The following is a 57,671-nucleotide window of genomic DNA, read 5'->3' on the forward strand; positions in this document are numbered from 1 at the left end:
GCGGTGTTGTACAAGAGAGAAACCTCCCTCGGTTTGTTTGTTACGAACCATCATCCGGACGCCGGTGGCCGCGAGGGTCCCGGCGAGGTCTTCGTCCGGTCCGAGGACGGTCGTGGTGGTGTTGTTCGGGGAATTCGGTGACATCGATTCAGTCCTTCGTCGTCGTGAGCGTCGTTGTCCGCGCTCCGGTTTGTTGATTCCCGAATCATGTACCAATCGGTCTAGTGATGCAAGGTTTTGACAATTTATGCACTTCAAGTGTTGTCGATATGTGTACTGATCGGTATATTGAACGTATGTCTACGAGGGATTTGTTGGTCGATGCCGCTGCCGATTTGTTGCAGCGGAAGGGCTACGCCGGAACGGGGGTGTCGGAAGTTCTCTCGGCTAGTGCGACTACCAAAGGTTCCTTGTACTTTCACTTTCCCGGCGGCAAGGAAGAACTCGCAGGCGAGGCTCTGAGGCGACGTGGCGAGGCAATGGCCGATTTCATCCGGCACCTGCTGGAGAGCTCACCCGATGCAGCCACCGCGATCTCGGCATTCGCCGCCGCATTGGCTGCGCGTTTGTCGGATTCGGACTACGAACGTGGATGCGCCCTGGCTACGGCAACACTGGATGCCGCAACCGAATCCGAGGTCATCCGCGGTGCTTGCGCGGACGGGTACAACTCGTGGCTCGCACTGCTGGCTCAGCGCCTCGAGGCAGACGGTTGGTCCCGCGAAGACGCCGAGTCCGAGGCAATTCTCGCTCTGTCCGCACTCGAGGGCGCGCTGGTCCTTGCTCGGGCGCGTCAGGATCCCGCTCCGCTTCACACTTCGGGTCGGCTTCTGTCCGAACGATTGCGGAACGCGGCACCTCGGCGTTAGTGCCCTGTCAGTTGAGTACGAGAAGTCCCCAGGCTGATCGAGTAGTACTACTCATCTGATCGGTTCGGCCACGCAGCAAGCTCGAAGCCATGACCACACCGAGCTTTTCCGCCGTCGATCCGCGACTGGTGACCGCCCTCTCGGCCGAGTGCGACAGCATCGGCCGGCAGTTGCGTCACATGGGCCAGAACCTGTCGATCCTGCAGACTCAGCTGTCCTCGGCTACTGCGACCCCGCCCATGCCGGTAGTTCCGGCACCCGCATCTCCGGCGCCACAGGTGCCGCAGATGCCACCAATGCGTCCTCAGCAGAGCGTGCCCGCGTGGCAGCCGCCGACGTATCCGGTTGCCGCGCCTCGCCAGCCCTGGTGGCAACGCGACGGTGTCATCAGTCGACTCCTGGCCGCGGCAGGTGTTGCCGTCACACTGATCGGCGTCGTGATGCTGCTGGTACTTGCAGCGCAGGCCGGATTCTTCGGACCTCCGCTGCGGGTGCTCGGCGGTGCGCTCCTTTCCGGCGCCTTGGTGTTTGCCGGGGTGCGGGTCCACGGACGGCCAGGGGGCAAAGTTGGGGCAATTGCCCTGGCTGCCACAGGTTTTGCAGGGATGTATCTCGATGTCGTCGCAGCCTCCGTTCTCTACGGTTGGGTGACGACACCGCTCGCGGTGGTGATTGCCTTCGGAATCGCCGCCGCCGGCGTTGCCCTCGCCGTGAAGTGGGATTCCGAATCGCTGGCGCTCATGATCGTTCTGGGAGCAGCGCTGCTGGCTCCCGTGTTGACGTCGGGAATATCGTTGACCCTCATCGGTTTCCTCTTCGCGATCCAGTCGGCGACATTCTCCGCCCAGCTCGGTCGTGACTGGAAGTACCTGGGCATGGCGCGCACCGTACCGGTGGTTCTCGCACTGCTCGCAGCGATAGCGTCGGAGTCCATCTTCGGCGAATCCGGTAACAGTGCAGTGCAATTGGTGATCAGTGCCGGCGTGGTTGCAATCGTGGGGGCCGGCTGCGCGATGGTTATGCAGTGGACGGGTTCGCCCTCGCGTGACGGCATTGCAGGGGCGTGGTCCACCGCTACCTTTGTTGTCTCGTCCCTTCCGCTGATGAGCGTCGGAGCCGTGCTCGGGCGCACCGAATCCGCAGTGCTGTACGGAATTGCTGCGGCACTACTTCTTTCGGCTGCAGCGGCGGCCAAGCCTTTGCCGACGCAACTGCGATTCGGACTGGGCGCAACCGGCGCCCTCGCATTGTTGCTCTGCTGCTTCTCCGGGGCGACTGAATCTCTGGTCGTACCGCTGATCCTCACGGTCGGAATGATCTTCCTCGGAGTCTCGCTGTATGCGGGTTCGCGCTTCGTCTTCGCGCTCGGAACCGCCTTTGCGGCAATCGGATCGATCGGATACCTCACGACGGTTCCGCCGGAAGCGTTGACGACCGCTCGCGCCGCATCCATGCAACTCGGTGCGATCACGGCGCTCTCGAGCCTGACGGCGATAGGCGCGGTGGTGATGCTGGTCTGGGCGATTCACCGACTGAAGTTGATTGCCGATTCCAACGCGGCGGTTCTATGGGCGGGCGCAGGGTTCGGTGTCCTCTACGCGGTGACGTGCGCGCTCGTCTCATCCGGCGTCGAAATTTTCGACAGTGCAACCGGTTTCGTTGCCGGGCACAGTGTTGCAACCATAGTGTGGATGCTTGCCGCCACGTCAGCGCTGGTGCTCGGATTGAACAACCGCCAGCACGCTCGCGTCTTGCTCGGAGCCGGGCTTGCTCTCACCAGTGCGGCCGTGGCAAAGCTGTTCCTCTTCGACCTGGCCACACTCAGTGGGCTGGTGCGTAGCGTTGCCTTCCTGGTGGTCGGCTTGCTGCTCCTGCTGGTCGGGACACGTTATGCACGAGCCTTCGCCAAGCAGGAGCAGGAGCAGGTCAGCTTCGCTTCTGGCGAGCGATGAGCTCGCTCACGCTGATGGCGCCTGCGTCGTCAGGCCGGTGCCTGCCGGTGGCGTTGTCGTCGCCGTCAGGGGTGGCGTCCGAGACTCGGGGCTCGTTGGTAGGCGAAGGCGAATCCGTGAAAACCCCGTTACGACGCTCCGGAGCGGTCGGTGGAGGCGGCGACTGGGGGGTCGCCTCCACCGAGGTCGGGGCTGAACCGTTTGTTGCAGAGCCGTTGGTAGCACCGTTTGCGGAGCCGTTCCGGCTCGCGCCGTTGGAGCCTGAACTGCTGCTGGCAGCACCGTTGGTCGCCGAACCGTTTGTCCGCGAAGGCGTCCGGACCACCGGCAGTGGACGTGAGGCCGGGGGAGTCTGTTCCCGGGCCCGCAGGTCCGACAACCAACTCTCGATGGGACGCTCGGCCGGCGCAGCGGGCGTGGGGTTTCTGCGCTTGTCGCTGGCATTCGGTTGCGGCCGGTACGAGGGATTGGGTACAGGTGCCTCGATCAGGTTCTGGGGGGCGCTGGCTGCACTCCCGATATCGAGACGACGTCGCGGTGCCGGCTTCTCCGCGGCGGGAGCCTCCGTGTTGGGTGCCTTGATCGCCATTTCGCTGAGCGGAATGGGCTCGGTGAGAGGATCGGGAACGCGAGGTCCGCTTTCCGGCTGTGCAGCCGGGGCAGGCGGCGGCATGACCCGCGAGGCCGCTTCGATCTTGCGCGGCTGCCCCGGTCCGGCGATCGCACCGACAGGCGCGATCTGCGGGACGTTCGCGAGTACCAGCTCGTTGTCGAGGATCGGCTCGCCCAGCCCGATCTTCTGCTGGATCCGCTTCATCCAGGCCGGAGCCCACCAGCAGTCGTCGCCGAGCAGTTTCATGGTCGCGGGGACCAGGAACATTCGGATGAGAGTCGCGTCGATGATCAGCGCGGAGATCATGCCGTAGGAGATGTATTTCATCATCACCAGATCGGACAGGCCGAATGCGCCGGTGACCACGATCAGAATCAGTGCGGCAGCGGTGATGATCCGGCCGGTATGTGCCGTGCCGATACGGATGGATTCGGTAGTACTCGCGCCCTGCGCGCGCGCTTCGACCATGCGGGAGAGCAGGAACACTTCGTAGTCGGTCGACAGGCCGTAGACGATCGCGATGATCAACACCAGGACGGGAGACATGATCGGTCCCGGCGTGAAGTTCAAGAGACCGGAACCGTGCCCGTCGATGAAGATCCAGGTCAGGATTCCGAGCGTCGAACCCAGTCCGAGCGCGCTCATCAATGCGGCCTTGATGGGCAGGACGAGCGAGCCGAACGTCAAGAACATCAGCAAGGTCGTCAGCAGGATGACGGATACGACCATCAGCGGCAGACGATCGAGCAATGCGTCGACGCTGTCCTGCTCGATGGCCGGAGTACCGCCGACCAGCACAGTTGTGCCCTCGGGCCAGTCCGCGGACCGCAGATAGTCGATGGTGGGACGTGCCTCGTTCCGCTCCGTCAGACCGGCCTTGAGGACGTTGACACCGTCCTTCGTCGCAACCTCCGGGGTGAACTTCTCGACCAGACCCGGCGCAGCATTTGCGGTCTTGGAAATCTGACCGAGGGTGGTGTTGTCGGCTCCCTCGATGACGAGTCGAACGGGCTCGGTGCGATTGCCGGGGAAGAGTTCGTCGAACTGCGCCTGCGCGACACGCGTGGGGCTGTCCGGGGGCAGGTACGTCTCGTTGATACCGCCGAACTTGATGCCCGTCAGCGGAATGATCATCAGCAGTAGAGCCGCGACGATCGGGACCGCGACCTTGAGCGGATGCTGCATGACCCAGCGGGTGAGCTTGCCCCAGAAACCGTTCTCGATTTCCTCGTTGGTCTTGGTCTGGCGCAGCTTCTTGAAGGTCAGCGCGTCGATCCGCTTGCCGAGAATGCCGAGAATCGCGGGAAGAATCGTGATGGACGAGATCGCGGCAAGCATGACGGCAGCAATGGCGCCGTAAGCCACCGATTTGAGGAAGCCTTGCGGGAACAACAGCAGACCGCCGAGGCTGACGGCAACCATGGTCGCCGAGAACATGACCGTTCTACCCGCCGTCATGACCGTTCGGCGTACAGCGGTCGGGGTGTCGTACCCCTCGGCTATCTCTTCTCGGAAACGGCTGACGATGAACAGTCCGTAGTCGATCGCGAGACCCAGGCCGACCAGAGAGACCACGGGCGCAACAAACGCGTTGACCTCGGTGAAGTTGGTGATCAGTCGAATGATGCCGTTGGCGCCGATGACGGTCAGACCGCCGACGATCAACGGGAGGGCAGCAGCGACGACGCCACCGAAGACGAAGAACAGCAGGACACCGACAGCAGGAATCGCGAGCATTTCCATGCGCTTGATGTCGTTGGCCATCGTGTCGTTGAGCGAATTCGCGACAGGTTGCAGGCCGGCGAGTTGCACGTCGACGCCGTCGATGTAGAACTGCGACTCGACGTCGCGGAAGTTGTTGGACACCGCGGTGTCGTTGTCTCCGGCGATCGCGATGCTGGTGACCGCGTGTTGCTTGGTCTTGTCCGCCAGGGCCGCCACCGAGAGACCGTTGTCGACCTTGAAGTACGAGCCGTTGATCTTCATGATCTGGTCGGGGTTGTCGGCGACGAGTCGCTGCAGATTGTCGATGACCTTCGCTTGGAACTCGGGGTCGTCGACGGTCTTGCCCTCCGGCGCCGTGTACAGCGCCAGAACGTCACCCGTCGTGCTGCGTCCGAACGTGCCGTCAGCGAGTTTGGCAGCCTCTACCGATTCCGACCCCGGATCGTCCCAGCCGCTCTGGCTGAGATGATCCTGCAGGCTCAGGCCGTACGCAGCGAGCCCGAGGAGCCCCGCCACCATGACAGCGATGACGGTGAAGCGGGCTCGATAGACGATGCTTCCCCAGCTGGCGAACACTGATCAACTCCTACTCGGCAACACTTTTTCGCCCGATGAGCAGGGCAGAAAGCGGTCGGAACGGCTGCAACCAGGCGCCCTCGTCGGGCAGGGTGTCCAGGCTTACCCGTGGCAGAGGCTCACGGAAGACACCTGGGATGTCCTCGAGATCGACGAAGTCCAAGATATCGGACGACACAGCCCAGCTGGCGTGTTCACGGAACCCGAGAACCTGGACCGGGATGCCGGTTGCTGCGATGTCCTCGAGAGGTTCGCGGAACGCTTGGCCGTCGGCGGACGCGACCATGATTCCGGCGAGGCCCTCGCCGTACCGGAGCGCGATGTGCTCGAGCATGTCCGAATCGACATCGCTGTCTTCATCGACCTTCGGCTTGGCGAACACCGCGAAACCCACGTTACGCAAGGCTTCGACCCAAGGACGAACGACGTCGGCGCTGCCGGACGCGATGTTGGTGAAGACGGTCGCTTCAGGCTCGAGCGTGCCGCTGTTCTGTGCGGACAGTTCGGCGGTGCGAGAGAGCAGCCAACGACCCAAAGCGTCGAATCGTGGCCGGTAGGCGGCGGTAGGCCGGCCACCGAGGATGGCGCCGAGGCCCATGTCGAGGTTAGGGGCGTCCCAGACCAGAAGCACCCGCTTGGGGTGGCGGGAGTCACGACCGAAGTCGAGAGGAGATTCCGACGACGTCACGTCGTCGGATAGCTGTTCGCTGACGCTCATGCTCTGATCTTCCCCCATATAAGCTCGGTGATTGCACTTCCGACCTTATGGGCTTTGTCCTCGAACTTGGTGACCGGACGCTCGTGGGTCATCGGAGACTCCCAGTCGAGTGCGGTCAGCAGCGGCTCGGCATTGCCGGCTTCTTCGATCCATTCGGCGTACTCGGCGTGATCGGTTGCCACGTGCAGGACTCCGCCGGGCTTGAGGCGGTTGGCGATCAGCGAGAACGTCGGCCCCTGCAGGAGGCGACGCTTGTGATGGCGGGCCTTGGGCCACGGATCCGGGAAGAACACCCGGACGCCCGTCAGGGACTCGGGGGCGACCATGTTCTCGAGTACGTCCATCGCGTCACCGCGCAGTACGCGGACGTTGGGAATTTCTTCGCGTTCGACCTGCTGGAGAAGCTGCGCCAGCCCGGGGCGGTACACCTCGATCGCGATCAGGTTCACGTGCGGTTCCGCCTTGGCCATTGCGGCCGTCGCGGTGCCGGTACCCGAACCGATCTCGATGATCAGGGGTGCTTCACGTCCGAACCAGGCGTTCGCGTCGAGCGGTGTGTCCGAGACGTCGGCGCCGATGAGCGGCCACTGACGGTCCCAAGCCTGCTGCTGTGCGTCGGTCAGCGCACCCCGGCGAGAGCGAAAGCTGGTCACTCTCGGATGGAGACGGGACCCCTTGGTGTGGTCCGTCTGCCCCGTGTCAGGGGTCTGCGGTGCATGCTGATCGGCTTCGTTCACGAACCCATTGTCACGCATGACCCCCGTTTAGCGCAGACGGGTCTGAAGTTTGAGTTGAGACTTTCCACGGAAAGTCCTGAAACCGTCGACTTCGGACTGTCGGCGAAAGGGTGGTGTCACCTGCCGTCCTTGCCGAGAACCTGACAGAATCTCACCGACACGATGGGGACGTGGGGTGGGGATGAACACAGGATTTGCATGCAGTAATTGGTCACGAATGTTGCCCGCAGAATCGATCGACGACGCCTGCGTGGAGCCGATCGATCAGTTGCGCGCTCTGGCATATCGGCTGACATCGATCGATTCGGGAGCCGCCGAGGCGGTTCACTCGGTGCTCGGATCGCTGACTGCGCCGCTCGAGCTGGTGGTCGCCGGGCGAGCCGGGGTGGGGCGGTCGTCGTTGGCGCGGATCCTGGGGCGCGACGACCGGTTCTCGCGCAGAGTTGTCGGCGCACCGGTTGTGGTGACCGAGTCGAGGGCATTCGATGTCCCTGGAACGTCGAACCCCGATCTGGGTCGTCGTTGCGTTGTCTACGTGGTGGTCGACGCGGTCCGCGACGTCGACGGCCGAGCCATTGCTCGAGTTTCCGATCGTGTGGTCGTCGCTGCGAACAAGGCTGACTTGTTCGGTCCGCGCTGGGACGAGGCGCTGGGACGGGCGGCGGAAATCTCGGAGAACGTCGGCGTGCCCACGGTTCCGGTGGAGACACTGACCGGGCGCGGCGTCGAAGAGTTGTTCGCGGCTCTCGGACCTGTTCTGGAGGCGCAGTGGTGGGGCCGGGTCGAGCAGATCGGCCCGGCGCTGAGGCGATCTGCCTCGCGCAGCGCTGCGGGCAGGGACGAGATCGAGTTGTATCTGAGTTCGGACTCCGCGGTGTTGTTCGGCGCTGCGGCGGCGATGATGAGCCCCGAAATTCGAGCCCTGCGTCAAGGCGAGCCTCCCGATCCTCGTACCGCTGACGACGCGGGCACGTGCAGCCGGTGGTGGGGCGAGCTCGTGGACGAGTCGGAACAGTGTCCGCAACAAAGGGTCTCACTGATTCGACGCGGGTATGTGCGTCGGTGGGCGCAGCTCGGAGGCGATCGCTCTGCCCCGGCGGTGACCGATGAATAGCGTTTCGGTACTTCCGGATTCGGTGCTGCGCGTGGTGCAGCGATGGAATCCGGCATCCGATCCGGGTCGCCAGGTCGCCGCCGAAACATGCAGGGGCACTCGCATTTACGTTGTCGGTCCACCAAGGTGTGGACGGGAAGACGTCGCGCAGATGTTCGATGCTTCGGATGATTGTTCGTCAGTGACACGCGAGGTGGACGCCGACGTCGTACTTCTGGTCGTCGACGCCGCCAGTGTGATCGGACGCGAGGATCTCCTTCTCCTCGGCGACGCTGCGGCGAGCGGAACCCCGGTGGTGGTGGCGCTGACCCGCGTCGACGTCTATCGAGACTGGCAGGCGGTGCGCCGGCGTGATGCCGAGATTCTCGCTTCGCACTGCACCGCTTTTGCTCAGGCTCCGGTGGTCCCGATTGCGCCTGGTCAGGAGCAGTCACTCGTTGCGGTCGTGAGCCGGGCGGCACGGGAGAGGGAAGCAGGTGGTTCGGATTCCGGAGTCATCGCACAGACGCGCCGGATGATCGAGATGGAGATCCGGAATCTACGTGACGGTGTTCCTGGTGCCGAACTGCGGGCAGAGCGATCGCAGCTGCTCGCAGACCGTGACGGCCGGCGAGGCGAACGCCTGGTGCAGGTGCGAAGCCGACTGCAACGAGCGCGCGGGGATCTGTCACAACAAATCGCCGAGGCAACCCGGGCGACGGTCGCCGGGGCACGTGCCTGGGTCGACACGGCCTCGCGAGCCGAATTGGGCAGCGTGCCGACGCGACTGCAGCACGAGGTCGACCACCACACCCGGGTGTTCGACGCCGCGATGGCGGCAGCGGTGGAATCTGCGGGGACGAACGGATACATGCCTTCCCCGCAGATTCCGGAGGGCCTGCCGGGCCGTCAGCGCGGAAACGAGGACCGGGTGACAATTCTTGTCGGCGCGTCCGCGGGTCTCGGCCTCGGCCGTATCGCAGTGACTCCGCTGGAAATGATTCCGGCCTTGGAGTTCGCAAGTATCCCCGTGACGTTGATTCTGGGTGGCGCCGCGGCGTGGTGGTTGGCGCGATCTCGCGGGCTGACGGCCGATCGTGCCCACTCCAGGTCGTGGATCGTCGAATCGATGTCGGCGGTTCGCGCTCAGTGGGAGCAGCGAGTGCAGAGCGTGCTGCTCGAGGCCGAGGCGGATCTGGGAGCGGCGATCATGGCGGAGAGTCGCGAGCAGTTGGCGTCGGCGCAGGCTCGAATCGTGGAGATCGACGGTGAACTTCGTGAGCTCGCCGCGGCCAGATCGGGTCAGCTCGCGTCGTGCGAGCGCGACCTCGCCGTTTTGAACACCGCCTACTGATCATTTCGCGAGTGCAGAGTTCTCCACAGTGCGGCAATTTCGGCCACGACTGATCGTCGGGGTCTGGTAATACTGAGCGGACGGTTTCGGTAGGGGTTGCCGAAGCAGTAGGTCACCATCCAGTAGGGGGAGTAATGGAAGCATTTCTGATCACGGCCGGACACATCGACGGGCACGAAGCCGAAGCGCTCGATCCTGGGCGTATCGAGCCCGAGACCTTCGGGCCCGCGTCGGGACCGGTCGATGCCGGCGACCTGAACTTCGACGCCTTCGACTTGGACGGTGACGGAACGGTCGACAGCCGTGTCGTCCACTCCGACGACGCTGTCGTGATCGTGTCCGATTTCGATCGCGACGGTAGCGCCGATCGCCTCACGATGATCGAGTCGGACGGCGACTACTCGGCCTGGGAATGCAGTCGAGACGACGAAGGCGCCCTCGTGTGGCAGAAAATCGATGCCGGAGCGCTCTGAAAAGCTTCCGTTTATGTGCTCTGAGCGCCGGGTAGGCACCTGAACACACCAACTGAATCGTTTCTGTGACATTTCTGACCGCACCCGATTACCTGCAGGTGAACAGCCAGCGTTAACCTCAATACATAGGACACCCGGCGTCCGTGAAATCCACGTGAGTGGATGACGCGGCTGGACCCCGTCGAGAGGGGGACACCGGGATCGACTGGTATCGGGGCGCTGCAGTTCGCATCCGGTGTCACGAGAACCCGGTTCCGGCTCACCCCAGGAGAGTTTGATGACCTCAGCGACCATTCCCGGTCTCAATGGAACTGACGGCACGCCCCCCACGCAGCACAAGGAACTGCTTGCATGGGTGCAAGAGGTTGCCGAACTCACCCAGCCTGATCGCGTCGTCTTCGCAGACGGCTCGGACGAAGAATGGGACCGACTGACAACGAAGTTGGTCGAGGCAGGAACCTTCACCCGCCTCAACGACGAGAAGAAGCCGAACTCTTTCCTCGGCAACTCCGATCCGTCCGATGTCGCGCGAGTCGAATCGCGTACGTACATCTGCTCGAAGGAAGAAATCGACGCAGGTCCCACCAACAACTGGATGGACCCGGCGGAGATGCGCACCCTCATGGGTGACCTGTACCGCGGTTGCATGCGTGGACGCACCATGTACGTCGTGCCGTTCTGCATGGGCCCCCTCGACGCCGAGGACCCGAAGCTGGGCGTCGAGCTCACCGATTCCGAGTACGTCGTCGTCTCCATGCGCGTCATGACCCGCATGGGCAGCAAGGTTCTCGACAAGCTCGGCACCGACGGGTTCTTCGTCAAGGCGCTGCACTCGCTGGGCGCTCCGCTGGCCGAAGGCCAGGAAGACGTCGCGTGGCCGTGCAACGACACCAAGTACATCACCCACTTCCCCGAGGATCGTGAGATCTGGAGCTTCGGTTCCGGCTACGGCGGAAACGCTCTCCTGGGCAAGAAGTGCTACTCGCTGCGTATCGCCTCGGCAATGGCGCACGACGAGGGCTGGCTGGCCGAGCACATGCTCATCCTCAAGCTCATCTCGCCCGAGGACAAGGCCTACTACATCGCGGCGGCATTCCCCTCCGCTTGTGGCAAGACCAACCTCGCGATGATCCAGCCGACCATCCCCGGGTGGCGCGCCGAGACCCTCGGTGACGACATCGCCTGGATGCGTTTCGGTGAGGACGGACAGCTGTACGCCGTCAACCCGGAATTCGGTTTCTTCGGCGTGGCTCCCGGCACCAACTGGTCCTCGAACCCCAACGCCATGCGCACCATCGACCAGGGCAACACGGTCTTCACCAACGTCGCTCTGACTGACGACGGTGACGTCTGGTGGGAGGGCCTCGAAGGCGACCCGCAGCACCTGATCGACTGGAAGGGCAACGAGTGGACGCCCGAGTCGGGCACCCATGCGGCTCATCCCAACTCGCGTTACTGCACCCCGATGTCGCAGTGCCCGATCATGGCTCCCGAGTGGGACGACCCGAAGGGCGTGCCGATCTCGGCAATCCTGTTCGGCGGACGCCGCAAGACGACGGTTCCGCTGGTCACCGAGGCTCGCGACTGGCAGCACGGCGTCTTCATGGGTGCAACGGTCGGCTCCGAGCAGACCGCAGCAGCCGAAGGCCAGGTCGGTACGGTTCGCCGCGATCCGATGGCAATGCTGCCGTTCCTCGGCTACAACGTCGGTGACTACTTCCAGCACTGGATCGACCTCGGCAAGTCCGCCGACGCGTCCAAGCTCCCCAAGGTCTTCTACGTCAACTGGTTCCGCCGCGGCGACGACGGACGCTTCCTGTGGCCAGGCTTCGGCGAGAACTCTCGCGTCCTGAAGTGGATCGTCGAGCGTATCGAGCACAAGGCTGCCGGTATCGACACCCCGATCGGCGTCGTTCCCACCGGATCGGCACTCGACATCGAAGGCCTGGACGTGTCGGACGCCGACATCACCGAGGCCCTCGCGGTCAACATCGACGAGTGGAAGGCCGAGATCCCGCTCATCGAAGAGTGGTTCGACTTCGTCGGCGAGAAGCTGCCGACCGGCATTCGCGACGAGTTCGAAGCTCTGAAGCAGCGGTTGGCCTGATAAACCGCCCCCGTATGTAGTGGCCTGATGCCGCATTGGTTCAATTTGATGAACCGATGCGGCATCGGTCGTCTGTATGCCCTTGCCTGTAGCCGTTAAGCAGTTCAGCCGTTATGCAGTTCAGCCGTAAAGCAGTGATCAGCGAGCGGGTCGACACACTCGATCCTCAGGAGGACCAGATATGAGCGGGATCTACAACAACGTGACCGAATTGGTCGGGCGCACCCCGATCGTGCGGCTCAACCGTCTGACCGAGGGCCTGGACGCACAGGTCGCCGTCAAGCTCGAGTTCTACAACCCGGCCAACAGCGTCAAGGACCGGATCGGCGTGGCGATTATCGACGCCGCCGAGAAGTCCGGTGCACTCAAGCCCGGTGGCACCATCGTCGAGGGAACCAGCGGTAACACGGGTATCGCACTCGCCATGGTCGGTGCTGCTCGCGGCTACAAGGTCATCCTGACCATGCCCGAGACCATGTCCACCGAGCGTCGCGTGATGCTGCGTGCTTACGGCGCCGAGATCGTGCTGACCCCGGGATCCGAGGGCATGGCCGGTGCGGTCGCCAAGGCCAAGGAAATCGTCGAGCAGACCGAGAACGCTGTCTCGGCCAGCCAGTTCGCGAACCCGGCCAACCCGGCCATCCACGAGGCAACGACGGGCGAAGAGGTCTGGGCCGACACCGACGGCGCCGTCGACATCTTCGTGTCCGGCATCGGCACCGGCGGCACTATCACCGGCGTCGGACGCACCCTTCGCAAGTACAAGCCCGAGGTCAAGATCGTGGGCGTCGAGCCCATCGACTCACCGATCCTCAACGGTGGCCAGCCCGGCCCCCACAAGATCCAGGGAATCGGCGCGAACTTCGTGCCCGACGTCCTCGATCGCGAGATCTACGACGAGATCATCGACGTCTCGTTCCCCGATTCCATCGAGGTCGCTCGCGCACTCGGCACCAAGGAAGGCATCCTGGGCGGCATCTCGTCCGGCGCCATCGTCTGGGCAGCACTCGAGTTGGCGAAGCGTCCGGAAAACGCCGGCAAGCTGATCGTGGCTGTCGTGTGCGACTTCGGCGAGCGTTACATCTCCACCCCGCTGTTCGAACACATCCGGGACTGAGACTTGTGAGTATCCTCGGGACAATTCGCGAGGACCTGCAGGCTGCGCGCGGTCAGGATCCTGCCGCGCGCAGCAATGTGGAGAACGCGCTCGTTTATTCAGGGCTGCATGCTATTTGGGCGCATCGGGTTGCACATCGCATGTGGGCCGTCCCTGCGCTACGCGGCCCGGCGCGAGTGCTCTCGCAGCTGACACGCTTCGTCACCGGCATCGAGATTCATCCCGGTGCCACCATCGGTCGGCGGTTTTTCATCGATCACGGCATGGGCGTCGTGATCGGGGAGACGGCCGAGGTCGGTAACGACGTGATGCTCTATCACGGCGTCACTCTCGGTGGTCGCTCGCTCGAGCAGGTCAAGCGTCACCCGACGCTGGGAGACCGGGTCACCGTCGGCGCTGGTGCCAAGATCCTCGGACCTGTCGTCATCGGTGAAGGTAGCGCTATCGGCGCCAATGCCGTTGTCACCAGAGATGTTCCGGCCGAATCCATCGCGACGGGTATCCCGGCGGTGGCGCGGCCACGGACCACCAAGGAAAAACTGGTGGACCCGAACAGCTACATCGATCCGGCGATGTACATCTGAAGCACTCCTTCTTCGATGGCCACCCTCGTGTAGACGGCGGGTGGCCATCGGCGTCGGCTCAGGCTCGCGTCAGGTGCCACCCGCGACGTCCCAGTACGACGGCCGTCGCAGCGCCCAATGCTGCTCCGATCAAGGGATAGCAGGCCAGGACGAGCCAGCGCGGTCCGTCTAAGGGTTCGTAGGCGGTGGCTATTGTCGACTCGTAGTCCCGAGCCATCTGCACGTCCCGGAACGGTACGTAGGAGCCCTGATAGACGATGGTCTCGTCAGGGCTGGTCATCACGTCGATCAGACTGCCCACCAGGGGAATTCCCCCGACGACAAATCCCAGAACCGCCAGAATCACGATCAGTGTGCGCATCGCCCGAGCCTATCGCCCGGCCGGAAGTTCAGACTGTGATCGACGGTTCTTCGGGGGTCGAGAGGGTCAGGATCGCCCGCACGACACGTGGGCTCTGCTCGAGTGAGCGCTCGAGTTCGCGCAACGTGTGGGCCACACGGGATTCCGCGTAGTCACCGACCAGGTCGACGCTGGCCACCAGGTAGACCTGTCGCGGCCCGAGGTATTCCATACGCAGGAACGTGATTCGGTTGATCTCGGGCAGTTGGGTGAGAGCTTCGATGGCTGCTGCCCGCAGCGTCGGTGAGGCCTCTTCGCCGACCAGGAAGCGGCGGTTCCGATCTATCAGGATGATTGCGATGACCCCGAGGAGAATGCCGACGAAGATGGAGCCGAGGGCGTCGGGGATGGGTGAACCGGTGACCTGGTGCAACAGAACACCGACGAACGCGATGACCAAACCGATAAGTGCCGCAGCATCTTCGGCGAACACGGCCCGAGTCGTCGGGTCGGATGTGTTGAGTGCCTGGGTCATGACGTCGCGGTTCACGGCGGACGCTTCGTTTCGGAGTTGTTTGTACGCCTGCCGGAACGAGATGCCTTCGAGGATGAACGAGACGCCGAGGACGGCGTAGGCGACACCGAAGTCGGACGCCGGTTCGGAATGGAACAGTTCCTGGATGCCATGAGTGATCGAGACACCCGCGCCGAGTGCAAACAGTCCGAGAGCGGCGAACATCGACCAGATGTATGCCTCCCGGCCGTAGCCGAGTGGCTGGTCTCGGTCGGGAACCCTTTTCGAGCGGCGGTTCGCGATCAGCAGCAGCACTTCGTTGCCGGTATCGGCCCAGGAGTGGGTGGCCTCTGCGACCATCGATGCAGATCCGGTGACGATGGCGGCCGCCGTCTTGGCACCGGCGATCAGCGCGTTCGCCGCAAACGCCAGTACGACCGTCGTGGTGCTCTCGTCGGCCGATGCTTCCGTTTCGGTGCTCACGATTCTCAGGCTAGGCGGGTGACGACGGTTTCGTGCGGTGACGCTCGGCGACGGAGTGCAGCAGTGTGGCGACGGCGTCGTGGAACTGCGTCAGGCCCGGCTCTTCGACGGGAAAGTGCCCGCACCCGTCCAGCATCACGAATTCGGTGGGTGCGTTGATGCGGCGGAGGAACTGCAGGCTCAGTTCGGGTGGCGTCCATCGGTCGTCGGCCGGGTGGGTGAGCAGAACGGGCGTCGTCCGAAATGCTTCGGGTGCGGTGTGCTCGAACGAGAAGTAGCTGCTGAGGAATCCGAGTGGCACCCGAACACTGCCACCGCGCGGATCGGTTGCGCACAGCGTTGCGAGCTCCCGATTGCTGCTCATGTTCGCGACGTCGGCGACCCAACGGATGGGCACGCGGATACGGCCCACCAGTCGTTCGGTGCGCCGCATCAGGGGAGCGCCGTAGACACCCATCGGGCCGAACCGCGCCGCGGCAGCTCTGGCCGATGGATCCGAGGGATCGAGCAGGCAGGTAGCGACGACGGCGTCGGCCAGACCGGTCCGCGCGGCCACCTCGTAGGCCAGCAGACCGCCGATGCTGGCGCCCAACAACACCAGCGGCCGATCGTCGGCCGCCTTCTCGGCCCGGACGAGATCGCAGAGGAGATCGACCCACTGCTCGTACCGGACGCCGGCGGGATCGGCTACGACGGTGTCGCCGTACAGCGGAAGATCAGGGAAGAGGACTTCGGCTCCGAGTTTCACGCCGATCCCGGCGAACGGCCACAACGCGCCCGAGTAGCCGCCGGCGCCGTGGATGCCGAGAACACGAACCGGCGCGTCTGGAACCACTGCCCTTGCGACGTGGACGGTGTTGCCGTTCCACTCCCACCACGTCGGGGTCGGCGCCGGCATGTGGTCGGTGTACCGGTCGGGCATAAACTTCGAGTAATCGGCGCTGGTCACCTACACAATTCTCGGTATCGGCGTCGCGGCTGACAACTCGCATCGGAGGACCGTGTCGACTCGGCGGAAAAGGCCCTCCCAGCAGCGCTCGAGGGCTACCTACGACGCGATCCTGGAGGCAGCTACTCGCGTTTTCGCTTCGGAAGCCATGGCAGCGACCACCAACCGGATCGCTGACGAAGCAGGGGTGTCGGTGGGCTCGCTCTACCAGTATTTCGGCGACAAGTACGAGATCCTCTCGGAGTTGGCGAACCGTCACGTGAGTGCTGCGCGGGAGAGTTTTGCGCTCTGCCTTGCCGACATCGTCGAGCGTGAGCTCTCCCCGGACGAGGCCGTCCGGATGTTGGTGGAGTGCGCGGTCGAAGTGAACAGTAAGCCGCGAGAGTTCTTTCACCTGCTCTACGATCAGGTTCCGCGTACGCGTGAGCTCATCGAGCAGGTCGAAGAAATGAATCGTCAACTGGTACTAGGCTTTTCGGAGTGCCTCCAGAGCCACGGTTTCAGTGCGGAGGATGCGTTGCTGACATCGCGGCTGACCGTGACTGCCGTGGACAGTCAGGTGCATCGGGTTGTGCTGGAATCGGATTCACCCGAAGAACTTCGAGTGCGAACGGAAGCCGTCGTACGGCACGCGAGATCGATGATCGGGTCGCAACCTTGATCCGGTGTCGAGAATGGTGACCGCGGTCCGTTATGGTTCTGACGTCATCATCGAGGTAATGGGAAGTCGGTGCAATTCCGGCGCGGTCCCGCCACTGTGAGGTCGTCCCTGCGTCGACCGTAGCCAGATACCACCCTCGTTGACGTTGTGTCATGCCACGAGGATGGATCGGTCACACCATGAATGCTGTTGGCGGAGCTCTGTCTCCACCTACCCATCTGCTTTCGCCGAAGGCTGGTGCGCCGCGAGGACGGCTCAGTCCGGGTATCGTGCTGCCCGCTCTGCTGGTCGTCGCCGTGCTCTCTGCTGTGTGCGCGTTGGCATTCGGATCCGAGATGCTCCCCGTGTCCACTGTGGTGGACGTGGTGCACTCGCGCTTCGGAGGCCCACCCGTCACGCGTTCCGAACTTGCGATCGTGTGGGGGATCAGAGCACCTCGGGTACTGCTCGGTCTGGCCGTCGGCGCTGGTCTTGCCGTCGCCGGCGCGGTGGTGCAAACCCTCGTCCGTAACGCTCTTGCCGATCCCCACCTGCTGGGAGTGTCGTCCGGCGCGAGTGTCGGTGCCACCGCCGTCATCACCACCGGACTGTTCGCCGGCGCGGGAGTGTGGGCGCTCAGTTTCGGCGCGATGATCGGGGCGTTGGGAGCTGCGATTCTCGTCTTCACCATCGCGACGCTGCAAGGCGGTATCACTCCACTGCGATTGGTTCTGACCGGCACCGTTACCGCATCCGCCCTGTCGGCGATCGCGAGTTTTCTGGTGCTGCGTACCAATGATTCCCAGGCCGCGCAGTCCGTATTGTTCTGGCTCCTGGGAAGTTTGGCCGGGGCATCCTGGGACAAGTTGTGGGCGCCGGTCATCGTTGTGTTCCTGCTGACGGCAGCGGTGTTCGCGCTGCACGGTTGGCTGGACGCGCTGGCGGCCGGACCGGACGTCGCGGCTTCGCTCGGTATTCCCATCCGAACCCTGCGAAACGTGCTGTTCGGCGTGCTGGCAGCGTTGGTCGGCACGATGGTTGCGGTGTCCGGCGCGATTGCCTTCGTAGGCCTGGTCATACCGCACGTCACACGCATGCTTGTCGGAGCCAGACATCGAGTGGTGTTACCGGCGGCAGCACTGATCGGCGCGTCCTTCCTGGTGTGGGTCGACGTCGTGGCGCGGACCTCGTTGCGGCCGACCGAGATCCCGCTGAGCGTGGTGACCGGGGTGATCGGGGCCCCGCTGTTTCTCCTGCTTCTCGGCCGTCGGCGCTACCGATTCGGTGGCAGTTCGTGAGCGCCCGAGCCCTGGCGCTGACCGCGTCCGGAGTAGTTGTCCGCATCGACCGTCGAACCATCGTCAAAGGCGTCGACATCGCGGCCGACGCCGGTGCAGTAGTCGGCGTGGTTGGTCCGAACGGATCGGGCAAGTCGACGTTCTTGCGTGCTCTCGCCGGTCTCGGGCCGATCGCCGGCGGTGACATTCGTGTCGGCGGCGACTCCGTGCACGCGATGCCCGCGCGGTCGCGGGCCAAAGCCATTTCCTTTGTGGCGCAGGAAGAGCAGAGTCCCGCCGATTTGTTGGTTCACGAGTACGTGAGTCTGGGCCGCACACCACATGCAAAGCCCTGGAGCGTCGGTGGAAAGCACGAGAATGCCGTCGTCGATCGTGCTCTGGGCGAGGTCGGAATGATCGAGCACCGGTTCTCTTCGATGGACACGCTTTCCGGCGGTGAGCGTCGGCGGGTGTTTCTCGCCCGAGGTCTCGCGCAGGATGCCGGTGTGCTCATCCTCGACGAGCCGACCAATCATCTCGACATCCGGCATCAACTCGAACTGCTCGATCTGGTCCGGTCGTTGGACCGGACGGTGATCATGGCACTGCACGACCTCGATTTGGCTGCGGCAGTGTGCGATCGGGTGCTCGTGCTCGCGGATGGAGTGGCCAGGGCGTTCGGACATCCATCCGACGTACTCACCACCTCGGTGGTGGCAACTGTCTTCGGCGTCGAGACTTTCGAGCTCGTGAACCCCGCGACAGGCCGTTCACACCTCGTATTCGAATCACGAAATTCTCAACTACAACAATCATTTTCGGAGAGTGCACTTTGATACATGTCAAGACCCGCGCGTCGTTCGGTGCGGTTGTAGCCGCGACAGCGTTGTTGACAGTTGCCGGCTGCTCGGCAACTGCACCGGTGGACGAAGCTGCAGACAAGACTTCGGTGACATTGGAGAACTGCGGGACCGAAAGCACTTTCCAGCTTCCGATCGAGAACGTCGTTGCGACAAGCAATGCGGCCAATATCGGCACCATTCTCCGAGTCGGCGGTTTGGATCGTCTCGCGGCAGTCGTGTTGAACACGAACAACGACGCGGTCATGGAGTCGATGTTCGGCCCTGGAATTGCGGATGTCCCACACCTGGACGGAACGATCACGATGGAGACGATTCTGGGTAAGCAGGCGGACCTGGTGGTCGGCTCCTACAGTGGCTTGTTCAAGGGAGCCTCCGGTGTGACGCCGGAATCGCTGCAGAGCAACAACATCGATGCATATGTGATCTCCGATAGTTGTCGGCAGAGTGCCGCAGCGGATTCCGCGCTCGGCACGATGGGTCCGTGGGATGCCCTTCGTGCGGACGTGACCAATTACGGAAAGCTGTTCGGAACCGAGGACACCGCCGCCGAGGCATTGACCGAATTGGATTCACGTTTGGCACGTCTGGAGTCCGCGCCAGATGCCGCCGACAAGCCGAAGGTGCTGATCTACGACAGCGGTGAAGAAGATCTGTACACCAGCGGAGGCAACGGAGCCCCCAACGGAATCATCGACGTCGCCGGGGGAACCAATGTGTTCGCCGACGTCGACAACACCTGGTTCAAAGCGAGCTGGGAGACCGTCGCGAAGTCAGAACCCGACATCATCGTGATCATGGACTACAAGAAGAGTGCCGACGAAGTACAGGGCAAGATCGACGCGATCAAGAGCCGAGAAGGCCTGCGTGACCTCGACGCAGTCAAGCAGAACCGTTTCGTCGTACTCCCGCTCGCCATGTTCACCAGTGGATTCCCCAATATCTACGGCGCGGAAGAGTTGCGCGCGAAGATCGAAGAGTTCGGACTCGCTCCGTCGAGCGGGATCGACTGGACAACCGCGCCGTCGGCATGAGCAACAACCGGTGCTCGCGTCGGGTGATTGTCGTACTGCGGCCGACCGTCAGCGGCCTCGACGAGTCGGCCGCGCGACGGATGTTCGACGCTGTTCAGGCGGGCACCGACGCCGACGTTCGCGTTGCGTACCTCGATGTCGCTTCGCCGAGCCTTCACGAGGAACTCGATCGAGCCCATGTCGATGACGTCGACAAGGTCGTGTTGATTCCAGTTGCGGTGCCGAGGGATCGGTACCTGCTCACGTGGACAAGCAAGGCGGTTGCGAACTGGCGCGAAACCCGAATCGACGCCGAACTGGAAGTGACGCTCCATGAAACGGAAACGCTCGAAGGTGCGGTGGCCGGGCAGGTGATCGACGAACTCGACTCGGCGGGAAAGCAGATCACCGCGAGTCCGGCGTCGTATCGCAGTCCGGCGTGGTCCGTGATCGAGCAGCACGATAGGCATCTGTTGGTGTGCAAGGGCCCTCGTTGTATGGCGTACGGAGCAGGACCGTTGCACCGGGCGATGAGCGCGGCGGCCAAAGGTACCTCGTCGAAGGTGACCGGAACCGGTTGTCTGAGCCCGTGCAACCTGGGGCCGTTGGTGATCGCGAACCCCGGCGGTACCTGGTTCGGGCACGTGGACGCCGGTGATGCCGAGGCCTTGGTGTCCGGTCACGAGGATCGATTGGTGGATCACGTTCTGGACCGGTAGATACCGGGTCGGTGAAAGCAAAGAACCCGCTGGGCGCGAAGTGCGCTCAGCGGGTTCTGTTGTCCTGTCTCAGGAACCGAAGGGAAGGGTTCCCGGCGGGATCTGGTATCCACTGCTGCCGACGGAGGCGCTGCCCCAGAGTGCGAGGAAAGCGTTGATGGCGTTGGTGAGCATATGAATGTCCTTTGTGAGATGACTGATTCGTTTTCGACGGTACCGGGTGGATCTGTGGATTCGCTGGGAGTTGGCACCCATTTCATGGGGCTGGCACCCGTTCCGGCAGGTCGGAACGGGTGCCAACTGTCAGCAAAGGGTGCCAACTCCCGGGTGGGTCAGCCCACGTAGCCGGGCGGCATGAGTACGGACTTGGTCTCGCAGAAGGCTTCGAGGCCCTCAGGTCCGTTCTCGCGCCCGATACCGGAGTTCTTGTAACCACCGAACGGCGATCCGGGATCGAAGGCGTACCAGTTGATCGCGTAGGTACCCGTGCGGATCTGCGCGGCAACTTCGAGTCCGTGATCGATGTCGGTGGTCCACACCGATCCGGCGAGGCCGTAATCCGAATCGTTGGCGATCTTGATGGCCTCGTCCTCGGAGTCGTACGGAATCACCGAGAGAACGGGTCCGAAGATCTCCTCGCGTGCGATGGTCATCGAGTTGTCCACGTCGGCGAAGATGGTCGGCTCGACGTACCAGCCCTTGTCCAGGCCGGCGGGGCGTCCACCACCGAGTACGACGCGCGCGCCTTCTTCCTTACCCTTGGCGATGTAACCCTCGACGCGCTCGCGCTGCTTCTCGGAGATCAGCGGGCCGAGTTGTGCTGCGGGATCGGACGGATCGCCGACGGTCATGAAGCCTGCGGCGGTCTTCATTCCCTCGATGACCTCGTCGTAACGCGAACGGGGAGCGAGGATTCGGGTCTGAGCGACACAGGCCTGACCGGTGTTCATCAGGCCGGACATGACGAGCATCGGCATTCCGGCGGCGATGTCGGCGTCCTCGAGGATGATCGCGGCGGACTTGCCACCCAGTTCGAGGGAGCAGCGCTTGAGGTTCTGTGCGGCGATGGCACCGATCTTGCGGCCGACGGCACTGGATCCGGTGAACGTGATCTTGTCGATGCCCGCATGAGAGACCAGATATTCGCCGGTCTCGGCTCCGCCGGGGAGCACGGAGATGACGCCTTCGGGAACACCTGCCTCGGTGAAGATCTCGGCGATCACGTGGACGGAGAGAGGGGATTCGGGTGCGGGCTTGAGCAGTACGGTGCAGCCGGCGAGCAGTGCGGGGGCCAGCTTGTTGATCGCCAGGAACAGCGGGACGTTCCAGGCCAGCACGGCGGCGACGACGCCGACGGGCTCACGGGTCACCTTGGTCTGCCCGAATGCGCCGGTGCGCTTCTCTTCCCACGCGAACTTGTCGGCCAGCTCGGCGTAGTAGCCCAGCGTCGCCATCGACGGGGTCTGCTGCATCATGCCGACCATGGCGGGCGGCTGGCCCATCTCGTTGGAGATGAGCTGGTTGATCTCCGCGCTGCGCTCTTCGATCAGCTTGGCGGCCTTGGCGAGGATCGCGCCGCGCTCGGCGGGGGTGGTGCGTGACCACGGTCCCTCGAACGCCGCGCGGGCTGCGGACACGGCCGCGTCGATGTCTGCCGGTGCTGCGATGGGACAGCTGCCGACGCGCTCCTCCGTTGCGGGAGAGAACACTTCGAGTACCTGGTCGGTGGCCGGGGCCACCCATGCTCCACCGATGTAGAGCTTGTCGTAGTCAGTCATCAATTCATTCCTCGGTGTTGTCGGTCGCCGCGAGGGCATACGCGTCGTCTGCCTGTGCGGTGTCGGTGAAACTGGTGAATCCGTATTTCTCGTGCGGTCCGATGGCGGCTACCTCGAAAAGACCGGTGCCGGTGTTGGTGTTCGTGCCTTCGGTGAGCGTGAAGGACGCGAGGTTGTCGACGGGGGAGAACATGCGTTGGAACGGTTCGATCTCGTGGACCTTGTGGCGGAGCCCTTGTACGACGAGTTCGCCCTGCCACATTCCGTGACGCCAGTCCTGTTCGAGCCCGTAGCCGGTGCCGATTCCGATGTAGTTGGCCAGCAACAGTTCGCAGGTGACGGTCAGGACTTCACCGCCTGGCCGGTGGAAGGTGATGGTTGCTCCGGTGACGTCGCGGGTGTCGGGGCAGAACGTCAGTTCGTGTTCGGGCCGGCCGAGCCATTCGTTGTCCCTGATTTCGTCCGGCCACACTCGCATGGCCTCTTCGACTATGCGCCTGCCTTGCTCGTCTTCCTGCATGATCACCGAGATCGTGAACTCGTCGAACTGCATGACCGCGTAGATCCAGAAGAAGTTCTGGATTCCGTCGACGGCGCGTCTGCCTTGCGGTTCGGCTTCACCGACCGGACGCACACCCCACGAGCGGTCGCGGTTACCTCGCCACGTCTTCGGGTCGATCGCGAAGTCCTCCCCGTCGACGGTGAGCGATCCGGTCCACGTGCCGGTCTGCAGGAAGCGTGAGGTGTCGAACGTGACTCGTTCGAGTTGACGGCGAAAGTGCTTGGGCTCGAGCGCCGCGGGGATGGTGGCATCGAAGGTGATGTCGAAGGAGAGATCGTATTCGCTGCCCGGTTCGAGGACGACGCGGAGCTTCTCCAGCCCTTCGAGCACTTCGATGCGCAAAGGCCCGACGGTGGTGTCGGTGCGGTCGGCGCCCAGAGCCTTCGACATACGAGCAACGATGTGGTCGTCACCGCGGCGCAGTACCGCGAAGGCGTCCATGACGCCGAGGTTGGGGTACTGGCCGAGTCCGACGATGAGGAACACGTCGGGGGATTCGGTGGGGTAGCAGTTGAAGTAGTAGCGGTCGTAGAAGTTTCGATCCGAGGTGGCTACGTGACGGATCGGTTCGGCGATCTGGTGAACGGGATAGTCGTCCATCGGTGAGAGCATGTCAGGTCAACCTCTCCCAGTAGGTACCGTCGAGCATCGCGGCGAGCGAAGCGCGGTGCATGATCATGTCGTCGGGGTCTTCGGGTCGCTGTGACTGGCCGAAAGCTATGGCGCGAGCCTGGATTCGCCACATGATGACCGCCTGACGCAGTGCGGCATAGGTAACGTAGAACTCCAGATCGTGTGGGGTGTGGCCGGTGATCTCGGCGTAGGTCTGCGCGAGATCCGGCAGTCGAAGGAAGTCGGGAAGACCGGGTAGGTTCGCCAGTCCGGCGATGTCCTCGAAGAACCTGTGCAGGAATGCCATCCAGCCCAGATCCATCTCCCGCGGGCCGAGAGTTGCCATTTCCCAGTCCAGTACGGCTACCGGCGCGAAGTCCTGGTACATGACGTTGCCGATGCGCGAGTCGCCCCAACAGAGCACTGCCGGCGAATCGTCCGCGGGATTGTTCTCCTCGATCCAGTCGAGGGCACGTTCGATGAGCGGTGATCTGATCCCGTCGGAGACCACCCACTCGTAGTACGCGCGCTGCTCGGCGATGTGCGCCGTGAATGCTTCTCGTGCAGTCGTTCCCGAATTCGGGAGTCGGAGGAAGTCGAAACGCTCACCAGGTTTGTCGATGGCATGCAACTGAGCCAGGACGTCGACCGAGCTGCGCTGCAGGGTCTTTCGCTGCTCGGGTGACGCTTCGGTGACCCACGATCCGAAGTTGTACGGCATGACGTCCGGTGGCACGTCGCCGGAGATGCGTTCCATCACGAAGAACGGCGCACCCAACGCGTCCGGGTCGGATTCTGACCAGTACACCGCGGGTACGGGCACTGCCGAGTGCTCGCGCACCTGAGCCATGGTGCGGAACTGGGATTCGAGGTCGTAGGCAGGAAAGACCGGCATGGTCGATTCCGTCGGCGCCACCCGAGCGACCAAGGGATGATGTTCGCCGTCCCAGGTGGCGTCGAAGAGGATGGTTTCGCTGGACATGCCGTTGGCTGCGGGCAAGGTGACGTCGGCGACGGTCACAGTGGATCCGCTCGGCACCTTGCCGGCCATCCACCGTTCCAGGCGCTCACGGAGGTCTTCGGTGTCGCGGAGGGAATCGCTTGGTCGGGCGACCTGGGCGTGATGCTCGGTTTCATCGGTCGAAGAAGCAGTCGAGGCAACGTCAGATGAGGAAGCGTCTGGGCTCACGGTCACCTCCTTCCCGTAGGCGTCACGTGCAATGCCCGTAACGGTGTGAGTCAGAACACTAAAACACGTTACAGAAATTGGGAACAGGTGGCACCCGTTTAGTGGGACTCCCTGCGGATTTATCGGGGAAGAACGCGTGTCAGATAACGGCGGTGAGTGCGAGCAAGCCCGCACCGGTCAGAGTTCCGGCGCCACCCAGCTCGGCGGGAACGATCCGGAGCCCGGCGACGAACGACAAACGGGCATGTCGGGCAGCCGCGTCGAGCATCGGTTCCCACAGCGGTGTACCCGACTGGGCGAAACCGCCGCCGATCACCGCGAGGTCCACGTCCAGGAGGGCAGCCGCCGAGGCGATGGCACCACCGAGCGCCGTGCCTGCACGGTGAAGCGCGTCCACGGCGATCGCGTCGCCGCTGCGTGCACCCTCGGCTAGTTCACGGCCGGTGTTCCCCGACCAGCCCTGGCTCCGAGCCCATCGCACCGCGGACGGTCCACTTGCCACCGTCTCGAGGCAGCCGACGCCCCCGCAGCTGCACGGTTCGGCAGATCCTGGAACGACGATGTGGCCGATGTGACCGGCGTTCCCCGTGCGACCCCGAGCAATCTCACCGCCGAGAACGATTCCTCCGCCGATTCCCGTCGAGACGACCAGGCTCAGGAGGTTCGGGGTTCCGCGTCCGGCGCCGTGGTGGAACTCCGCCAATGCCGCTGCGGCTCCGTCCATTGCGAGGGCGGTTCCGGCATCGGGAAAGACGCTGCGGACGCCCGCTACGAGCTCGAATCCCTGTGCCCACTCGGTGATGTTGATGGGAGCGACGACGCCGGCGACGGTGTCCACCGGCCCGGCGCACGCGATGCCGACACCGTCGACCTCTCGGCCGTCTGCGACTCGTTCGAGCAGCGCCGCACAGGATCCCCACGGGTCGGTCTGCGGCGTCGGAACGCTGTCGAACACGGGAACGCGGCCGTCCTCGGACACGACCCCGGCAGCCATCTTGGTACCACCGATGTCGACTGCGAGGCGCATGTCGCTATCGCTTTTCGAGAACCACGACGAGGTTGCTCACCAGGAACTCCCGCAGACCGGGGACTCGGACCATCCACCACGCCCACGACGGGTGGTAGCGCGGGATCGCGGCGAGCAATGTGCCCTGGCTGGTTCCACGGGCCCAGCGCAAGCCGTCCGTGGCGCCGACTTTGAACAACGAGACCCCGAATCTGTTCTTCGGTTCGCGTCCGGTCTTGCGTAGGTACCGCTTGGCTGCGTACTCGCCCCCCAGCGCGTGCCACGGTCCGGTTTCGTGGCCGCCGAACGGACCCCACCACAGGGTGTACGAGAGAACCATCAAGCCGCCGGGCTTGGTCACGCGCAGCATTTCCTCGGCCATCAGCCAGGGCTCGCTGACGTGTTCGGCCACGTTGGAGGAGAAGCAGATGTCCACGGACGAGTCCAGGAACGGCAGTGCCAAACCGGATCCACGCACCGCGCCGCCCACGGTCAGACCCGCAGCATGCATCTCCGACGGATCGGGTTCGACGGGAATGTAGCGGGCACCTGCGGCCTGGAAGACCTCCGCGAAATAGCCCGGACCGCCGCCGACGTCGAGGACGGTGAGACCGTCGAGGGATCGTCCGGTGTGACCTTCGTGCAGGTCCGAGATCAATTCGACGGAGTCGCGCGCAAGCGCGCCGTAGAAGATGTCGGGCGCGGACTGCTCGTGGCGGAAGTCGCTGAGCAGGCCGAACGAGCGTTTCAGGGTTGCCCGTCGGCCGAAAATGCGGGTCACTGCGGGCTTGGTCACGGGTAGCAACTTTAGCCACTGGGTCGCCCGGTCCACGAACACCGTCAGGAGCGCGGCAATACGGACGCTCGAACAGTTAGGGTGTTCGGCAGGGTTACCGGCCGGTCAGGCGGGGCATCCCGCAGGATCGCCCGAACCGGGGTGGCCACCGACCAACTCAGGGAGTAACGCACGTGCGCGAGGTTCTGTTGCTCTGCTGGCGCGATACCGGGCATCCCCAGGGCGGTGGAAGCGAGCGTTACCTCGAGCAGGTCGGATCCCAGTTGGCCGAGCGCGGTATCAAGGTGACGCTGCGGACGGCGTCGTATCCCGGGGCGCCCGCGTCGGAGGTTCGAGACGGCATCACGATCAGCCGGGCCGGTGGACGTTTCAGCGTGTACCCCCGCGCTCTGGCCGCCATTGCCGCCGGACGTCTGGGTTTCGGATCGCTCAAGGGCATCCGCCCCGACGCGGTGATCGACACCCAGAACGGCATCCCCTTCTTCTCGAAGGCCGTGGCGGGTGCACCGGTCACGCTTCTGGTCCATCACGGCCATCGCGAACAGTGGCCGGTGGCAGGCAAGCTCGTCGGCCGGATCGGCTGGTGGGTCGAATCGCGATTGTCACCGCGCACCCATCGACGTAGTCAGTATCTGACGGTGTCGCTTCCCTCAGCGGAAGAATTGGTGGACCTCGGTGTCGAGCGCGAACGAATTGCCGTGGTGCGTAACGGTGCCGATCGGCTCCCCGTCGGCGTCGACGCGGGTGGATCGATCACCAGGGCCGAGCGTCCCACCATCTCGGTTCTCTCACGACTGGTGCCGCACAAGCAGATCGAGGACGCACTCGAGGCCGTCGCAGCCCTGCGTCCGACGCTTCCGGACATCCATCTCGACGTCATCGGTGGTGGTTGGTGGGAGCAGAACCTGCGAGATCGCGCCGCCGAGTTGGGAATCGGTGACGCCGTCTCGTTCTACGGTCACGTCGACGAGGCTCGTAAACATGAACTCCTTGCGCAGTCGTGGATTCACCTCATGCCTTCGCGGAAGGAAGGGTGGGGCCTGGCGGTCATCGAGGCTGCGCAGCACGGTGTTCCGACGATCGGTTACCGCAGTTCCAAGGGCTTGACCGATTCGATCGTCGACGGAGTGACCGGGCTGTTGGTCGGCGGTGAGCACGCCGGCGACGGCGACATCGCTGATCTGACGCAGGCGGCAGGCACCCTGCTCCGCGACCACGAACTCCGCACGGTGCTCGGTGAGAAAGCTCGGGTGTGGTCGGGCGAGTTCTCCTGGGAGCAGACCGGCACCGGAGTGCTCGAGGTGCTGACCGCGCACAAGGACGGTCGGTGGGTCTCAGGACTGGCCGCGCCTCGCGAGTCGAATTCGGTTCTGGTTCAGTCCGACTGAGATCAGCGCGATCACGCCCATCAGTATCCAGGCGAGATGCGCAACTATGACGGCCGTTCGGGCGCGGGTCGAGGCTTCGTGCGCGGCAACATCTCCCGGTACCCGGTAGAGCTCGAGATCGTTGTCGGCAAAGACCTGTTCCAAGCCGTCGAGCGTGGTTGCCGAGTTGCCGAGTTGACCTGGTGTCCCGCGCTCGATCAGTACCCATCCGACTCCGAGATCGGCCAACTGCGTAGGACTTCCGCCGGCCAGCAGTAGGTCTTCGACCCGAGTTGCCCGAGTCCCCTCGCCGCCGACAGCACCACCGGCAACCACCAGTTGGCCGGTCTGCAGCACGTCGAGGGGTAGGAAGCGTGGTGCGGGGTCGAGTACCGGCGCATCACCGCTGTAGGGGAACGCGCGGAACATTCCGGCGGGAAGCACTGCAACGTCACCGGTTTCGTCTCGCAGTTGCTCGGTCACCACGGTCCAGGAACCGGGGTAGTGCACGGGCTTCAACGCGCCGCCGACACCCCACACCAGATCCGGCAGTGCCACGATCGTCACCACGACGGCGGCAACCGAGAATGCCGGGCGGGGGAGGGAGAACCGATTGCCTGCCCACATCACCGCGGCGGCCGCAGCAAGTGCGTAGAACGGGACGGCCAGCGCGACCCACTTCTGCGCGTCACGCAGTAGACCGGCGCCGGTGAACACCTCGACCGACCATCGGCCGGCGTCGAGACCCCACGGGGTAGCGCCCATGGTCGGAGCCAGCACCGCGAACAGGGCCAGTAGTCCGAGTCCACCGACAACAGGATTCCGGCGTCGGCGCCACAGAGCGGGCATACCGGCGAACACGACGACGAGCAGAAGAACCGTTCCCACCAATGCGAAGAGTGTTGTGCGCGTGGACGGTACCGCTGCCGAGTTCCAGATACCGCCGAGACCGGCGAGGCTGCCCAGCGTCGCGAGTCCCGGTTCTGCTCGGGCGGCAAAGGCGGCGACTCCCGCCGGATCGGAACCGTCGCCTGCTGCGCCGGATACGAAGGTGGCTACCAACCACGGCGAGGCGGCGACGAGGAACAGTCCGATCGTGCCGCAGACACGCCGCATGGCCGAGGTTCGGCCTCCTGGGGTGGCTACCACCACCAGCGCGGCCGTCAGAGCGAGCAGAGCGCCGGTAGGTGTCAGGCCCGCGAATGCCAGTGACGCGGCCAACGCCCACCAGGACCCGGGCGTGGCTCGGCGAACTCCGATTCCGGCACACACGATCCACGGCAGTGCGGCATATCCGGTCAGCAGGCTCCAATGTCCTTGCAACAGGCGCTCGGCCACGTAGGGGTTCCAGAGCATCACCGTCGACGCGACCAGTTGTGGACCGAGACCGGCCGTCGGCAGCAGGACGGCGACCATGCGCGCCGCACCCCAACCGGCGAGCCAGAGCGCCACGAGCAGGATGAACTTGACCACCAGTCCGCCGTCGATCACGGTGCTCAACGCTGCGATCAGCGCGTCCTGGGGAACGGCGCGGGCTGCGGCGTCGGTGAGTCCGAGGGCGGAGTCGGTCAAGTACGAGCGCGGCGTGCTGACGGCGTCGCGCAGCAGGAGGTAGCCGGGGCCGAGCAGCGGTCCGAGGATCAACAGTGCCAGCGCCAGGCTGTACGCCGCAGGCAGGTAACGGCGGTATCCGGCTTGCACTGTCATGACGCGCACGATACGTGGTGCATCATTACTGCCATGCCTCGCCAACCACTCGATCGCGCCGCCGCGGCCGGGGTCGGCATGGTTTTGGTGGGATCGATGACGGCCAATGTCGCGTCGTACCTGTTGGCATGGTTGGCCAGCCGATGGTTGGGTCCGGTCGGCTACGGCGAGTTCGCGAGTCTGCTTGCCGCCCAGTTGGTACTTGCGGTTCCGGCTTTGGCGTTGCAGACGGTGGTCGCCCGCGAGGCGGTGCGTGGCAAGAGCACAGATGCGTTGCGGTCGTTGGGGTATCGATGCACCGCGATCGTCGCCGTCCTCGCGGTGGCGCTCGCTCCGGCGATGGCGTGGCTGCTCGACACCGGAATCGTGGCGTCGTTCTCGGCATTGGTGACTGCGCCCATGTTGGTTCTACTGGCAACGGAGCAGGGGTTGTTGCAGGGTCACGGTCGGTTCGGCACTCTCAGTGCCGTGCTGGCCGGAGCCGGGGTGATGAAAGTCCTTCCGGCAGTGATCGTTCTGGCTTTCGGTGGCGGAGCAGGCGCGGCATTGGTCGCCGGCGCGGCCGGAACTGCGTTGCTGGTGGCGATAGTTCGAGTGGTCGACCGAACCGTCTCGGTGAGCGAGGACCGTCCGGTGCGTATCGGCGTCGTCTCCGTGCTCGCGGCGTCACAAGTCCAGCTTGCGTTGATCGCGTTGTCTTCGCTGGACCTGCTGATCGTCCGCGTCGTCCTCAGTGAGTACGACGCCGGTGTCTACGCACTCGGCGCCGTCGCGACGAAGGTGGCGTTCTGGCTGCCACAGGCAGTGGGCGTCGTGCTGTACCCGAAGATGGCGAATCCGGCGCACTCGGCGCAAGCGGTTCGCTCGGCGTTGGCGGTGCTCGTCGGCATCGGCGCCGTGTTGGTTCTGGGGGCGGCGGTTGCCGGCCCGCTGGTGCCGATGCTCGTGGGCGACGCGTACGCCGCCGTGGCTCCGATGCTGTGGGCCTTCGCCCTGCACGGTGCAGCGCTAGCGGTACTCCAGGGTGCCTTGCTGTCCGCAATCGCGTCAGAACGCACGCGAGTGGCCCTTCTGGCGTGGGCAGGACTGGTTGTGGAGGCGACGGTCATGCTGGTGTGGGCGAAGACGCCGGGAGAGTTGATCGGCGTTGCCGTGGTGGTTGCGTCGACGACGGCGTTGTCGGTGTCCGTCGCCGCAGTGCGAAGTGCCGACCGCGCCCGGCCGGCACCTCACACCGGCGTCAGTTCTCCAGACGCGTGAACAAATCGTCGAAGTAGTCGAGCGTACGCATCGCGGTGTAGACGGATCCGTAGTTGATGTTCCCGCCCGTGTAGACGACGTTGTCGCCTTGTACTGCGCGGATACGGTTCCACATCGCGCGGTCGTTGCTGACGGGATCCACGCCGGGCGCGGTGGTGACGATCATTCCGTCGGCCGAGTCGAGAGCAGTCACGAGGTTTTCGGTAGAGATCTCCTTCTGTCCCTCGACCGGCCACTGGAGTTGGACGCCGAGGTCTTCGGCCACCTGTGTGGAGATGCCCTTGCGGTTGACGCCGTTGACCTTCTGATTCACGTAGTTCAGCAGCACGATCTGCTTGCTCGCCAAGCTCGGGGCGTGGCGTTCCTTCAATCCGGCTGCCTTGTCCTCGTACGCTCCGATGACCTGACGGACGTCGGGGTTCTCGGTGCGATTCAGCCAACTCGCCAGCTGATCGATGTTCTCGCGCCACGGGCGCGTGAAGTCCATCGGAAGCACAGGCGCTGTCTGGCTCAACTGCTGTAGCGGCCACATGTCGGAGGCCTCACCGATGTCGGTGCAGATGATCAGGTCCGGTTCCAGCGCGAGAATTGCCTCGACGTTGACCGGTGCCTCGAACACCTGTGCCGTGGGATCGGCCGGAACCCACGGCTCGGCGGCGTCGAAGCTGTACGCGATGACCGGCAGGCCCATCGCAACGGCTGGTTCGAGGTCGAGTCGGGAGTCGATGGCGACGACGCGTTTCGGTGTCACCGGAATGTCGTAGGTTCCGAGCGAGGTCGTGACCGTGCGCATCCCGGCCGAATCGCCCTCGGTACCGGCGGACCTCGCGCAACCGGCGGCGAACAGCCCGGAGAATGCAGCCGTGCCGACAACAAATCTCCGTCGCGTCAGATCGCTGACACAGATGTGCGAACCCAGAACTGTTGATGCGGGCATGTGGCTCCTCGTGTTCGGGGTGGTCTGGACTTCCAGAAAACGCTAAGCCCGCAACCACGCGGAGGGAACGACCCGTTGCGCCAATCCGTACGCCGATCCGGCAACAAAGCCCCGAAACGCAGCAGAGCGCCCCTTCCGTGTGGAAGGGGCGCTCTGCTTACTGTCTGAATCAGTCCTTGCGCAGATCCGGACGCGGAATCACCTGAGTGTCGTCCGAGGTCCAGTCGTGCTCACCCGGAGCCGGCTCGGGCGAGCCCTGGCCGCTGGGATTCTGGTTCGTTCCGCCGTGTGCAGCGCGGGCCGGAGTTCCGCCCTTGCCGCCGCGAATGCCGAGGAAGATACCGGCGATCAGCGCGATGACACCGAGGACACCTGCCACGATCGGGACTGTGCGGCCGAACAGCGAGAGCTTGTCCATGCCGTCACGTGCCTGCTGGACCTGGTACTCGATGGTTGCTTCGTCGAAGGGCAGCGTGACCTTGAGAACCTCGACGTCGACCGAGTCCTTGTTGCGTCCGTAGTACTGGTGCAACTGCTCCTGGCCCTTGACGACGACGCCGGTCTTGGGCTCGACCCACAGGTCACGGACGTTGGTGTACCAACGCGTCATCGTGATCGGAGTAGCGCCACCGGGAACGCCCCAGGTGTCGGCGGGCAGGCTCAGCTTGTTGGTGGGGGAGTTGACGACCTTCGACAGGTCGACGGGATCGATCGTCTGCTGGAAGTGGTACACCTTCAGACCGTTGATCTCGGTCTCTTCGACGAAGTCGATGTCCTTCGTGGCGCGAGCGTTCAGGTCGAAGTAGGGGTAGCTCTTCTGTTCCGTGTTGAACGGGAACTTGTACTGCAGACCGTCGCGGGAAACTTTTTCGGCGGGCTGGTCGCTGGACGTCTGGACGGTTCCGACCGGATCGTTGGTCGGCATCGAGCTGACGCGATCGAGCGTGACGCGGTCCAGGGTTGCGGTCAGCAGTCCGGTGTCGCCCTGCTTGTCGGTACGACGGACGGTCTGGCCGGCTTCGACGGTGATGATGTCGGCGTCGGACGGGTCCTGCGTGGTGACGTAGCGCTGAGCGACGATCGGCACGTTGGTGTCGACCTGCGCCTTACCAGCGAGGAGGGCCGCCGAGTTGAGGACGCTACCGGTGCCTGTGGCGACGGTGGTCACCTCGAGGTCGAGTGGCGTCTTCTCCAGCTTGCCTACCGTGTAGGTAGGAATGAGGATGGCGATGGCCAAAAGGAAGGCACCGAGGCCCACCAGAATGCAAGGAAGTATCCGGCTCGGCCCTGAGCGTTCCGCCATGCTGTGACTCCTAACCCGTTAAGTCTTTCGAGGTTCCCCAACCGGCACAATATGAGCTGCGCAGATCGCATGGGGCCCCCGATGGACACCATGTGTGGCAGAACACTAACAGTCCACCGGCCCGGTTTGTCGCATGAGGGCATGAATTGGCCAGGCATTTTGTTGTGAGTCCCTGGTGGTTTCCCTCAATCGGCCTGGGGTGCACACTTATCCGTGATGATCAGTTCCACGAATTCCCCTCAGACGGTCCCGCCACAGGCTCGGGGCTTCGTTCCGGCTTTGGACGGTATGCGTGGATTGGCGGCGCTCGGTGTCCTCGTCACCCATGTCGCGTTCCAAACCGGTGAAGCGCAGTCCGGCGCGATCGGGCGCGCGTTCGGTCGACTCGATCTCGCCGTAGCGGTGTTCTTTGCCTTGTCCGGATTTCTCCTGTGGCGCCCCCACGCGGCAAAGGCCCGCGGAATCGGGCAACCGCAGCCGACGGTCCGATATTGGATCTCGCGTGCAACGCGAATCCTGCCGGCGTACTGGGTGGCGGTGGTGCTGATCCTGCTGTTCCTGCCCGGAGCCGGCGGGGGTTACCAGGTATGGCTGGCGAATCTCGGGTTGGCGCAGGTGTTCGTGCCGTTGACACTCACCGAGGGCCTCACGCAGATGTGGAGCCTGTCGGTCGAGGTTGCGTTCTATGTACTACTGCCGCTGTTCGCGTATCTGATGGTGCGACTACGCGGAAACTCGGCCCGGTTCCGGCTACCGCTTCTGCTCGGGGTGTCAGTGTTGGCGCTGACGTGGGCTTTCATTCCGATCCCGACTCCGGACGCCATTCACCACGACAACTGGCTGCCGGGCTACCTGCCGTGGTTCGGCGCAGGCATGGTGCTGGCCGAGCTGGCCGTGGGCCCGTCGACGTGGATGCATCGCCTCGCGCACCGGCGGGTGCTCCTGACTTTTGTTGCGTGTGTGGCCTTCGTTCTCTCGTGCACCGATCTGGCCGGGCCCGAAGGTCTGGTGCGGCCGGAGCCGTGGCAGTACGCGATCAAGATTGCACTCGGCGCGATCATCAGCTTCTCGTTGATCGCTCCACTGGTTCTGCGCGATCAATCGCAGCATCGATTCCTGGCGAGCCCGCTGGCGTTGGCAATCGGACGCTGGTCCTACGGGCTGTTCATCTGGCACCTGGCCGTACTGAACGCTGTGTTCCCCGTGTTCGGCATAGTTCCGTTCTCGGGCAGCTTCTTCTACGTCCTGGCCCTGACGGTCGTCCTGAGCGTCGCTGTGGCCTCGGCCAGTTACGCCTTGGTGGAGGAACCGGCGCGCGTCGCGGTCACGCGCTGGGAGAAGCGCCGCCATATCGGTGAACCGGCAAAGGGCAACGCGGCCAACCCGGTCACGACCAAGGCCACCAACATCGAGAACTGAATCGCGAACGAATCGCCCACATAGCCGCCCGGTGCCCGCCACGGTCCGGTCGAGAGCAGCGTGATGCCGATCATCGCGGCCACGCCGGCGGTGCCGACGAGAATGCGTGCGGTCCGAGCGGGGCCGAAGATTCGCAGCGCGGCAAGTCCGAGGATCGAGCACACAACTGCGATCGCCGCTCCCACTCCGCCGCCGATGACGGTGGCCGCCGCGAGCACGCCCACCCATCCTGCCGCGACGCTGCGCCACGGACGGGGTGGTGTGAGGGACTTGGGCTCTCGGCGCGTAGGGACAAGTGCCGCGAACAGCAGTGGGATCAGCAACACGAGCCCGCCGAATATGCCGAGGCGGTACCAACGGTCGCTGGGGAAGTCGATGGTGACGGTTCCCGCGGTGCCTGCCGGCACGATCCAGCCCTGCTGCCAACCGTTCACGACCACCGGCGTCAGCTCGGAACCGTCCGGCGCGGTGGCGATCCAACCGATGCTGGTGCTCTCGGGATTGACGATCAGCTGATCGGTGGACGAGTTCGTGACGGTGAGTTCCCGGTGATTCGCCGTCCACGAGGTCGATTCGAGCGGTGTATTCCGTTGCGCGGCTGAAGGACCGACCGCCGTCAGATCGAGGTTGTCGACCGAGAATGCCGGGCCTGGTTCGACGACCACTTCGGGCTGGCCCGCCGGCAACGTCGCCGACGCGTCCAGACCGCACACACGTGCCTCGACGGGTGCGCCGGTCCGGAGTTGCGTCGCCGTCGCCGTGATCGAGGTGGGGAATTGCTGTCCGGCAACCGAAATGGTCGGGCCATCGCCACAGGTGACGGTGACGGTGCGGTTGTCGAATGAGTCCGAGCCCTGCACTCCCGAACCGGCGATCGGGGTTCCGTCGGCACCGATGACGCCGACCTCGGCGAGGCCGGTGGGCTGCGCCTGGGCGAAGCCGAGCGCCGTCTGATCGAGGACCGGTTCCCAATCGGTGATGCTCAGGACGATCTTGTCGGTGACGAAGGGGGAGAGGGTAATTCGACTGGTTCGAGGCGTGTCGTCCGAGGGTTCGGGCAGCTCTCGCACCTGCGGCCCGTTGCCGAGATTCACCGCGACGCTGGTCGGCAGCGACGGCAGGGTGCCGAGTCCCCGGGTGATGTCCAGGCCGGTGACCAGGGTGGGCTCGGGAAGATTGAGAGTCAGCGTCGGTTTCGGGCCGCCCGGTTCTGTGGTGCTCTGCGGCGCCGACCACGTGGTGCGTGCGTCGCCGTCGGTGGCAGCGAAGGCAGATCCGCGTGTGTCGCCGATGTCGCTCGAACCCGAAGCCGTGATTCGGCCTGGGACGGCAAGCAGATCTTCGAGGGCGTTGCCCTGACGCGCTCGGACAGTCAGTGTCGGTGTAACGACTGTGTTTTCGGGCACCGTGAGCGTGCGCTGGAAGCGGCTCGGCTCTTCCGGTATCGCCATGAATGCATTGCTGCACCGCACGCGGTCGGTCGAGTCCGCGCACGCGTTGCGACCGGGGAACTCCTGGCTCAGATTCCAGGCGTTCACGGATGCGCCCGTCGGCGTATTCGGCAGGACCGTGTCGAAACGGATCGGTACGGTCTTCGGTGCGCTGCGATCGGAGAAGTCTTCGACGGAGAGTTCGCTGATGCCGAACTGTGTTCCAGGCGATCCGTTTTCGGTGTGAGTCGCTGTGATGCGTACCCACGGAGTGATGCCGCCCGGGATCGAGACGGTGATGGGCTCACCGGGACGCTCCACCTTCACCGCCGTGCTGCCGTTCGGTGTCGAGACTTCGAGCCATTTGACGGGAGCTCCGATTGCCGCGGCACTGGTGGTCAGATGAAGCAACCCACTGGAAATCGGTGTGTCGAAGTCGATCTGCAACCACTGGCCCAGGGCTCGTTCGATGCCGTTGCTGAACCAGCCGGTGGCGGGATCGCCGTCGACCGTCGATGCCGGACTGCTCGACGGTGAAGTGCCGCCCAGCTGGGTGGCATCCGAGGCGGCGCTGGAGACGGTGATCGAAGCTCCGCTCCAACGGCCTTCCACGAGAGGCGTGTTCGCAACCGGGTAGTCGGGCACCAGATTGTAGGTACGACGAGCGTCGTCAGGGGTGCGCAGGGCGGAACTGTGGTTGTCGACCTGACCGAAATCGGTTTCTCGATCGCGCGGTGTGTCGGTGACGGTGACAGAATCGACGGGCAGTCCCGCAGCTTCGGCGTCGGCGGCAAGAATCATCGGCCCGGTCCCCGGAACCAGCCCGCTTTCGTGAAGTCGCACAGACGATTCCGGCCCACCTTGTACACGCGGAACCTGGTTCAGGTCGACGGAGTACGGGCCGCTGACCGCCGGGGTGCCGTCGGGCGGGGTGACCTCGAAGATCTCGATGGCTGGGTAACCGGGACGCAGATCGCTGTCCGCGACCAGCCCTTCGATCGGTTCGGGGCTATCGTCTTCACCGAAGTGGGCGACTCGCTTGATCCCCGGCGAGCCTTCGACCGCCTGGTGCACGAGTATCGGCCTGGCCGAGCGCGACGTTTCGCCGTCGAGGTCGTTGCGCATCACCAGGTAGTGGATGCCCTGCCCCAGCAAGGTCTGTGCGAGGCCGTCCGACGGACGTCCGTCGGCGATGAGACGTTGCACCGAATCGAGCGCTCGGATGGCGCCGGGAGGGGTCAGCGGGACCGAGTCACGCACCGCCCACGGCGTACTCGCCAACGCCTGAAGCGGTTCGTCGCGCGTCAGACCCCACACCTGGCTGCCGAAGGGCGCTCCCGGGACGACCAGGGCACGTTCGGCTTCCGATCCGGGGGAGGTGTTGTCCTCGAGCCACTGCGCCGCCTCGTTCCAGTACGAGGGGACGTCCGGATACGCACCGCGGGGAGCGAGCTTTCCCGTCCAGGCCAAGGCGGTCGAGAGGGTGAGGGCAACGAGGATCAGGCTGGTCAGTGCGACCATCGGTTCGCGCTCGGGATGGGCGAACGCGCGGCGCCATCGGGCGAGTGGAACCGATCCCGGCAGTGGCACTTTGGCCAGCAGGTGTGCGAGTCCGAGCACCAGCGGCAGACGGACCAACGGCTCGAGCTTGTGGACGTTGCGCAGCGGCGCGCCTGCCGAGTCGAGGAACAGGCGCACCGACTCCGACACCGGCGAGCTGAGTTCACCCAAGTAACCCGCGGCCAGGCCGGTGATACCGACGAACAGGATGAGCGTCAGCCGGCCGCGAGCAGGCATGGACCGCATGCAGAGCCCGGCGAGGCCGGCGGCGGCAACCAGGCCGGTGGCGACGACTGCTGCGGGTTGGGTGACCAGGACGGCGCCGGCAATGCGTTCGGGGGAGACGAACGGGGTCCAACTGTCCGTGCCGCGAAGTATCTCGGCGAGCGATGCCCACTGAGTGGTGACACCGGCGGACTCGATGTAGTCGAGAAACGGTGGGCTGATCTTGCCGAGCAGAAGTAGCGGCACGATCCACCAGAGGGTGCCGAGAGCGACGAACAGCGCCCACCACGCGGTGAACGTCAGCCATGTTCGGTTGGGTTTGTGCGAGAGCCACCAGATGATCGCGACCAGGCAGGCCGCGGCGGTGGCGACGGCGTTGATCGAACCCATGAGTGCGACGGCAAGTGCGGATTGTGCGGCCAACCGCCTCAACCCCCGTGAGTGGTCAGGGAGTCCAGGGACTCCTTTTCCACGCACAGGGCCGAAGGCCAAAACCACCGGCAACAACACCCACGGCGCCAACATCATCGGAAGGGTTTCCGAGGAAATCGAACCGAGCGTGGTCAGCACGCGGGGAGAAAGAACAAAGGCAACCGCTGCAATCACGCGCGAACTACGGCTGCCGATGCCGAGAGCCTCGGCAACTCGGATGATGCCCCAGAAACCTGCGATCAGAAGCAGCGCCCACCAGATGCGCTGGGTGACCCACGGCGGAACGTTCGCCAACTCGCCGAGCGCGAAGAACGGCCCGTGCGGAAAGAAATATCCGTAGGCCTGGTTTTGAACCTGGCCGAGCGGGGCCTGACTACTCCACTGATGCGAGGCGCGTTCGAGAAAACCGAACGGATTCTGCGTCAGGTCGTACTTGGTGTCAGCGGTGATCAGACCCGGCGATTGCAGAAAAGTGAGAAGAAACGCTACGACGGAGGCGCCGAACAGCCACCGCTTCGACAGGGGCTCTGCCGACGGGGCGGTGTCTACCGAAGACACCGCTGCGTCGGCGGAAGAACGGGAACTCGCGAGGCCTGCGCTCTCAGCGGCTGCCGTACTCAACCTGGTTCAGCACGGAAGAATCTGCGTTTCCGCTGCGGTCGATCTCGGGACGAGTGTTGTCCGACGCGGCGGCCGTGACACCGAAGATGACGCCGGCACCCAGAACGGCACCGATGACAGCGCTGGCCACACCGGGGACAAGGAACTTCGTCATCGCGGATCTCCCAATTGGTCGTTAGTCGGTCGTTCGCGGTCGGACGGACTTACCGGCCCGTACGAACTGCTCGGGTCAAGGTATCACCCGCACTCGAGAATCCGGACGATTACCCTCGTGACGTGCTGGTCAGTCGAGGGTTTCGGCACCAAGCGCGGTCAACAGAGTGCGCAGTTTCGTGGACGTCTCGTCGAGTTCGTCCTGCGGATCCGATTCGGCGACGATTCCGCCACCCGCGCTGGCCCAGGCAGTGAAGCCGTCTGCACCGATCTCGGCGCAGCGGATGGCAACCACCCAATCGCCGTCACCGGCCTCGTCGCACCATCCCACGGCGCCGCCGTAGAAACGCCGAGGTTCCTCGGTCTCGCGGATGACCTTCAGTGCCGCGTCAGTGGGTGTTCCGCACAGCGCGGGCGTCGGATGCAGCGCGATGGCGAGGTCGAGCGCAGTAGTGTCGTTTCGCAGCGTGCCGCGGATCGGGCTGGCCAAGTGCCAGACCTCGTGAGTATTGGTCAGTTCGGGAGTTGCCGGCACCGACAGATCACTGCACATCGGTTGCAGGACCTCGCGGATCCACGACGTCACGAAGGCGTGCTCGGCCAGATTCTTCGTCGAATGCAGAAGGCTTTCGCCTGCCTCGCGGTCTTGATCGGCGTCGGCGGATCGCTTGGTGGTCCCGGCCAACGGGCGACACGTCACGACGCGCCCGCGTCGACTGACCAATACTTCGGGCGTCGCGCCGACCAGGCTGTGGCCCGCGAATTCGGCTCCCGCAGCAGAGAGGTCGACGGCAAAGGTGTTGGCGACGGGATTGAGCGCCGCCATGCGTGCGGCGAGCGCGGTTGGGGAGATCGGGGTCTGCGTGCGAAGTTCCACAGTGCGAGCCGCGACAACCTTGTCGATCTCTCCACTGCGGAGGCGTCCGATCAACTTTTCCACTCGACGAAGATGCTCCGACGACGACGGGATCTCCCGGTCAACCCGGGTCGTGGGCAGGGCCTGGGGATCGCGCGGTTGCCACGGCCGCGACGCGATCGTCGCCTCGGCGGGTTCGTACAACGCCGTTGCGGCAGCCGGGTCGAAGGGGAGCGCTCCGACGATCAGCTTTGTCGTACCTGCCGACAGAGCGTGGGTGGCCGCGTCGGAGCTGTCGAAGCTGCGTCGTACGCCGCGGGTGACCACGCTGTGATCGGGGCGCGAGAGAACAAAACCGTCCATGGTGCTTTCGACACTAGTCGGCCACGGATCAGGAATGCGCGAAGGTCACTTCCCCGGAGGGACGATCAACACCGGCCGATGACTGTGACGCAGAACATGATCCGCGACGCTGCTCTGCAGTAGCGACCGCAAACCCGTGGTGCCACGGGTGCCGGTCACGATGATGTCGACGTCCAATTCGTCTGCGGTTTCGCAGATTGCAGACCAGATCGCGGATCGGCACTCGGCGCTTCTGCCTTCGACGGTCAGGCCTGCGGCCTCGGCCAGTGCGACGCCCTCGGCGAGGGTGACTTTGGCGTCGGTGTAGGCGATGTCCTCGACGTCGTCGTCGGGAACCCACTCCGGTTGCATCACCCCGGACAGGCCGGACATGCGAGCGGCCTGGCGAACCATGGGCTCCCAGGCAGTGACGAGAACAGCACGATTGGCGGAGAGGAAACGCCCCGCATAGTCGACTGCACGCTTGGCGTTGTCGGAACCGTCGTACGCGATGAGCATCAGACCTTGTGGCATCACGACCTCCTCGTCAGCGGGGGAATCGGTTCTCTTCCAGGCTACCGTCCCGATGTGCCCGTGAGGGAGTGTATGGGTACCGGGTCCGTTACGGTCGAGGTATGCGGATCAAGTTTCTGAAGGCTGCAACGACCATTGCATTGTGCGGAGGGTTGGTTGCGGGATGCTCGGGCGAAAACGGGACCGCCGATCCGGTTTCGAGCGCCCCGACCAGCACCAGCACCGAGATCACGTCGACGCCTGCGGCATCGAGCTCCGCACCCGTCGCCGCGTCGTGCGGTAGTGACCTTCTAGCCTCGCTGTCCTTGCGTCAGAAACTTGCCCAGCTGCTCAACGTCGGCGTTACCGGGACCGACGACGCGTTGTCGATAGTGCAGAACGAGGAGATCGGCGGCATCTTCGTCGGAAGTTGGACCGATCAGTCGATGCTCACCAATCGCGAAGTGCCGCAGGTTGCTTCGGCGTCGAAGTTGCCGTTGATGGTGACGATCGACGAAGAAGGTGGACGAGTTTCCCGCGTCGCGGACATCCTCGGGCCCGATCCGTCGGCCAGGGAAACGGCGCAGACCATGACAGTGGAACAGACGTACCAGATGGCACTCGAGCGTGGACGCGGTTTGAAGGATCTCGGGATCACCGTCAACTACGCCCCCGACGTCGACGTCAGCAGCCAACCCGACGACTCCGTGATCGGGGACCGCTCGTACTCCGACGACCCCCAGACCGTCGTTGCCTACGCCGGTGCGTACGCGCAGGGGATGCGCGACGCCGGAATCTTCCCGGTGATCAAGCACTTTCCCGGGCATGGCAGCGCGTCGGGTGACTCGCACCGGGGTGAGGTGACAACGCCGCCGCTACAGGATCTGATCGCGTCGGACCTGATTCCCTTCCGTGAGCTGTCGGGAACCGGAGTCGGCGTCATGATGGGTCACCTCGAGGTTCCCGGTCTGACCGAGCCCGGTACCCCTGCCAGCATCAGCCCCGCAGCCGTTGCGTTGCTTCGCGACGGAGTGGGTTACGGCGCAGCGCCGTTCACTGGTCCGGTGTTCACCGACGACCTCAGCGGCATGCAGGCGATCACCGACCGATACGATATTGCCGATGCGGTTCAGGCTGCGCTGGTGGCTGGAGTCGATCAGGCATTGTGGCTGACCACCGACGACGTTCCGCGGGTTCTCGATCATCTCGAGCAGGCCGTCGCGTCCGGTGAGCTTCCGCAGACGCGGGTCGATCAGGCTGTGGTCACAGTTGCCGCTGCCAAAGGTGCCGTGACCTGCTGAGTCGAAGTCAGGATTCGACGCACAATCTTACCGTAGAGTAAGATCGACATTTACCCTGTGGTTGGAGGAAGCATGGCCGGCGGTACCAAGCGACTGCCACGCGCAGTGCGTGAGCAGCAGATGCTCGACGCGGCTGTGGACGTGTTCTCCGACAGGGGATTTCACGAAACTTCGATGGACACCATCGCGGCCAAGGCCGAGATCTCGAAGCCGATGCTGTATCTGTACTACGGCTCGAAGGAAGAGTTGTTTGCCGCGTGCATCCATCGCGAAGGGCTCCGCTTCCTCGAAGCACTCGCCCCGGCCGGCGCGCCGAACCTGACTCCGCGTGAACAATTGCGCGCCGCTCTCGAGGGTTTCCTCGGGTTCGTGGGCGCAAACCGCAAGTCGTGGATGGTGCTCTACCGTCAGGCCGTCGGGCAGCAGGCTTTTGCGGGCACCGTGCAGTCCAGTCGCGATCGGTTGATCGAGTTGACCGCGCATCTGCTCGAGTCCAGCACCAAGGATCCTGATGCCGCGCACGATTACGGGATCATCGCCATCGCGCTCGTCGGCGCCGGTGAGGCGGTAGCGGACCGGGTTGCGGGTGGGGAAATCGAAGTGGATGCCGCAGCGGATCTACTCGAATCCCTCGCGTGGCGCGGTCTGTCGGGCAAGAAGAAGTCCGAATAGCCCCCCAGTCACATCGCGTGAACGTATCGCTCCCCTTGTTGAACAGGGGGAGCGATACGTTCACACTGTCGGGGCGGGGTCGGAAACGCACCAGCCCAACCCAGTTCAGTCCTAGGTCAGCGCAGCGTCGCAGTGACGTGCGGGTAACCCTTCTTCGGGTGGCGCAGCGACAGATCCCAGCCGTCGTCGGTGCGATCAGCGTAGGCATTCAGCGTCGCCGGTAGCAGAATCGGCTTGCCGAAACGCACGCTGTAGGTGACCTTGTCCGCGACGGACCCCTCGACGGTCCGCAGAACTGCCGCGGCACTCCACATTCCGTGAGCAATGGTCTTCGGGAAACCGAAAGCCTTCGCGCCCAGAGACGAGACGTGAATCGGATTACGGTCGCCGGAGACAGCGGCGTACTTGCTGATCGTGGTCTGGTCGACGCGGATGGTGCTCATCGGCATCGGGGGGACCTCGTCGGCCTTGGGCTCCGGACCGGGCTGGCCGGACAGGGAGGTCTTCTGCTGGTTCAGGAAGCTCGAGGTCTGTCGCCAGACCAGTTCCCGTCCCACCCGAATTTCGGTGATCACGTCGATCAGCAGGCCCTTGCGGTGCTCACGCAGGTTCTCGGCATGCACCGAGAGGTCAAGCGGTTCGCTGACGGAGATGGGCCGCAGTGATTCGATGACGTTCTCGGCGTGAACGGAGCCGACGGCGGCGAAGGGGAAGTCCTTCGACACCATCAGCTTCATCACGGTAGGGAAGGCCAAGGTGAAGGGGTACGTGATCGGCAGAGTGTCGCCGAACCGCAGTCCGGTCACGCGGCAGTACGCCGCCAGATTGTCGGTGTCGACCTTCAATCCGGTGAGGGTGAAGGTCTGCTGTGGCACCGAGCGCGAGTTGGACTTGTTCCACGGCAACAATCCCAGTACCGCGCGGGAGTAGATGTCGAGGGTCTTCGGCTGCTCGGTGAGCGCGACGGTCTTTGTTGCCATCATGCGCCCAGGAGGCTCTGGCCGCAGACGCGAACGACCTGTCCCGTAACGGCATTGGAGGCCGGGCTGGCGAAGTATGCGACGGTCTCGGCGACGTCGACGGTCTCGCCGCCCTGCAGGAGCGAGCTCATGCGGCGGCCGGCTTCGCGGGTGGCGAAGGGGATGGCTGCGGTCATGGCGGTCTCGATGAAGCCCGGTGCGACGGCGTTGATGGTGATGTTCTTCTTCGCCAGGACGGGAGCTTCGGCGTGTACGAGGCCGATGACGCCGGCCTTGGAGGTGCCGTAGTTGGTCTGGCCGCGGTTGCCCGCGATGCCGGCGATGGAGGAGACGTCGACGACGCGGCCGCCTTCCTTGAGGGCGCCCTTCTCGACGAGGTGCTCGGTGATCTTCTGCGGTGCAAGAAGATTGACGTTCATGACCATGTTCCAGCGGCCCTCGTCCATGTTGGCGAGGGTCTTGTCGCGGGTGATGCCGGCGTTGTGGACGATGATGTCCGCTCCACCGTGACGCTCGAGGAGGTGAGCTGCGAGGACCTCGGCTGCGTCGGCTGCCGTGACGTCGAGGGCCAGGGACGTGCCGCCGACCTTGTTCGCGGTCTCGGACAGCGCTTCGCCGGCGGCCGGGATGTCAGCGCAGACGACGTGCGCGCCGTCGCGGGCCAGGACCTCGGCGATGGTGGCGCCGATACCGCGGGCTGCGCCGGTGACGACGGCAACCTTGCCTTCGAGCGGCTTGTCCCAGCTTGCGGGCGCGACGGAATCTTCAGCGCCGACGACGATGACCTGGCCGTCGACGAAGGCGGACTTTGCCGAAAGGAGAAAGCGCAGAGTCGATTCCACGCCGGAGAGTCCGGTGGATGCCTTGGGGGAGACGTAGACCAGCTGAGCGGTGGAGCCGCGCTTGATCTCCTTGCCGACGCTGCGGGTGAAGCCTTCCAGAGCGCGCTGCGCGACATGCTCGTCGACGCTCGACGTTTCTTCCGGCGTCGTGCCGAGAACGACGACGCGAGCCGACGGTGCGAGGTTGCGGATTACGGGCTGGAAGAACTCGAACAGCTGCTCGAGCTCGCTGACCTGAGTGATTCCGGTGGCGTCGAACACGAGTCCGCCGAAGCTGCTGTCGTGTGCCTGAGCCGCCGGGTAGTCGGAGAGCAGTACGCGAAGTGGTTCTGCGAGTCGACCCTTGCCGCCGATGAGGACAGGTCCGGCGAGTGCGGGTTCCCCTGCTTTGTAGCGACGCAGGTTCTCGGGCCTGGGCAGGCCGGCCTTCGACGCGATGAATGCGCCGGGGGCGGACGAGAGGAACTGTGAATAGAGGTCGGGAGCTCCCTTGCTGGCTGCCACGGTCCTACCTTCTGTTGTGTTTCGGGTTGTCTCTCACCGGGCAATCGAAAGAATGCGGCGATAGACAAGTAACTTACTACTGAGTAAGAATAGTCTTCAACAGGTAATCGCACCATCCTTGGAGACGCAAGTGACAAGCAAAGCCCGTTCAAATGCAAAGCCCGCCGCACCGCGCACTGCACCGGCCGCAGCCGCTGCAAATTCTGCAGGTCAGCGCCGTCCGGTTGCGATCGTCGGCGGAAATCGCATTCCGTTCGCACGCTCGGACAAGGCGTACGCACAGGCGTCCAACCAGGACATGTTCACTGCGACGCTCGACGGTCTGGTGAGCCGATTCAATCTGCAGGGCGAGAAGCTCGGCATGGTCGTCGGCGGTGCGGTGCTCAAGCACAGCCGTGATTTCAATCTCATTCGCGAGTCCGTTCTCGGCAGCGCGCTGAGCCCGTACACGTCGGCGTACGACCTTCAGCAGGCGTGCGGCACGGGACTGCAGTCGATCATCGCCGTCGGCGACGCCATTTCGGCCGGCCGCATCGATTCGGGCATCGGCGGCGGCACGGACACCACGTCCGACGCCCCGATCGGCGTCAACGATCAGGCGCGCGAGTTCCTGCTCTCCCTCAATCGCGCGAAGTCCACGGGCGACCGCATCAAGCTGCTCGGCAACGTCCGTGCGGGCATGCTCGGCCTGGAGATTCCGCGCAACGGCGAGCCTCGCACCGGCAAGTCGATGGGTGACCACGCTGCGATCACTGCCAAGGAATTCGGCATCAAGCGCGAGGACCAGGACGAACTTGCCGCTGCCAGCCACAAGAACATGGCAGCTGCCTACGACCGCGGCTTCTTCGACGACCTCGTCACCCCGTTCCTCGGCCTGACCCGCGACGACAACCTCCGTCCCGGTTCGACCGTCGAGAAGCTGTCGACGCTCAAGCCCGTCTTCGGTACCAAGCTCGGCGACGCGACGATGACGGCAGGCAACTCGACGCCGCTCACCGACGGCGCTTCTGCAGTGCTCCTCTCCACCGACGAGTGGGCAGCCGAACGCAATCTTCCGGTTCTGGCGCACCTCGTCGATTCCGAAACCGCTGCCGTCGACTACGTCCACGGCAAAGACGGGTTGCTCATGGCTCCTACGTACGCGATCCCGCGTTTGCTGGCCCGCAACGGTCTGACCTTGCAGGACTTCGATTACTACGAGATCCACGAAGCCTTCGCTTCGGTGGTTCTGGCAACCCTGCAGGCCTTCGAGTCGGACGAGTACTGCAAGGAACGCCTCGGCCTCGACGGCGCATTGGGATCGATCGACCGAAGCAAGCTCAATGTCAACGGATCGTCCTTGGCTGCAGGTCACCCGTTCGCGGCAACCGGCGGACGTATTGTGGCTTCCCTCGCAAAGATGCTCGCGGAGAAGGGTTCGGGCCGCGGCCTGATCTCGATCTGTGCGGCCGGTGGCCAGGGTGTCACGGCGATCATCGAGCGGTAACCGCTCCACAATCTCCCCATGCGACTGAAAACTGCGCTCACCTGCAGTGATCGTCGCGAGGGGATGCGTAATCGGGGATCCGGCCACGAGGGGTGGCCGGATCCCCGAACTCTTTGCAAACTTTTTCGCGCAGGCGTGTAACGCTGCAGAATAGCTACCGATATTCATGACAGCCCCGTGTTGCTGCCTGACCCCCGACCTGGCAGCAGCGCGGGGCTCTCGTATGTCCGGATATCCTGTATTGAGTTGTCGGTGAGCGCCGCAGCGACGGTTGATGCAGCGAGGAGCCAACAGGTGAGTGACGAAGAGGGTCCGTCCGTCGAGAAGACGAACAGCGAGGACTCGTCCCTCCCGGAACAGGAACTCGAGTCGGTCGAGGAACCTCAGGCGGTCGAAGAGACCGAGTCGGTCGAGGAACCCCAGTCGGTCGAGGAACCCGAGGCCCCTGAGGACACTGAGGCCGTTGTCGAGGCTGAATCAGCAGAACCTGAACCAGCCGAAGCACCAAGGCCTGTCGACGAAGAAGCAAGCGATTCCACGGAAGCGACAGTCGACGAATCGGCAAACGAGGTCACCACCGTCATCCCTGTCGTCCCAGCGGAGGACGCACCGCCGACGGAAGTAGTCAACTCGGCTCCGGCGACAGAAGCCATCGACGAGCAGACAGAGCAGTTCGAGCCCCCGGCAGTGGTGGTTCCCCCGAAGCCGCCGCGTCCCGAGTTCGTGCAGCAGTACGACACCCAGCAACTCGAACCCATCCAGCAGCAGTACGAGCCTGTTGTCCGAGAACCAGAGGTAGTTGCACCCCCGGCGCCGCAACAACCGGTGGCGCCCGCTTCGCAGTCTTCCCGCAAGTGGGTCAAACCGGCGATAGCAGTCGGCGCCATCTTTGCCGTCGCAGCGATTGCCTACGGAGTGGACATCTTCACCTCGTCCGGGAAGACACCACGCGGCACTCAGGTCGCCGGGGTGGACATCGGTGATCTCACGCCCGCCGACGCGGAAGCCACGCTGCGCGCCCAACTCGGCCCGAGGCTCGTCGAACCGGTAGCGGTACATGCAGGCGGCGTCGACTCCGAGATCGTTCCCGCGTCTGCGGGTGTGGACGTCGACTGGTCGGCGACGCTGTCGGGCGTGAACGCTCAGCCCATCAACCCGATCACCCGCATCACGTCGTTCTTCGGCTCCCGCGAGGTGCCCGTGGTGTCGGCAATCGACCAGGGTGCGTTGGATGCGTCGATGGCGCAGCTCGCGGCGAACAGCGATCGTGCGCCCGTCGAAGGTGCAGTCGTGTTCGAGAACGGGAAGGCGACTGGTGTTTCGCCCGCTGCCGGTCAGGCGCTCGAAACGCAGCAGGCGGGTTCGACCTTCGCCGCTGAATGGTCCGATGGTGGCGTCGTCGATCTTCCGGTCGACGAGGTTCCGGTGACGGTCACTCAGGCCGGTGTCGATCGTGCGCTGCAGGAGATCGCTATTCCAGCTGTCTCGGGTGACGTCGTGGTCAACGGCCGTGACGGCAAGGTCGCGACACTCGGCGTCGATCAGATCGGCGAGTTTCTGACCTTCACACCCGACGGCTCGGGTGGGCTGACTCCGCAGTACAACACGGATGCTGCGATCAAGATTCTGACTCCGCAGTTGGCGTCGACGGAAGTACAACCCAAGGACGCGTCGTTCACCTTCGCCGGTGGCAAACCGTCGGTTGTGCCCGGTGTCGTCGGTGATCTGATCAACTGGCCGGACACGGTCAAGGAACTTCCGGTTCTGTTGGGCAGCACGGCTTCTCGGGCAACGCCCGCCGTTTACGGACCGGTCCCGCCGGCGTTGACCACCGAAGCCGCGGAGGCCCTCGGCATCAATGAGGTGATCGGCGAATTCACTACCGGTGGTTTCGAATACGCGTCTGGTGTGAACATCGGCCTGGCCGCGTCGGAGATCGACGGGGCCGTGATCAAGCCCGGTGACACGTTCTCGCTCAACGAGTACACGGGCCCGCGCGGTGCGGCGCAGGGATACATCGAGTCGGGGATCATCAACAACGGTCGCCCGGACAAGGCTGTCGGCGGCGGTATCAGCCAGCTCGCGACGACGCTCTACAACGCGACGTATTTCGCAGGTATGGAGGACGTCGCGCACACCGAGCACAGTTACTACATCTCGCGGTACCCCGAGGCTCGTGAGGCGACCATCTTCGATGGTGCGATCGACCTGCAGTTCCGTAATCCGGCGAAGACCGGCGTGATGATCGAGACGATTGCGACGTCGTCGAACATCACCGTTCGGATCTGGGGAACCAAAGCTGTCGATGTCACGTCGACGACCGGCCCGCGGACGTCGCCGACGTCGCCGAACACCGTGACCTTGCCGGAGGGGCCTGGCTGTGTGGCTTCGAGCGGTGCGCCCGGGTTCACGGTCAGCGACACTCGCGTGATCACCGACCACGCGAGTGGCGCCGAGATTTCCTCGAACACCCGGACCGTCAAGTACGACCCGGTGCCGATCGTGAAGTGCGAGTAGGGAACTACTTGCCGACGAGTGGGGCGAGGGTGCGGCCCGCGAGGTCGACGATGCCTGGCTCTTCGCCGTTCGTGATCAGGTTGATCACGACGCCGTCGATGCCGTGGTCGAGGATGCGCGTCTGGACCTGCTCGGCTACGTCGTCCGGGCTGCCGACGAAATGGCGTTCGGTGGCCTTGGCGACCACGTCTTCCGGCGCGGTGGTGATGTCGAGGCCACGCTCCGCGAGAAATGTTCGCTGATGCGCGCGAGCCTTGTCGCCGTCCTCGTCGATCATCATGAACGTCAGGAAGCTGGTTTCGAGGGTTGCGGGATCGCGACCGGCTTCGTCGCAGCGTGCCGCAAGTGCTTCCATCTTGCGGGGCAGTTCCGACGGGTCGCAGATGATGTTGAGGTGATCCGCGAAGCGAGCGGCGAGGCCGAACGTTTTCTTCTCACCGCCACCGCCGAGCAGGATCGGTAGGTCGTCGCGGACGCGAGGCTCGTTGATGGCGTCCTCGACGTGGTACCACTTGCCGTCGAAGGTGGGGCGATCACCGCGGAGCATCGGCGCGATGATCTGCAGGGCTTCGTCGAGTTTCTGGAAGCGCTCGGTGAAAGTGCCGAACTCGTATCCGAACGAATTGTGTTCGAGTTCGAACCAGCCGGCGCCGATGCCCAGGATGGCCCGACCGCCGCTCACCACGTCGAGGGTGGTGACGGTCTTGGCGAGCATGGGCGGATTGCGGTAGGTGTTTCCCGTGACCAGTGCAGACAACTGGATGGTCTCGGTGGCCGTCGCCAGCGCGGAGAGCGCGGAGTAGGCCTCGAGCATCGGGGCGTCCGGCGCTCCGATTCCGGGGAGTTGGTAGAAGTGATCCATCACGAATGCAGTGTCGAAGCCTGCGGCTTCGGCTTCGCGGGCCTGCGCTATGACGGTGGGGAAGAGGTCCTTGACCGGACCGCCGTAGCTGAAGTTGGGCATCTGGTATCCGAGGCGAGTGCTCACCGTTTCGACGTTACTCGCGATCGGTTGACCTGGCACGATTTTACCAACTCTATGGATTCCGTTGTGCTGGGCAGACTTCCGGAATTCAGAGAAGTTCTTCGGCCGCTTCGCGTCGCTTGGCGCGCTGCTGGTGAAGTTTGACGATTGCGATTGCGACGCCACCGCCGATGATGGCGCCTACCAGCGCGCCGACCCAGGTTGACGATTCTTCGTACGAATCGAATTCGAGACGGGCCATGATTCCGACAGCGGCCACGAGGTAGAGCGCGATGCTGATCACCACGCGAGGACGGCCGTAGGTGGACAACACGTACACATCGACGTCGCGACGCTTCGCATAGATGATCGTGATCAACGAGCCGAACAACGCAACGATCAGCAGCGCGAGCGAGATCCACGCCCCTGTTCGGCCGGCGACCCAGGGCAGAATCGCCGAGCTGACGAATATTGCCCAGAAGACACTCTGGAGTCCCACCGCCGAGGCTTCGTTCCAGACGTCGCGCTGACGCTCGTCCTTGTAGAAGTCGTCGTCCAGATCGCCGACGAACCGCATTGCCTTCATCATGGTGCTCATGCCGTCTCCTCTGGAATTTCTGTGGTGAGTTCCGATTCGGGTAGGGGAAAGAGCGCTTCGACGGTGGTCCCCAGTGCCAGTGCCAGGCGTAGTGCCAGGTAGACACTCGGTGCATAGTCGCCGCGTTCGACGGAGACGATGCTCTGTCTGCTCACCTGACCTGCCGTGGCCAGTTGCGCCTGGGTGAGGCCGGCGAGGCGTCGGTGCTCCCGCACGTTGTTGTCGCCGGCCTTTCCAGTCATGCAAAAAGTAAAGAATACTTGTCACTAGATGTCAAGTTTGCTTGTCATATGAGAGGCTGAAGAGCATGCGTGAACGATTTCTCGAGATCGCCCTGGCCAATCCGGTGGTCGCAACGATCGTGGATCGAAGCTGGGATTGCCGGAGTGGTACCTGACGGCGGGTGGGCTCTTCCAAACCGTCTGGAATCACATCGACGGCCGTGACCTCGGCGCCGGAATCAAGGACTACGACCTCTTCTACTTCGACGCCGGCGATCTGAGCTACGACGCGGAGGACCGTGTGATTCGTTCGGCGGCAGAACTGTTCGCCGATGTCGATGCCGATGTCGAAGTACGCAACGAAGCCCGCGTGCACCTGTGGTACGAGCAACATTTCGGGATTCCCGGCGTTCCGTTCACCAGTTGCCGCGACGCTATCGACCACTTCGCTTCCACAACTTGCTGTTTCGGGATCACCAAGGGATCAGACGGCACCGTCGACGTGTATGCCCCGCATGGCTACGACGACCTTTTCGACATGATCGTCCGCCCCAACCCGGTACTGGCGCCGAGAGAGGTGTACGAGGCCAAGGCGGCACGGTGGCGCAGGGAATGGCCCGCGCTGACCGTGGAGCCTTGGCCGGAGAACCTGACCTAGACTTCGATCGGCGGATGCAGCCTGTCCATGGTCCATTGCCGATTTCGGCGTGAGAGGCGTGTCTTCCCTGGTCGCAGTGCGTCCGCCACGGCCACGAACTGTGGCCGATCCGTGTCGACCCTGCTGTCTCGTCCGTCCGTGCATGGAGACAACCGGCCGGATTCAACGCATCCAGCTGTAGTTCTGGTAGTTGAACCCCCGCAAGACCTTGCGCCTTTCGGAATCGTCTGCGCTAATTTCACGAACTTTCAGTGTGCTGCGACGTTCATCCATGATTGTCTGGGTCCCCTCATGGTGAAAATCTCTTCCGATATTTGGTGGATTGTTTCTAATACTTTACGTCTAATTCTTTAGTGCTAATAAGGTTTCTCCAATGTGAATAGCAATCATCACTAACAAATGAACATTCTACGGTGAAAGTGTGGTTTGTCTATGTGACTTTTCGTGCAACGTGCGATATATCGGAATATTTTCTGCTCGACGACTGTCGTGGCTTTTCAAACTTCTCGACTATTTGGATTGTCGGTTTAAACGCTTTGCATTCGATGCTCGAAATTTCATTGAGAAAAATATCGAGGTTGGACGAAAAATTTCTAGAACCTGTTCCCGGATGGACGAAATGTGAGTACAGTGACTCACGTCACCAGAGCTTCGGGTCCTGTTCAATGCGAGCTCTCACCAGGGCATTCCCTTTTAGGGAAAGCTGTAGCCCTGCGAGCAGGGCCATAAATGCGAAGTTGGCGATAGCCCCGAAGATAGCAGGTCGGTTGGTGATAAGAGATGGTCAGAACAGATCGGGTTGGAGCGTTAAGGACTCCGCGCTCTCGCCTATGAATTGAACGCCTGGGGTCTATCAATTCAACCGAAGGAAGAACTCGTGAAGTTGACTGCCAAGAATTCCGTCAGAGGTGTCCTGCTCGGTACCGCAGCCGGTGCGATGGTGCTCGCCGGAACCGGTATTGCATCCGCTGCCACCGTCGGCGCTGCTGGCTCCGCCGTAACTCTTTCCGCATCCTCTGCGTATCAGGTATGTGGCAATTTCTACGTCGGCCCGGACGCCCACGTGGCGGGCGTGCCTTCTGGTGCCAAAGCGGTAGTGGGCGCCCAGGTCACTGGCAAGCTATACAGCTCATCCTCCAGCACGACTCCGATCACGACCTTCACCGCCACAACGAATGCCGCGGGTGGATGGTGCATGCAGGGTGACTCGGCGATGGCTAGCACCGTGACGAGCGGTGGTGAGGTCAGGATGTCCACCGACACTCCGACCGTGTTGGACGGCACAACAACTCGCACAGGGCAGTGGTCGGGCGGCGGGGCGGACGCCGTCATCGATGCAGGGGAGTTCCTCCTCCATGGCAATGCGTTCATCTTTTCGGATAGGGCCTCGAAGGTGAACTTCTACTACCAGTAAGTCGATCGGCTGCAAGGTTGATCGTAAGAACCTGGACGGGTTGGAGTGCGGGTCTCCGTGCTCCAACCCGTTCGCCGTATGACGCCGTGTTGCGAGTTCGGGTGTGTGTTTCGGCAATTGTGACAATGGGCGCGGGTGTCGCCAGGGAGATGGCGAATGCTGCTTCGGCTGTGACGAATGCAGGCCTGTCTCTGCGGCTTTGTCTCGCAGCCTGCTCGATGTAATTCGGTCGTCCGGCACGGATTGGACGGCATCGGTATCGTCTCGAAGTCATGGCTTATGGGCAATCGCCGTAAGGTTGGCTCGCAATCAATTCTTGTGCCACTGAATAGTGTTCGTGAAGCCGTGATCGGGAAGTTGGCTGCGCGACCTGAATCCGTGATTCGGGTGGCTTTCTGATCCTGCAAGCGGTTCCATCTCGCTTTCGGTGCAAAATTTCTAGTCCTAAAGATTTAATGAACCGAACTATAGTACTAGGACTTTAGTGCTAACTAAATGAATTCCATCTATGGCAAGAAAAATTCCTAGAACGAGTTCCTAATTTGCAAATTTTGGGTACAGTTGTCGGCACCACGAGGAGTTGCGGGCTTCCCCAAAACCTCGCTTGGCAACCACTGTTGTGCCGGATAAACCGACCTGGCCCCGCGCCACAGTCAGAGCAATTACCTACTGGAAACGGAGTAACAAATGTTAGGTCAGTTCATGGCCCTCCTGCGGGCATTTATCCCGTCCTTTGCAACATCGTTAGGCGACGGGCTTGATGGATTGAACGCCATCTCGCTCGACATGTCCGCGAGTGGAGGAGAGGGCTGATGGGATCCGTGCAGCAAGGTACCGCGTCGCTGGGGCAGACCGTAGAACAGATGCTTCCGATGTTATTTACATATCTGATGGATATCCCGCTCCAACTGTCATTCGGTTACCCCCGGTGACCCTGTTCAATCTGAGGAGAAACTAGATGTCGCTCAACGCAATGAGCACGGACCTGGCTGAACTTGCAACCATGACGTTCTACGCCCTTAGGTTTCCGCTTCAACAATTCCTTGTCGGACTCTCGTAAAGAAGGGTGAACTCATGTCGTCTGATTTCTGGACCGGAAGTGTCAAGAACACGCTAGCGTTTTACGGGCTGACGTTGGTCGGGTTGTGGACCGCATCAATGGAAGGCGGCGGGTGGGCAAGCCTCGATCGATGAGCGCGAAATAGAATATTCGACGTGAGCTGATCGGCAGCTCCGACGATATCTGAGATAGCCGAATGCAGACCCTGTCGTAAAGGTTCCTGGCAGGGTCTGCATCACGTGCGAGGCAGCTTCAAAACATGATCGTCCGCCCCAACCCGGTACTGGCGCCGAGAGAGGTTTACGAGGCCAAGGCAGCACGGTGGCGCAGGGAATGGCCTGCGCTGACCGTGGAGCCTTGGCCTGAGACCTAAACCTAGACCTCGATCGGCGGATGCAGCCTGTCCATGGTCCATTGCCGATTTCGGCGTGCAGCAAGTGAACTGGCGCCGAGTGAGGCGACGAGAAGGCCGCCGAGGACGGCGATCGAGACCCACAGTCTTGAGTCGATACCGCCGACGGTGAGTTGTCGTAGCCCGTTCACCGCGTAAGTCATGGGGTCGAACGGGTGGATGATCTGGAACGGTTTCGCGGTGGTTTCGACGGGATAGATGCCGCCGGCCGAAACCAATTGCAGCATCAGGAAGGCCAGGGTGATGACGCGTCCGACGGAGACTCCGAAGATGGCGTTGAATGCCTGGATCAACGCCATGTACGTGGCAGTGATGAGCATCAGGAATCCGACGGTGCCGAGGGCGTGTGTGGGGTGCAGGCCGACGGCGAAGTGCACGACCAGGTACATCACGATCACCTGGCAGATGCCGATGAGCAAGGCCGGCCAGTACGAGGCGAGGACCACTCGCAGCGCGCCGAGTCCGTTTGCGATGGGCCGGTTCTGGAGCGGCTTGAGCAGCATCCAGGTGATGATGCCGCCCACGAACAGCGCGAGAGGCAGGAAGAACGGAGCAAAACCGGTTCCGAACGTGCTTGCCCGGTTCTCGTACGTCTCCTGTAGTTCGACCGGGCTGGAGAGGGTTTGAGCGGTTGCGGTTCGCTGCTGATCGCTCCAACTGGGGACCTGACCGGCGCCCTCGGTGAGTTTGGTCGCGAGTTCGGCAGACCCGGCACGGAGTTGCTCGGTGCCGTCTGCGAGTTTGGCTGCACCATCGGAGAGTTGAACGCTTCCGTCGGTGAGTTGAACCAGTCCACTGCTGAGGGTTTGAGCGCCGTCGTTGACTTGTTGACCGCCGTCACGCAGCTGTACCAGGCCGTTGCGGAGTTCACCACCGCCGTTGGCCGCGGCGCTGAGCCCGGCTCGGAAGGTGCTCGACGGATCGTCGAGTTGGTAGGCGAGTTGTTGTGCACCGCTCTTGAGTTCGCCCAGTTGGCCCATGGTCGCTTCACCGAAACCCTGAGTGCGCAGCATGTCCTGGGCAGGCGCGAGGGCATTGGCGATCTGTTGGCTGACGGGATCCGGGTTCAGTCGAAGGCTGGCCACTGCCTGCCCGACCAGCTGTGCGACGTCTGCTTGTGTGTTCCCGAGGACACTCAGTTGGTCGACGACCTGGGTGACGCCACCACTGAGTTGGCTTGCGCCGTCGCCAAGTTGGACGGCTCCGAGATCGAGCTGCCCCAGACCGTCGGTCAGTGCGAGGACGCCGTCCGTGGCGGTGTTGATACCGGTCGAGAGTTGCGCTGTACCGCCGGCAAGAGTGGCTGCACCGTCACGTGCGGTAACCATGTTGTCGGCCAGAGTTTTCGAGCCCGACGCCAATTCGCCGGCTCCGGCGTTGGCAGTGTTCACTCCGGCCGAGAGCTGGAGCGCTCCGTCGGCGGCCTGCTTCAAACCAGCACCCGCATCGGTCAATCCGACCAGAACTGTTTCGACGGACTGCGCGCCGATCTTGTCGCTGACCTGACTGAGGACCTGCTGGGCGGCGTTTTGGCCGATGATGGTGCCGAGGTAGTTGTTGACGTCGTTGAAGGTGAACTGCAACTGAGCTTTGTGGGGGTCCTTGGTCGTCGGGGAGGCGACGGCCTCGCTGAAATTCTCAGGCAATGTGAGAGAGAAGTAGTACGTGCCGTCCGAGACTCCCTGAGCGGCTTCCTGCTGCGAGACCAGGTGGAGATCGAGCTCACCGGAATCGAGCAGCGCTTGGCTTACCTCGTCGCCCGCGTTGAGCTCCTGACCCTGCACCATCGCGCCGCGGTCGGTGTTGACCAGCGCGACGGGGACCTTGTTGACCTCACCGAACGGATTCCAGAACGCCCACAGGTACATCGCGCCGTACAGCAGTGGCATCAAGATGATGGTGACGAGTGCGATCCTGGGCATCGCGCCGCGGGAGAACCGCTTGAGTTCGGTTCCGAGAGACATTCCAGCGAGCATCGCGGTTACCTCGCCCCTTCTTGGTCGGGATTGGTGACTTCTTGGAGCAGGGTGACGGCATCGATGGGTGATCCGTCTGGCAGCGGGTTGACGGTCGACGCGATGATGGTCTGGTAGCTCCCCATCTCGACGAGTCGCTCGACGAGGTACGCACGTTCGGAGTCGCGCCGCACTTGTTCGAGATCGTCGACGACAAGCAGGGCCGGCTTTTTCGTGTTCGCGACGGCGATACGCAGCAGGATCGCCTCGAGTTCCCCGAGATCGCTGACGTACCGGCCGAGCGCAGGTAACGGATGATCGCCGAAGACGGGAGCGCACACCGCTTCGAGTTCGCGGTCTCCGGCGCGTCCGATGAGCTTGTACCAGGGCGCATCCCAGCGAATTTGTTCGGTGATCAGATCGCGGACGGTGACGGATTCGGCAAGCTCGTCGATGTCCTCGAACCCGGCGACCCCGGCGATCTCGAAGATCTCGCGGGGACGCGTCCGACCGAAGACGGACAGTGAGCCGGAACTGGCTTTCATTCGTCCGCTGAGTGTCAGAAGTAAGGACGTACGTCCTGAACCGGCCGAGCCTTCGAGGATCGTCACACCGCCCGCACGAATCTCGAGATTGACGGGTCCGAACACCGGCCCCCATGGGCCGTCGAGCGCCAAGTCCGTGGCGGTCAATGCCAGGTCGGGGGCGTAATCGGGTTGTGCGTGCTCTGGTGCGACCACGATGATCACCTGTCTGTTGATCTACTCGGCCTGCGAAAGAACCGAGTGCTGGTTCAGTGGACGTTCGTGCTCACCCAATCACATCGGTAGCGGGCGAGCGGTCCCAGGAATGGGATGTGTCGGACACGTTCGACAACTTGAAGACCGAACGGTATGTATTCTGTTGGAAACGGAACGGGGGAGTCGAGGTGCCGGTTCGTAGACGCGGTATGTGTGCGTTACTGGTCATGGCCACCCTGTCGGTTGTCTCCTGTGCCGGCGAGCGCGAGTCGCCCCCGTTCGTGTCGAGCGAGAGGCTTTTCGAGTTCACCGGTCGCAATGTCGGACCCGTGACCGTTCCGCCCTTGCCTTCCGATCGGCACGAGTCCGAAGCAGCGCCGTACGGAGCCATCACCCTGTCCGGTGGGTGGAGCGGCGCAGCCAATGTCTCGCTGCCCGGATCCGTCACGTGTTTCGAGCACAACTGGGCGGATTCGGTGCCCGCCGGTCACCGCCAGTGGGCCTACGAGGTGCACACCAGTTCCTTTTACGAGTACGACGGCGGCGGCGAGTATCCGGGACGTGAT

At 63.6% G+C, this 57,671-nt stretch carries 48 protein-coding genes, 2 pseudogenes and 1 riboswitch (2 of these 51 running past the window's edge); of the genes and pseudogenes, 24 read left to right on the plus strand and 26 right to left on the minus strand.

The genetic code is table 11. The features are described 5' to 3' along the window. Positions 1–144: the start of a cupin domain-containing protein gene (locus tag G9U53_RS10355; protein ID WP_165638637.1), read on the minus strand. Its footprint begins 384 nt before the window's first position; the window shows 144 of its 528 coding nt (coding positions 1–144); it begins with the start codon at positions 142–144; its stop codon lies beyond the left edge, outside the window. Positions 145–296: 152 nt separating this feature from the next. On the opposite strand from G9U53_RS10355, the gene G9U53_RS10360 reads away from it, so the two are divergent. Together G9U53_RS10360 and G9U53_RS10365 are read left to right on the plus strand one after the other, a co-directional pair. After that, a complete protein-coding gene (locus G9U53_RS10360; protein ID WP_042920278.1) occupies positions 297–869 on the plus strand; it encodes a TetR/AcrR family transcriptional regulator in 573 nt (190 codons plus the stop codon). Positions 870–958: 89 nt separating this feature from the next. Continuing rightward, a complete protein-coding gene (locus G9U53_RS10365) occupies positions 959–2,821 on the plus strand; it encodes a DUF2339 domain-containing protein (protein WP_063314964.1) in 1,863 nt (620 codons plus the stop codon). Here G9U53_RS10365 and G9U53_RS10370 read toward each other — a convergent pair. The 3 genes from G9U53_RS10370 to trmB are packed head-to-tail and all read right to left on the minus strand — an operon-like array spanning position 2,796 to position 7,208. Then, positions 2,796–5,735, minus strand: a complete 2,940-nt coding sequence (locus tag G9U53_RS10370; protein WP_007734492.1) for an MMPL family transporter — start codon at positions 5,733–5,735, stop codon at positions 2,796–2,798. The two genes, G9U53_RS10365 and G9U53_RS10370, sit on opposite strands and share 26 nt — an antisense overlap. A gap of 10 nt (positions 5,736–5,745) precedes the next feature. Next, positions 5,746–6,453, minus strand: coding sequence for an NYN domain-containing protein (locus G9U53_RS10375; protein WP_003945733.1), 708 nt, complete (start codon positions 6,451–6,453; stop codon positions 5,746–5,748). After that, complete coding sequence (trmB, locus tag G9U53_RS10380; protein ID WP_007734493.1) at positions 6,450–7,208, minus strand: tRNA (guanosine(46)-N7)-methyltransferase TrmB; 759 nt, start codon at positions 7,206–7,208, stop codon at positions 6,450–6,452. The genes G9U53_RS10375 and trmB overlap by 4 nt, the downstream gene beginning before the upstream one ends. A gap of 199 nt (positions 7,209–7,407) precedes the next feature. Here trmB and G9U53_RS10385 point away from each other — a divergent pair, with 199 nt between their 5' ends. From G9U53_RS10385 to epsC, 6 genes are all read left to right on the plus strand, one after another. Beyond that, on the plus strand, positions 7,408–8,304 hold the full coding sequence (locus tag G9U53_RS10385; RefSeq protein WP_165638638.1) for a GTPase domain-containing protein: 897 nt from the start codon (positions 7,408–7,410) through the stop codon (positions 8,302–8,304). A 181-nt stretch (positions 8,305–8,485) separates the two neighbouring features. Continuing rightward, positions 8,486–9,637 carry a hypothetical protein gene (locus tag G9U53_RS10390; RefSeq protein ID WP_256082525.1) on the plus strand — a complete coding sequence of 384 codons (1,152 nt, stop codon included), beginning with the start codon at positions 8,486–8,488 and terminating at the stop codon, positions 9,635–9,637. 134 nt (positions 9,638–9,771) lie between these two features. Next, positions 9,772–10,110: a DUF6802 family protein gene (locus G9U53_RS10395; RefSeq protein ID WP_063314962.1), complete on the plus strand. Its 339-nt coding sequence runs from the start codon at positions 9,772–9,774 to the stop codon at positions 10,108–10,110. Positions 10,111–10,387: 277 nt separating this feature from the next. Continuing rightward, positions 10,388–12,217: a phosphoenolpyruvate carboxykinase (GTP) gene (locus tag G9U53_RS10400; protein ID WP_003945806.1), complete on the plus strand. Its 1,830-nt coding sequence runs from the start codon at positions 10,388–10,390 to the stop codon at positions 12,215–12,217. 181 nt (positions 12,218–12,398) lie between these two features. Continuing rightward, positions 12,399–13,334, plus strand: coding sequence for a cysteine synthase A (gene cysK, locus G9U53_RS10405; protein WP_003945916.1), 936 nt, complete (start codon positions 12,399–12,401; stop codon positions 13,332–13,334). 5 nt (positions 13,335–13,339) lie between these two features. After that, on the plus strand, positions 13,340–13,918 hold the full coding sequence (epsC, locus tag G9U53_RS10410) for a serine O-acetyltransferase EpsC (protein ID WP_003945907.1): 579 nt from the start codon (positions 13,340–13,342) through the stop codon (positions 13,916–13,918). Between the two features lie 58 nt (positions 13,919–13,976). On the opposite strand, the gene G9U53_RS10415 is transcribed toward epsC, so the two are convergent. Genes G9U53_RS10415 through G9U53_RS10425 form a run of 3 tightly spaced genes read right to left on the minus strand, consistent with a single transcriptional unit; the run spans position 13,977 to position 16,204 of the window. Next, positions 13,977–14,279, minus strand: coding sequence for a hypothetical protein (locus G9U53_RS10415; RefSeq protein ID WP_063314961.1), 303 nt, complete (start codon positions 14,277–14,279; stop codon positions 13,977–13,979). A gap of 28 nt (positions 14,280–14,307) precedes the next feature. Beyond that, a complete protein-coding gene (locus tag G9U53_RS10420; protein ID WP_165638639.1) occupies positions 14,308–15,255 on the minus strand; it encodes a cation diffusion facilitator family transporter in 948 nt (315 codons plus the stop codon). 10 nt (positions 15,256–15,265) lie between these two features. Continuing rightward, complete coding sequence (locus G9U53_RS10425) at positions 15,266–16,204, minus strand: alpha/beta hydrolase (protein WP_165638640.1); 939 nt, start codon at positions 16,202–16,204, stop codon at positions 15,266–15,268. A gap of 52 nt (positions 16,205–16,256) precedes the next feature. Between G9U53_RS10425 and G9U53_RS10430 the strand changes: the two genes are divergently transcribed. The 5 genes from G9U53_RS10430 (at position 16,257) to G9U53_RS10450 (ending at position 20,713) form a co-directional block, all read left to right on the plus strand. Further along, positions 16,257–16,865: a TetR/AcrR family transcriptional regulator gene (locus G9U53_RS10430; protein WP_081557423.1), complete on the plus strand. Its 609-nt coding sequence runs from the start codon at positions 16,257–16,259 to the stop codon at positions 16,863–16,865. A 6-nt stretch (positions 16,866–16,871) separates the two neighbouring features. Next, positions 16,872–17,019: riboswitch (cobalamin riboswitch) on the plus strand. A 115-nt stretch (positions 17,020–17,134) separates the two neighbouring features. Next, entirely contained in the window at positions 17,135–18,142 is a 1,008-nt protein-coding gene (locus G9U53_RS10435) for an iron ABC transporter permease (protein ID WP_007734507.1), read from the plus strand. Beyond that, positions 18,139–18,957 (plus strand): ABC transporter ATP-binding protein, encoded by an 819-nt coding sequence (locus tag G9U53_RS10440; RefSeq protein ID WP_081557424.1) that lies wholly within the window; start codon positions 18,139–18,141, stop codon positions 18,955–18,957. The genes G9U53_RS10435 and G9U53_RS10440 overlap by 4 nt, the downstream gene beginning before the upstream one ends. Continuing rightward, positions 18,954–20,015, plus strand: coding sequence for an ABC transporter substrate-binding protein (locus G9U53_RS10445; protein ID WP_165638641.1), 1,062 nt, complete (start codon positions 18,954–18,956; stop codon positions 20,013–20,015). The genes G9U53_RS10440 and G9U53_RS10445 overlap by 4 nt, the downstream gene beginning before the upstream one ends. Next, the gene (locus G9U53_RS10450; protein ID WP_064443176.1) at positions 20,012–20,713 is read left to right on the plus strand and encodes a (2Fe-2S) ferredoxin domain-containing protein; all 702 of its coding nucleotides are present in this window, start codon (positions 20,012–20,014) and stop codon (positions 20,711–20,713) included. The genes G9U53_RS10445 and G9U53_RS10450 overlap by 4 nt, the downstream gene beginning before the upstream one ends. A gap of 332 nt (positions 20,714–21,045) precedes the next feature. Here the strand turns inward: G9U53_RS10450 and G9U53_RS10455 are convergent, their stop codons facing one another. The 5 genes from G9U53_RS10455 to G9U53_RS10475 form a co-directional block, all read right to left on the minus strand. After that, positions 21,046–22,491 carry an aldehyde dehydrogenase gene (locus G9U53_RS10455; protein WP_003945530.1) on the minus strand — a complete coding sequence of 482 codons (1,446 nt, stop codon included), beginning with the start codon at positions 22,489–22,491 and terminating at the stop codon, positions 21,046–21,048. Between the two features lie 4 nt (positions 22,492–22,495). Continuing rightward, on the minus strand, positions 22,496–23,665 hold the full coding sequence (locus G9U53_RS10460) for a hypothetical protein (protein WP_165638642.1): 1,170 nt from the start codon (positions 23,663–23,665) through the stop codon (positions 22,496–22,498). Position 23,666: 1 nt separating this feature from the next. Further along, positions 23,667–24,854, minus strand: coding sequence for a phosphotransferase family protein (locus tag G9U53_RS10465; RefSeq protein WP_165638643.1), 1,188 nt, complete (start codon positions 24,852–24,854; stop codon positions 23,667–23,669). Positions 24,855–24,993: 139 nt separating this feature from the next. Continuing rightward, positions 24,994–25,881: an ROK family protein gene (locus tag G9U53_RS10470; protein ID WP_007734524.1), complete on the minus strand. Its 888-nt coding sequence runs from the start codon at positions 25,879–25,881 to the stop codon at positions 24,994–24,996. A 4-nt stretch (positions 25,882–25,885) separates the two neighbouring features. Continuing rightward, positions 25,886–26,656 (minus strand): class I SAM-dependent methyltransferase, encoded by a 771-nt coding sequence (locus G9U53_RS10475; RefSeq protein ID WP_003945692.1) that lies wholly within the window; start codon positions 26,654–26,656, stop codon positions 25,886–25,888. A gap of 173 nt (positions 26,657–26,829) precedes the next feature. On the opposite strand from G9U53_RS10475, the gene G9U53_RS10480 reads away from it, so the two are divergent. Continuing rightward, on the plus strand, positions 26,830–28,044 hold the full coding sequence (locus G9U53_RS10480) for a glycosyltransferase family 4 protein (RefSeq protein ID WP_165638644.1): 1,215 nt from the start codon (positions 26,830–26,832) through the stop codon (positions 28,042–28,044). Here the strand turns inward: G9U53_RS10480 and G9U53_RS10485 are convergent. Then, positions 27,991–29,730, minus strand: coding sequence for a hypothetical protein (locus G9U53_RS10485; RefSeq protein WP_165638645.1), 1,740 nt, complete (start codon positions 29,728–29,730; stop codon positions 27,991–27,993). The genes G9U53_RS10480 and G9U53_RS10485 overlap by 54 nt on opposite strands. A 33-nt stretch (positions 29,731–29,763) precedes the next feature. On the opposite strand from G9U53_RS10485, the gene G9U53_RS10490 reads away from it, so the two are divergent. Next, positions 29,764–30,990, plus strand: coding sequence for a hypothetical protein (locus G9U53_RS10490; RefSeq protein ID WP_007734534.1), 1,227 nt, complete (start codon positions 29,764–29,766; stop codon positions 30,988–30,990). Here the strand turns inward: G9U53_RS10490 and G9U53_RS10495 are convergent. Together G9U53_RS10495 and G9U53_RS10500 are read right to left on the minus strand one after the other, a co-directional pair. After that, positions 30,971–31,927 (minus strand): ABC transporter substrate-binding protein, encoded by a 957-nt coding sequence (locus G9U53_RS10495; protein WP_058039145.1) that lies wholly within the window; start codon positions 31,925–31,927, stop codon positions 30,971–30,973. The genes G9U53_RS10490 and G9U53_RS10495 overlap by 20 nt on opposite strands. A 169-nt stretch (positions 31,928–32,096) precedes the next feature. Continuing rightward, positions 32,097–33,230 carry a DUF3068 domain-containing protein gene (locus tag G9U53_RS10500; protein WP_165638646.1) on the minus strand — a complete coding sequence of 378 codons (1,134 nt, stop codon included), beginning with the start codon at positions 33,228–33,230 and terminating at the stop codon, positions 32,097–32,099. Between the two features lie 216 nt (positions 33,231–33,446). Here G9U53_RS10500 and G9U53_RS10505 point away from each other — a divergent pair. Next, positions 33,447–34,562, plus strand: a pseudogene (locus G9U53_RS10505) (acyltransferase); the annotation flags it as partial. Here G9U53_RS10505 and G9U53_RS34155 read toward each other — a convergent pair. The 4 genes from G9U53_RS34155 to G9U53_RS10525 all read right to left on the minus strand — a co-directional run bounded on the left by G9U53_RS34155 (position 34,520) and on the right by G9U53_RS10525 (position 40,802). Further along, positions 34,520–38,854 carry an alpha-(1->3)-arabinofuranosyltransferase gene (locus G9U53_RS34155; protein ID WP_165638670.1) on the minus strand — a complete coding sequence of 1,445 codons (4,335 nt, stop codon included), beginning with the start codon at positions 38,852–38,854 and terminating at the stop codon, positions 34,520–34,522. The pseudogene G9U53_RS10505 and the gene G9U53_RS34155 sit on opposite strands and share 43 nt — an antisense overlap. Before the next feature lie 43 nt (positions 38,855–38,897). Continuing rightward, positions 38,898–39,071, minus strand: coding sequence for a DUF2613 domain-containing protein (locus G9U53_RS10515; protein WP_003945488.1), 174 nt, complete (start codon positions 39,069–39,071; stop codon positions 38,898–38,900). A gap of 129 nt (positions 39,072–39,200) precedes the next feature. Beyond that, the gene (locus G9U53_RS10520; protein ID WP_075832351.1) at positions 39,201–40,289 is read right to left on the minus strand and encodes an isochorismate synthase; all 1,089 of its coding nucleotides are present in this window, start codon (positions 40,287–40,289) and stop codon (positions 39,201–39,203) included. A 45-nt stretch (positions 40,290–40,334) separates the two neighbouring features. After that, positions 40,335–40,802 carry a universal stress protein gene (locus G9U53_RS10525; RefSeq protein WP_003945900.1) on the minus strand — a complete coding sequence of 156 codons (468 nt, stop codon included), beginning with the start codon at positions 40,800–40,802 and terminating at the stop codon, positions 40,335–40,337. A 101-nt stretch (positions 40,803–40,903) separates the two neighbouring features. On the opposite strand from G9U53_RS10525, the gene G9U53_RS10530 reads away from it, so the two are divergent. Together G9U53_RS10530 and G9U53_RS10535 are read left to right on the plus strand one after the other, a co-directional pair. Further along, a complete protein-coding gene (locus tag G9U53_RS10530; RefSeq protein WP_058039141.1) occupies positions 40,904–42,082 on the plus strand; it encodes a glycoside hydrolase family 3 N-terminal domain-containing protein in 1,179 nt (392 codons plus the stop codon). Between the two features lie 72 nt (positions 42,083–42,154). Continuing rightward, positions 42,155–42,754, plus strand: a complete 600-nt coding sequence (locus tag G9U53_RS10535) for a TetR/AcrR family transcriptional regulator (protein ID WP_003945885.1) — start codon at positions 42,155–42,157, stop codon at positions 42,752–42,754. A 116-nt stretch (positions 42,755–42,870) separates the two neighbouring features. On the opposite strand, the gene G9U53_RS10540 is transcribed toward G9U53_RS10535, so the two are convergent. Beyond that, positions 42,871–43,734, minus strand: a complete 864-nt coding sequence (locus G9U53_RS10540) for a MaoC/PaaZ C-terminal domain-containing protein (protein WP_007734551.1) — start codon at positions 43,732–43,734, stop codon at positions 42,871–42,873. Next, complete coding sequence (locus G9U53_RS10545; RefSeq protein WP_003945596.1) at positions 43,734–45,080, minus strand: 3-oxoacyl-ACP reductase; 1,347 nt, start codon at positions 45,078–45,080, stop codon at positions 43,734–43,736. Before G9U53_RS10545 ends, G9U53_RS10540 begins: the two co-directional genes overlap by 1 nt. A 130-nt stretch (positions 45,081–45,210) precedes the next feature. Between G9U53_RS10545 and G9U53_RS10550 the strand changes: the two genes are divergently transcribed. Next, on the plus strand, positions 45,211–46,566 hold the full coding sequence (locus G9U53_RS10550) for an acetyl-CoA C-acetyltransferase (RefSeq protein WP_003945465.1): 1,356 nt from the start codon (positions 45,211–45,213) through the stop codon (positions 46,564–46,566). 294 nt (positions 46,567–46,860) lie between these two features. Further along, positions 46,861–49,083: a VanW family protein gene (locus tag G9U53_RS10555; protein WP_165638647.1), complete on the plus strand. Its 2,223-nt coding sequence runs from the start codon at positions 46,861–46,863 to the stop codon at positions 49,081–49,083. Between the two features lie 4 nt (positions 49,084–49,087). On the opposite strand, the gene G9U53_RS10560 is transcribed toward G9U53_RS10555, so the two are convergent. From G9U53_RS10560 to G9U53_RS10570, 3 genes are all read right to left on the minus strand, one after another. Continuing rightward, positions 49,088–50,071 carry an LLM class F420-dependent oxidoreductase gene (locus G9U53_RS10560; RefSeq protein WP_172403486.1) on the minus strand — a complete coding sequence of 328 codons (984 nt, stop codon included), beginning with the start codon at positions 50,069–50,071 and terminating at the stop codon, positions 49,088–49,090. Between the two features lie 85 nt (positions 50,072–50,156). Continuing rightward, positions 50,157–50,645, minus strand: a complete 489-nt coding sequence (locus G9U53_RS10565) for a hypothetical protein (RefSeq protein WP_050655513.1) — start codon at positions 50,643–50,645, stop codon at positions 50,157–50,159. Further along, a complete protein-coding gene (locus G9U53_RS10570) occupies positions 50,642–50,887 on the minus strand; it encodes a helix-turn-helix domain-containing protein (protein ID WP_007734566.1) in 246 nt (81 codons plus the stop codon). Before G9U53_RS10570 ends, G9U53_RS10565 begins: the two co-directional genes overlap by 4 nt. A 65-nt stretch (positions 50,888–50,952) precedes the next feature. On the opposite strand from G9U53_RS10570, the pseudogene G9U53_RS10575 reads away from it, so the two are divergent. The 3 genes and pseudogenes from G9U53_RS10575 (at position 50,953) to G9U53_RS10585 (ending at position 54,371) form a co-directional block, all read left to right on the plus strand. Continuing rightward, positions 50,953–51,524: pseudogene (locus G9U53_RS10575) on the plus strand (nucleotidyltransferase family protein). A gap of 877 nt (positions 51,525–52,401) precedes the next feature. Beyond that, complete coding sequence (locus tag G9U53_RS10580) at positions 52,402–52,938, plus strand: hypothetical protein (RefSeq protein WP_054781872.1); 537 nt, start codon at positions 52,402–52,404, stop codon at positions 52,936–52,938. A gap of 1,319 nt (positions 52,939–54,257) precedes the next feature. Continuing rightward, entirely contained in the window at positions 54,258–54,371 is a 114-nt protein-coding gene (locus G9U53_RS10585; RefSeq protein ID WP_242692489.1) for a hypothetical protein, read from the plus strand. A gap of 2 nt (positions 54,372–54,373) precedes the next feature. Here G9U53_RS10585 and G9U53_RS10590 read toward each other — a convergent pair whose 3' ends face one another. Further along, positions 54,374–56,386, minus strand: coding sequence for a YhgE/Pip domain-containing protein (locus tag G9U53_RS10590; RefSeq protein WP_007734572.1), 2,013 nt, complete (start codon positions 56,384–56,386; stop codon positions 54,374–54,376). Positions 56,387–56,391: 5 nt separating this feature from the next. Then, on the minus strand, positions 56,392–57,114 hold the full coding sequence (locus G9U53_RS10595) for an ATP-binding cassette domain-containing protein (RefSeq protein ID WP_007734574.1): 723 nt from the start codon (positions 57,112–57,114) through the stop codon (positions 56,392–56,394). Between the two features lie 179 nt (positions 57,115–57,293). On the opposite strand from G9U53_RS10595, the gene G9U53_RS10600 reads away from it, so the two are divergent. Continuing rightward, positions 57,294–57,671, plus strand: partial view of a hypothetical protein gene (locus G9U53_RS10600; protein WP_347570809.1) — the 5' portion only. 255 nt of this gene lie beyond the right edge of the window; only the first 378 of its 633 coding nucleotides appear in the window; its start codon is at positions 57,294–57,296; its stop codon lies off the right edge, out of view.

Origin of the sequence: Rhodococcus sp. D-46, from assembly GCF_011290655.1 — a bacterium.
Classification (GTDB): domain Bacteria; phylum Actinomycetota; class Actinomycetes; order Mycobacteriales; family Mycobacteriaceae; genus Rhodococcus_F; species Rhodococcus_F qingshengii.

Excerpts from the sequence above, each read along its gene's own strand:
- cysK (WP_003945916.1), top strand. The coding sequence starts at position 12,399 with ATGAGCGGGATCTACAACAACGTGACCGAATTGGTCGGGCGCACCCCG.
- G9U53_RS10495 (WP_058039145.1), bottom strand. The coding sequence starts at position 31,927 with ATGCCCGCATCAACAGTTCTGGGTTCGCACATCTGTGTCAGCGATCTG.
- G9U53_RS10585 (WP_242692489.1), top strand. The coding sequence starts at position 54,258 with ATGATCGTCCGCCCCAACCCGGTACTGGCGCCGAGAGAGGTTTACGAG.
- G9U53_RS10525 (WP_003945900.1), bottom strand. The coding sequence starts at position 40,802 with ATGCCACAAGGTCTGATGCTCATCGCGTACGACGGTTCCGACAACGCC.
- G9U53_RS10365 (WP_063314964.1), top strand. The coding sequence starts at position 959 with ATGACCACACCGAGCTTTTCCGCCGTCGATCCGCGACTGGTGACCGCC.
- G9U53_RS10565 (WP_050655513.1), bottom strand. The coding sequence starts at position 50,645 with ATGAGCACCATGATGAAGGCAATGCGGTTCGTCGGCGATCTGGACGAC.
- G9U53_RS10460 (WP_165638642.1), bottom strand. The coding sequence starts at position 23,665 with ATGCTCTCACCGATGGACGACTATCCCGTTCACCAGATCGCCGAACCG.
- G9U53_RS10515 (WP_003945488.1), bottom strand. The coding sequence starts at position 39,071 with ATGACGAAGTTCCTTGTCCCCGGTGTGGCCAGCGCTGTCATCGGTGCC.
- G9U53_RS10360 (WP_042920278.1), top strand. The coding sequence starts at position 297 with ATGTCTACGAGGGATTTGTTGGTCGATGCCGCTGCCGATTTGTTGCAG.
- G9U53_RS10385 (WP_165638638.1), top strand. The coding sequence starts at position 7,408 with ATGTTGCCCGCAGAATCGATCGACGACGCCTGCGTGGAGCCGATCGAT.
- G9U53_RS10530 (WP_058039141.1), top strand. The coding sequence starts at position 40,904 with ATGCGGATCAAGTTTCTGAAGGCTGCAACGACCATTGCATTGTGCGGA.
- G9U53_RS10590 (WP_007734572.1), bottom strand. The coding sequence starts at position 56,386 with ATGCTCGCTGGAATGTCTCTCGGAACCGAACTCAAGCGGTTCTCCCGC.
- G9U53_RS10490 (WP_007734534.1), top strand. The coding sequence starts at position 29,764 with ATGCCTCGCCAACCACTCGATCGCGCCGCCGCGGCCGGGGTCGGCATG.
- G9U53_RS10540 (WP_007734551.1), bottom strand. The coding sequence starts at position 43,734 with ATGGCAACAAAGACCGTCGCGCTCACCGAGCAGCCGAAGACCCTCGAC.
- G9U53_RS10455 (WP_003945530.1), bottom strand. The coding sequence starts at position 22,491 with ATGACTGACTACGACAAGCTCTACATCGGTGGAGCATGGGTGGCCCCG.
- G9U53_RS10470 (WP_007734524.1), bottom strand. The coding sequence starts at position 25,881 with ATGCGCCTCGCAGTCGACATCGGTGGTACCAAGATGGCTGCCGGGGTC.
- G9U53_RS10400 (WP_003945806.1), top strand. The coding sequence starts at position 10,388 with ATGACCTCAGCGACCATTCCCGGTCTCAATGGAACTGACGGCACGCCC.
- trmB (WP_007734493.1), bottom strand. The coding sequence starts at position 7,208 with ATGCGTGACAATGGGTTCGTGAACGAAGCCGATCAGCATGCACCGCAG.
- G9U53_RS10450 (WP_064443176.1), top strand. The coding sequence starts at position 20,012 with ATGAGCAACAACCGGTGCTCGCGTCGGGTGATTGTCGTACTGCGGCCG.
- G9U53_RS10500 (WP_165638646.1), bottom strand. The coding sequence starts at position 33,230 with ATGGCGGAACGCTCAGGGCCGAGCCGGATACTTCCTTGCATTCTGGTG.
- G9U53_RS10375 (WP_003945733.1), bottom strand. The coding sequence starts at position 6,453 with ATGAGCGTCAGCGAACAGCTATCCGACGACGTGACGTCGTCGGAATCT.
- G9U53_RS10485 (WP_165638645.1), bottom strand. The coding sequence starts at position 29,730 with ATGACAGTGCAAGCCGGATACCGCCGTTACCTGCCTGCGGCGTACAGC.
- G9U53_RS10535 (WP_003945885.1), top strand. The coding sequence starts at position 42,155 with ATGGCCGGCGGTACCAAGCGACTGCCACGCGCAGTGCGTGAGCAGCAG.
- G9U53_RS10570 (WP_007734566.1), bottom strand. The coding sequence starts at position 50,887 with ATGACTGGAAAGGCCGGCGACAACAACGTGCGGGAGCACCGACGCCTC.
- G9U53_RS10395 (WP_063314962.1), top strand. The coding sequence starts at position 9,772 with ATGGAAGCATTTCTGATCACGGCCGGACACATCGACGGGCACGAAGCC.
- G9U53_RS10415 (WP_063314961.1), bottom strand. The coding sequence starts at position 14,279 with ATGCGCACACTGATCGTGATTCTGGCGGTTCTGGGATTTGTCGTCGGG.
- G9U53_RS10520 (WP_075832351.1), bottom strand. The coding sequence starts at position 40,289 with ATGGACGGTTTTGTTCTCTCGCGCCCCGATCACAGCGTGGTCACCCGC.